Source organism: Chryseobacterium culicis, assembly GCF_002979755.1.
GTDB classification, from domain to species: domain Bacteria; phylum Bacteroidota; class Bacteroidia; order Flavobacteriales; family Weeksellaceae; genus Chryseobacterium; species Chryseobacterium culicis_A.
In genome coordinates this window covers 2,807,944-2,865,614 of record NZ_PCPP01000001.1, presented here as the reverse complement: position 1 = coordinate 2,865,614, position 57,671 = coordinate 2,807,944, and the positions used below count along the sequence as shown (strand labels likewise).

Sequence of the window (57,671 nt, the reverse complement as noted above, 5' to 3'; positions counted from 1 at the left end):
ACGTAATACTTCCTGTTGGTTCAATATCCATTAACGTTACCACAGGCAATGTTAAGCTGACAGTAGTACTCGCCGAGGTTTGGGAATAGATTGAACCGGATATCATAACCGATGCTATTAATACTATGGAACGGATCAGAATCATCTCTTCTTTTTTATTTCATTATATCCTACTTTCAAGGATTCCTGTTGGTATTTGATCTCTATCTGCTGCTTGACAACATTGATGCTTAATTTCTTTGTTTCTAAAGGTTTTAAAGTAAAAAGAAATTTATCTGTCGAAATTTTATAGCGCTTATCCAATCCATTGCGGTACACTTTAACGGTCCAGTCTCCCGGGCGGAGATAAGTGAAATCAAAATCTTCTCCGATATAACATATCTTCCTAAAAGTCTGATCATTATTGGTGGCTTCCACAATAATGCTTTCTCTTTTCTTCTTTCCTTTTAGCGTTTGTATCTGTCCTAAATCTATCTGATCTTTCTCTCCCGTATCCAGAAACTGAATATGTCCCTGAACATTGGCAGCTGTGGTTAATCCAAAATTGAATGTATTATCCTTATTCACCAGGGAAAGGGCTGCAGGAAAAGTTTGGGTTGGAATATCATTAATTTCCGTAGTTGAACGGTCTATTTCAAGGAAATAATTCCCCGGAATAACATTTTTAAATATATAATTCCCTTCTTTATCTGTAATGGACAGATAACTTCCCAGTATTAATCTAATGCCTTCCGTTTTTTTGATCCCTAAATTGCTGATATTTCCTGACAGCGAAATATATTCCGCAGTTTTCTGTACCGGAATATGGGGACGCCATGTATAACGCATGGAGAAAATGAAATCTTTATTCCCAATTTCTCCTCTTTGCAATGAATATCTTCCCGAAAGGTCAAGTTCATTTCCGGGAAATAACTGCTGATGAAAAAGAAGTTCAAACACATTTCTGTCTTTAAAGTATTCTTCAGGCATATAATTGTTCTGATAAAAGATGCTTAAGCTGGTCTTATCAGAAAACTGGCTGAAGATTCTTGCTCCGTAATAAAAATTTTTCTGATTTTGAAGCTGATACCTTGAGCTTATGGCATAACTTCCGAAGATGTTAAAGGTTGTTCTGAATTTTTGAAATGAAAGATTCGCAGAATAAAAACTTGAATTACCGTTAAATCCTGTCAGATAATTATCTGTTTTACCGAATTGCCCATCCAGATTTACCTGAAACATTCCTACCTGCTGATTAACACTCACCTTGAAGTAACGTTCATAATAATCAAATTGTTTAGGTTCTAAACGATCTTTATAGGTTTGATACCCATTCGTAAGCATGACGAAACCGGTAGGCAGATATTTGTACTGTACTCCATATTGCAAATATTTTCTGTAAGGCGCTGCCAGTAAAAGGGTATCTCTTTGGAAATTTTTGGCATCCTGCATATAATTGGCAAATACACTGATCTTTTTGGTGACATTATAGTAAATATTACCATTGATGGTATTGGTATTGGTAAAATATCCGGCAAAATCAGGACTGGCTCTCATGTACATTAAGCTGGCGTTCAAATTTTTAAAAACAGCATCTGCCTGTAATAAATAAGCTGTTCCATCTGTTTTTTGTGTAGTGCTGTAGGCCAGCTCTCCGGAAACGTTTATATTTTTTGAAACCTTGAATTTTCCTTTAGCATAAGGAAGATGAGCATCAGAGTCTAGCCTGACATCTGTATAACGGATTTCTCCCTGCCGCGGAGTTTTGTAAAGATATCCCACAGTAATTTCAGACTCTTTTCTGATTTTAAAGGCGGAATAGAAATTAAATTCATCTTTGATATCTCTGAAAAATCTTGGATGATTATAGAAGCCCCCAAAGCTTACTTTATTAAAATCATAACGGATCTCCGCTCCGCGACCATACCTTGCAAACTCCGTAAGATAAGATGAAGAATACGATTTATCACCAAGATGAATATACAATTGATCCCGTTTATAGTTCACAAAATATTCTTCATATTGGGTGAATGTGCTGAGATCTACAGGATTGTGAGTGACAGCTCTGAACTCAATCTGGTTTTTGTTGTCTTTATCAAGTGTTCCTTTACCGTAGATTTCCCCCTGAAAACCATCGTTATACACTCCCATATTCTGCATTCCGATGAAAGATAATGAGAGCGCAACAGGAAGTCTGTGATAAATATCTTTTTCAGAGGGGTTTGCTGATATCACCTGAGTACTTACATAGACATCCTGATTTTCTTTAGGGTTACCCTTTGAATGTACGAAAAGGTTTAGGTTCTGAAATTCATTTTGAGCGAGTTCAGGACTTGTTACTTTATGAATAGTGACAATCTTTGATTCATTGGGGGCCAACACTAATGATGACTCATGATCAACGATTGCATTTTTGCTTTCCAATACAATGTTTTCGGTTACATTCCCATTATTTTTGATAAGGAAAGAAGCCCGGATGGTCTCTCCGGCTCTTATGAATTCAGGAGTATTTAATGGGGTAACCAAAAGATTTCTGTTTCCTGAAACGATGATTTTTGAGTTTTTCGTAAAAGAGATTCCATTATTACGATCGGTAATATTCAATAGGACTGAATAAGTACCCTGTCCGGTTTCTGTTCCCACACGTAAAGGAACCAGGTATACTGAGGTCTCATGAGGAGGAATCTGAAATTCTCCTTTTACTAAAATAGGATTGATAGACGGACTTGATGTAGTAACTGAAATATCATATGTTTTGGTTTCAGCTGAATTATTTTCTAAAGTGAAGGGAATAGAAGTAGACATTCCCGGCATTAAACTATCTTTTTTACTGATCAATCGGTTGGATTGCTCTTGAGAAAAAATAAATACCGGGAATAATGTTATGATAATAAATAAAGTCCAAGTTCTAATCATTTTTTACTTCTAATTCCACATTGAGTGCAAAAGCATTCTCCTCTTCATCGGTCGCTATGATCGCTGCTTTGTATTGAGCAGGGGGTAATTTGCTGATATCAATGTAAAATGTTTTGGAGGTGCCTGGGAGCAGCCCCATTGTTAAACTTGAATAAGTACCCACCTTTTCGCCTGTTTTGCGGTTGTAAACTTCAATGGAGGCTGTGGGCTTACAGTAAAGATTACCGGTATTGGCTATTGCTACCTTTGCGGTTTTTTTTTCCTCCATTTTTTCCACCTTTACACTTTCAAACTTAAGGTCCGGTTTGGCCTTTTCTGTTTCAAAATCTGTAATAACCTGAATGGCATATCGTATAACAGAAGTGATATTCACTCCTGGTTTGTTGTCGCTGGGTTTTATCTCTTCTACCGGTTCTACAATAATCACACTCCAATAGCTTCCGGGATCCATGGCCTGATTGGGAACTGTTATTTCATAGAATATTTCAGTCTTTTCTTTACCTTTAAGCGTAACAAGGTTGGTATTGAGCTTTAGCCACTCGCCGTTACTGCGTGTATTGGTACGTAATGCTGTATAATTGATCGTTCCGTCCGCATGGTAGGTATAATCCTGTAAAAATAATTTTACACTTTGAGGAGTACTGCTGGTATTTTCAATCGCAACTTTTCCTTTATAAACCTTTCCGTTTTCTATTTTATAAGAATGCGTAAGCCCATTGAGAATCACAATACCGGCATGTAAAAAGCTGAACTGCAAAATCAGGGTGATCAGAAGAAGGATACGCTTTATCATGATATAAAGTTTGGAGTTAAATCATTAATAATACAAAGCCAGGAAGAAACTGAATAACAGCTTCTTCTTGTTTTTGACAGGTAGAAAAGAATTTTGGTTAAATTCTAATTATCTGATATTGTATAAGTAACGGTAGCTGCAACAGTGGCTGTTGCCTGTAAATCTGCGTACGCTGCTACACCTCCAGGACCACTTCCTGCAGCAAGTGCATAGGTAAGATTGTGACCGTTATTGGCCCCGTTCCCGGTATAAGCACTTCCGATATCTAAAACAATATTCTGGTCATTAGCAGTTAATATTACCAGACCTGCAGATGCTCCCAGTGTTCCCGCTCCGCCTGTAGGAGCTGCAGCAGTTACGCGAAGATCAACTCCAGGAATAATGGCATTCATTTTTACACTTACGTTACGTGTAGGGTCTGCAACAGATTTAATAGAAGAATAATTAAGCCATAAAGTAGTGTTGGCTGCAGATGGAAGAATAGGATTTCCTGCTTCCGTAGGTGCTGTAAACCCAAGGGTAATGTTCTTGGTTGCTGCTGGTTCAATATCTACCAAGGCAACTTCGGGAATAGAAATGGTAACCGTATGGTTATCTGTAGCGAGGTCTTGCGCGCTCAGATTCCCGGATAGAGCCAATGCAAATAAAGACGCTGCAATAGTCAAATTTAGTTTTTTCATGATGCAAGTAATTAGTTGAGTGAATATAACAAAATTCAGTATACTTTGAAAAAAATATATTATAAATTTTATATTAATGAATATTTCTGTTATGTAATGCATTATAGATGAAATATGCTTTAACAGAATAACTCAAAAAAAATCCTGCACGTTTAAGTACAGGATTTTATTAATATTAAAAGAAATTTTTATGCCCAATGCGGATCAGAAACAGAGACTTTTCCCGTCTCTATACGTCCGGAAAAGTGCCACAGATGATCGTTTGACGTTATTTTCAAATCATACCACCCTTTAAATTTATCAAGATCAATAATTATTTTTTCTTCTGATTTTTGTACAAAAATCGTTTTTTTATTTTTTGTGTACAAATCTTCCAGATTGATGGAGAAATTTTTCTTTTTGTTATTTCTTATAGTCAGTTCCACTTGGTTTTTTGCGGTCATATTCTCTAAAATTATCTCCATTTCCGGTGAAATACTTCCCTGGAATTTCCTGAAAAAGCCATTGGGACCGAAAATTTCATAATCATAAGCTCCGGAATGTACAGCATGAGATAATTCCTGCTTTGAATATAAGGCATATGAAAAATGATAATCCTTACTGTCGAATTGAGTCCTGTCATACACCAAAAGCGGAACACCATTCTCTTTTAAATTGGACATTTTTATCTGTTCGCCTTCTAAATTGACATGAAAATGATACGGCAGTGGATTGGATGGTTTCAACCCTCTTTCCTGAATTTCAAGCAAATTGTTTTTAAGTTCATTTTCAGCATACCATTTCAGATGAGGAACCGGTTTATTTTTAGCGGCATTGATGGTTTTAGCATACTCTTTCTGATTCAGATAATCCATCTGTGGTGCTTTTACGCTGGTAGAATTAAAAGCAGAGGTGAGATCACCACATACAGCTCTTCTCCAGTCACTGATATTGTCAACATGCACATCCTTTTTGAATTTTTTCATGATAAATTTCTCCAGAAACTGCAGTACAGAAGTGTGATCCGATACTTCGGAATTTACAAATCCTCCTTTTGTCCATGGGGAAGCGATGATCATTGGAACCCTGTAACCCAATCCAACGGTTCCTTCAATTTTTTCATAATTTTTTAAAGAAGGATTGCTCATGTATTCCTGAGATTGATCCACATATTCCACGCCTTCTTTTCCGTTCATATCCACAGGCTGGCTTGGGTTCATAGGTGGAGCGAAAGGCAGGACATGATCAAAATATCCGTCATTTTCATCATAATTGATGATGAATATGGTTTTTTTCCAGGTTTCAGGATCTTTGGTCAGAATATTCAGAACTTCAGAAATATACCATGCTCCGTACCATGGTGATCCCGGATGGTCTGAAAAATGTTCAGGAGCTACCAGCCAGGAAACCAGCGGAAGTTTTTTCTCTTCCACATCTTTACGGAACTGGAACAGTACATCACCCTCAGGAACAACCAGTCTTTCTCCATTTTCATCCTTTCCGATTTCCAGTTTCCAGTAATCAGGATCATTAGAGTTGGTGGTAAATGCTTTTTCGTGAAGGTTTTTTTCTTCTTTAGAAAGTTTGGAATAATTATCCGGATGATATTTTACCTGATCTTCCTGAACCTCAGCCATCATGGCTTCCAGTCTTTCTTTCTGATTAGGATTTTTTTCAATTTCCTGCTTCAGATAGGCTATAATATTGGGGATATTCTGATAATATCCTTTTGAAAACTTAACATTGAATTTTGAAAACCACTCAATCGGGTTATCTGTAAAATTACTTAACCAGGCTTCCTGCTCGCCGGACATTCCTTTTGGAAGACTGATTTCATTCTGATAAATTCTCCACGAAACATTGTGCTCTTCCAAAATTTCAGGGAAACTCTTCCATTTTGCCTGTCTTGCTTTATCATAATCAATATTTTCATTCACAACATTGGCTTTTACCTTTCCGTTTTGTTGTTCTCTCAACGTTCCGGACCAAAGAAATAATCTGTTGGGAGTTGTTCCGGTAAGTGAAGAGCAGAAATACTGATCGAATATGGTAAATGCATCTGCCAGCTGATAGTAAAAAGGAAGGTCTTCACGGTTATAATACCCTAATGTAAGCGGTATATTTTTATAATCTTTATTTCCTGATGCTTTAGCCTGAAGCCACTGATCGTATTTTCCTTTGTTCAGTGCTTTCTGCTGATCGGCCCATGAGTGAGGCAGTGAGCTCATCCATGTAGATTTTGTATTTCTTAAATCCAGTCGGGCAGGAGATGCATATTTTCCATCATCATTCTTTTGAAAAAATACGGAATGTCCATCCTGCTTTACAAATGCTCTTTTATCCAAAAAGCCTCTCACTCCTTTGAGTGCCCCAAAAGCATGATCAAATGAACGGTTTTCCTGCATCAGGATTACAACATGTTCTGCATCGTAAAATGTAGACTGTGCAGCCGGATCAATAGCTAAAGCTTTTAAAATGGAAGGATGGAGAACATTTGACGTTCCTAATCCTGCTAATAAAAGACTTGATTTTTCTAAAAATTCTCTTCTGTTCATGTTCAATCGTAATAAGAAAGAAACCGCAAGTTAATAGGATTTTCCTGCGATTTCTTTGTTTTATATAAAAATAATCAGTTTTTTATTGTAACCACCAAGGTTTGGAATTGATATTGTCATTTCCTCCGTACTGGGCTGCCAAAGCAGTTTTTAAATTAGTACTGTTATAGCTGTATTCAGATTGTGGATATCTGAATCTGAAAGGAGCTGCCACTCCTGCTTTTAAAGGATAGTTTGGATACCCCGTTCTCAGATAGTCATAATAAGAAGTCCATTGCGCCTGATGGAACATGGTCATGTATTTTTGAGTCATGATTTTTTCAAGCTGTGTCTGCAGAGGATCAGCATTATTGTAAACTACCAAAGGAGTCGCCAGATATTGGTTGATATCAAATCCTGAGAAATATTGTCCCGGATTTTTTACATACGTTTGATAAAAACTGAAACTTGCCTTAATTGCATTATCATAATGGGTTTTTGCAGATCCGGAAATCCAGCCTCTTGCGGTAGCTTCAGCCAGGATAAACTCAAGTTCTGAATAACTTAATACAGACGCAGGTTCGTTGGTAGGATCTTTATAAAAACGGTCATTTACTTTAGAGATATTTTTTGCCGTGATCAGTGCTGCATTGTCAGAATATGGGGAAGTAGGATTTCCGCCGTTATATCCTGTATAATCTGTGATGGCTTTTCCGGCTTCTTTTGCTCCTGTAGTCTGTGCTGCAAAAGTAAATAAACGGGGATCATGCCTGTCTTTGAACATATTGATAAAGTAATCTGCCATATATAAACTGGAACCATATCCGCTGTTGTTAAACATAGTATATCGGCTGTCTGCTGCATCGGCAAATTTAAGTTCACCATTATCTGCAATAGAAGTCATCAAAGACTGGCTCCCTGCAATAGAAGTAAATTCTGTAGCAATATTATAATTTCCTACTGTAGTTTTTTTCGAAAGTGTGATTAAAACTTTTAGACGGAATGAGTTGATCAGTTTTTTCCACTTTAAAGCATCACCGTTATATACAATGTCACCTTCAATTTTGTCGTTGGTATTAATAAGATCATTGGCTTCTTTTAATTCTGATAAAATTCCGGACATAATTGCTTCCTGAGTGTCATACTTAGGTTGTGTAATGCCTGATTCGCCCTTTGCCGCTTCAGAATAGGGAGCACTTCCCACTTTTAAACTGATATTGAAGAAGTGATAGGCTCTCAAAAATTTACCAATGGCAAGGTAATTTTTATTTCCTCTTTTCTCTGCTTCCTGCATCATTTTTCCTGTATTCAGAAGTCCTTTGGTATAGACTTCAAAAGAAGCATCATTCCATTTCATATACTGGTAAGAATTTTCACCATCAGTACCAATCATCATTCTTGAGGCATACATATTATCACCATTTACCTGGAATGTATATTTTTCAACGAAGGTCAGTAGATATTTAGGATCAATGCTGGCCTGATCATTAGGGTTTTCATTGATTTTATCAAGGTTGGATTCACATGATGCCAACGTCAGAAGTCCTGCAGCAAAGATACTCTTCATTACCCCTTTTGCTGTTTTACCTTTTATCCCTTTTATTATATTACTATTATTTTTCATTGTCTTGACGTACTTTTTAGTTAAAACTTAAGATTAAATCCGATTCCGAACCATCGGCTGGACGGATCCTGAATATCGTTGGTGATATCTTCTTTTCTTCCGCTTCTGATCTGGAAATCAGGATCGGAGTAAAGATTCTTTGATTTTTTCCACATCGCCAGGTTATAGGCAGAAATATTGGCGGTGAAACCTTTTACCATTCCTTTTGGATTCAGTAATGAAGAGAAATCATATTCCAGAACTACAGATCTAAGCTTGATGAAGGTTCTGTCAAAAACGTTGGCAAACTCCTCACTTTCGTCCTGCGTTACTCTTGCCTGGTATGGATAATTCTGTGCCCAGTCCTGGAAACTTATCGCTTTTGTGTGTGGAGTATAAAGGCCGGTAGCAGGATTGTAGTTGACTCCATCCGGTACAAAATAATAGGTTCCCGGATTAGCATACTCAAGATCTCTGTAGGCTACAGAATTGGGATGCTTTCCGCCCCACCACATTTTTTCTACGACCTGTGACCTCATCACACCTCCGATGCTTCCGTCAATTCCTATATTTAAAGTAAATTTCTTGTATTTGAATGTGTTGTTGAAGCCGAAAGTCCAGTCCGGATTGAAATGTCCCAGGTTGCTTGGTGTATTGGCTCTTGTGGGCATTCCTGAATTGGCATCAAGGATAACTTTTCCGTCCGGAGACTTTTGCCAGGTATAGTCATAATAACTGTCCATTCTTTCCCCTAACTTAATGTTATTATAGTTCGGCATATTGTCATAAATGGAAGTCAATTTTTGTTCGTAAGTACTCCAGTTGATCAATGTTTTCCAAGTAAAATCGGCAGTTTTTACAGGAACCAAACCAAGGGAAACTTCAAATCCTTTTGTGGTGTATTCGTTTCCGTTTACATATTGGGAGGTGAAACCTGATGACTCTGCCGCCGGGAACTGAAGAATATTATTATAGTCTAATGTTCTGAAATAAGTGGCGTCTAAGGTAATTCTGTTATTCAGGAAACCTGCACTTAAACCTAATTCATATGACTTTGTCTGCTCCGGTTTCAAAGAGTTTTCTACATTCAGAGTCGTTGGATAATAATACGTAGGATTTCCATTGAAAGTGATTCCCTGATTATTCAGATAATAATTTCTGATGGAATAAGGCTGGAAGTCATAGGCTACTTTTGCCCATGAAGCGGAAAGTTTCAACATGTTGATAGATTCCGGCAATTTTACCAGGTTTGAAATCACAGCACTGATGGAAGCAGAAGGGTAGAAGTAAGATCTGTTGGCTTTAGGAAGCGTGGAAGACCAGTCGTTACGTCCTGAAATATTGATGAAGAAAGCATTATACAACCCGATATCAATCGTTGAATAGGCACTGTAAATCAGTTTTTCCTTCAGATAAGTGTAATTTTTGAGTGCTCCGATTGAGTTTTCAAAGGTGTATACTTCAGGAATTTTCAATCCATCTGTAGACCTTTCATTGTTATTGTTTTTATAATAAAAAGCTGAACCTCCGGCATTGATTGTAAAATCAAAGTTTTCAGATATTTTTTTCTTGTAAGTTGCCAGTACATCATAGTTGAGGTTCCATGTTTTATTATCTTTCAAAATATAACCACCACTTCTTGGCGCACTGTAATTGAAATAGGAATAAGGACTCAATACCTCCGTTTTGCTGTGGTTTTCCACAAGAGATATTTTCCCTTTTACTGAAAGATCCTGTGTAGCTTTATATTCTAAACCTGTCTGTGCATTGATGATATTGGTTCTGTTCTGATTCTTATAATATTCCGCTCCGAACCATGGGTTATTGTACCATGCATAGTTCCAGTTGGCCTGTGCCCTTCCTTCTCTTCCGGGAATCCACATGTGGTTTTTCAGTGCATTTCCATCTACGTCACCTCCCATCCATATCAAAATGGTGTACATGTGTCCGCTTGGGTTGTAATCGTAGTTGGGAATATTAGGGGTAAAAGCCTGGTTGAAATTGAATTTCGTATCAAAAATTAATTTATCTCCAAGATGATTTTCAGAGGAGAAGTTAATTCCATATTTCTGAAGATAGGAATTTGGAACTCTGTCATCATAATTCATGAAATTTCCAGAGAATCTGTATACATCTTTGTTATTTCTATAGCTGATCGCAAAGTTGTTATTATTGATCACCGCAGGTTTTAAGAAAGTATTTAAATTGTCATGATATTTCCAGTCGATCGGAACTCTTTCATATCTTGATTTGTCGTCATACTGAGTTCCTGTCACAGCTCCGTACCATGGAACTACTTGTCCTGTTACTTTATCTCTGATTGGGCTGTTCCATTGGGCTATCTGTAAACCGGGAACAAATTTTGGTCCCCAGATCATATCTCCGTCATTAACTCCACCATCAGCTCCGTCCCAGAATTCATATTTTCCGTGAGAACCGTTACCATATTCAGTCTGGGTTTTTGGAAGATTCGTAAATCCTGACGTAATCATGGTATTCTGAGAAAATTCTACAGAGAAGCCTTTCTTCTTAGCGGTTTTCGTGGTAATTAACACTGCACCGTAACGTCCTCTCGAACCATACAGAGCAGAAGCGGTAGCTCCCTTCAGTACGTTAATATTTTCAATATTGTTAGGATCTAAATTCTGGAAAACTTCCTTTTCTACAATCACGCCGTCAATGACAAAAACCAGATTGGAGTTTCCTCTCAATGTAAACTGTGGTGCCTGCTGCATTCCCGTTGGATTGGAAACATTCAAACCAGCGACCTGTCCGGAGAAAAGATTTCCAATACTTGGAGTGGTGATTGTTTCAAACTGTTTTGTTCCTACTTCCTGAGTGGAATACCCTATTTTTTCTTTCTTCTTGGCAATACCTAATGCGGTAATGACAACGCCTTCAATCTGTTTTTCGTTTGGCTTTTTTAAGACAACAGAATACTGTTTTTTGGAAGAAACCTCAACGGTATAAACAGAAAAATCAGGAGCAAAAAACTCAAGAATGTCTTTAGGGTTTGCAGAAATGGTGAAATTACCATTTTGATCTGTAGTAGCAGTCTTTCCTGTATTTTTATCAGTGATGTTTACACCGGAAACACTAGAGCCATTTTCTGATTTTACATTTCCGGAAATATTGATTTCCTGAGCGGAAAAATAAAGGGGAAGTAAAAAAACGGCAAAAGTAGCTAGAGTCTTCTTCATTTTTTTTGAAGGCAAATTTAGGAGAGCACTGTTACCTATACTTTAATGATGTATTAAAATAAAAATACGATTTAATATTTTTTAACATGAAGAATTAATAGAAAAGTAAAATGGGAAATATCCTTTGTGTATGGATTTTTGCTTTATTATACTATATAAGGTAGGAAGCTGGGAGAGGGAAGCTGGAAGTCGCTATCGTGTTATAAATTTCTGAGCAGTCAATGTTAATCTTTACAATAAAAATAACAGGATAGTAAAACCGGGACATCAATAACTTCCAGCCTCAATCTTCCTTCTTCCTTTCTTTTTTTAGAACCTGCTCAGGATTCCCCAGTGAATTTTGATATCATTAAATTTAAAAGGATTTCCAAATTCGTTACCATTAGACAGCTGGAAACTCATCAAACCGATGGGAATGAAGAAATTGAAACCGAGCCCGACACTGTAGAGCTTAGGTTTTACCTTCAGGGATTTATTATTGAGCTGTCCATACTGTCCAAAGAAATCGAAGAATGCCTGATTGCCAATCAGATAGCGGTATTCCAGACTTCCGTAGTAGTAGAAGTCGGCAGCAAGAGAGTTTTCATTAAATCCCCGCATGGAATTCCAGCCTCCAAAACGGTATAATTCATTCGCAGAGAATTCTATTTTAGAATCCATCATCGCTCCTTCTCCTTTGATGTTCAGAAAGTGGTTTCCTGAAATATGATAGTTATGTTCTCCAAAGAAATAAAACTGGTTTTGATTGGCTTTAATATTATCCTTAGAGTAGGTGGTTGTTAAAAAATCATATCCGGCATTGATCCTTGTTTTATAAAGGAAAAGATCAATATCGGTGGGCTCTGTCATCTCATACCATATCCCGATTCCCTTTTTGTTGTAGTCTTTTCCCTGAACGTATAAGGTGTCAATAATTGTTGAGCTTTCCAGAGTTGCCCTTAAACCTATTTTGTTCCGGTTGTTGATGTGATAATAAAAGGCTGGGAGGAATTTTACATTGGCAAAAGTAGAATCCTGACGATAGATGTTTACTTTTGTATCCATTCCGACATTCGATTTGAACAGATACGGAATATCCACCCGAAGATCAAAAGTCTGTCCTTTATCCGGGTTTCTCTGCCAGTATAAATTAACGGTTTCAAAACCATTGAACATATTCCTGAAATTGACATTCATCGTTCCGTTTAAGGTAAACTTGGAAGTTTTGTCATTCCCAAATCCGATGACCCCATCAAAAGTATTGGTTTTCTTCTTTTCCAAAAAAAGGTAAATACTGGTAGAATCTTTCGTAAATAATGTTTGTGGCTGCCGTTCAAGCGTTAGAAAAGGATGACTCTGAAAGGTTTTATTAATGGCTAAAAGGTTTTTGTCATCATAATTTTTACCTTTAAATTCCTTTTCAAGATTTTTGATGAATCTTTTAGGAACTTTTTCATATCCTTTGACAACAAATCCGTTGATCGATCTTTTGTCATTCTTGTTGATATCAAGTTCTACAATAGGATAACCATTTTTCTGCCCTTTATATTTAGATTTGATTCTGCTGAAAGAATAGCCTTCATCAATATAGGCTTTGTTGATACTTTTCTTGGTAGAATCTAAGTTCTTAGTGAAAAAATCTTTCTGAATTTTCAGTTTCTGAACAAGAGAATCCGTAAGATTTACATAGGTCTCATTAAAATTCTTCCCTTTATCATAGAAAATTTCAGTGCTGTCACCCTTTATTTTTACGTCTTTCAGTTGGGTGAAGAAATAATTACTTTGGGCTAATGAATCCAGAAATTTGACTGCAGAAGTTGAATCTTTTACTTTTTTTCTGATTTTAGTTTCCGTATCAATCAGCCAATATTGTTTCTTCTGCGCTTGTGTAAAAATGCAGAACAGTACAAAAAATATTTTCAGAAACAGTTTCAATCCCAAATATATCTACACAATAGGTAACGATGAAATTAAGTGTAATTATTTTCTTGATTTAAGACAAAACTTAAAGCGAAGCTTATCTTAATCATTCTTTACAACTTAATTCCTCTTAATGGTTTAAAATTTTATATTATCAAATAACTTTCTATACAACTGAAACTAATCCAGTTTATTATACTTCTTCATTAAATTCTCATAAGTTCCCTGGGGAAGAATCCATTTCAACGGAACCCCGATTTTCTGCCCGAATTTACCAAAATAATAATGAGCTTTCCATTTATTTTTTGCTAAAAGCTTTTCAATGTATTCTGCTACTTCCAATGGATCAGTTCCGTCATTCACATGAGAATTCATCAACGCATATACTTTGTCAAAAACATTTTTATAAGGTTGGGAAACCTGTGCTATCACTCTGTTGTCTGCAATATTGGTTTTAATATCTCCCAAATGCAGAGAGCATACTTCAATATTCCATGGATAAACTTCATATCTCATTGCTTCAGTTACTTTATCCAATGCTGATTTTGATGCTGAGTAAAATCCGCGGAAAGGCAGTCCCATTTCACTTCCGATACTAGAAACATTGATGATTTTTCCAAATTTGTGCTCACGCATTTTGGGAAGAACAGCACTCATCATCTGGACAGGTCCGGCAAGATTAAGGCTGAAAAGCTTCAGAATGTCTTCCTTCGTAGAGTCTTCTACTGCTCCTACCATACCCATTCCGGCATTATTAATTAAAACATCAATTCTGGTTTCTGTTTTTAGAACCTCAGCGATGGCATTCTGAACAGCTGTGTTATCAGTAACATCTGTAGGGATGGATCTGAAGTACTCACTTTCCGTATGCTTTCTGCTTAATCCGTATACTTGATGTCCTTTTTTACCAAAATATTCGGCCAATGCAAACCCGATTCCTGATGAGGTTCCTGTAATAATGATGGTCATTGAATTCGTATGATTTTTAATGTTTTAATTTCTCTTCTGATACTCACCAGACTGTTTTTAATGGTATGGGCTCAAAAGTAAAATCTATTTTCAGCAAATGTAAAAAAAGAAAAATGAACTGAGTTATTTATTATTCCTGAAATAATTGTAATGATATCTTCTTCTATTGTCTCTGATTGATGATAAACTTAAAATAAAGTTAATCTCAATTCTATATGCAATATCAGCAGAATGATTACTTTTAATTGCTTATGTTTCTGTAATTCAGTTATTTAATTTTGTTTCGTGGTAGGTAGGATCTGAAAAAAGCTAAAATTTCTTAATAAAAACATAAGAAAACCTTAATGAGTGGTAGGAGCGTGCTGTTCTAATTTTGCACCTAATCAAAAAGGAGATCATGAATGTATTTAAAATCCCTGTGTCCGTAACTTATTTCACGGGAAGGGTATTACTTATTGGTGCAATATCAGCTTCACCGATGTTCCTCGCTCAGAAAAAAGACAGCTTAAAAGAAAAATCGATCGATGAGATTGTGGTTGTCGGATACGGAACTCAGAAAAAAAGTAAAGTTTCCGGTGCCGTTTCGGAGGCTTCACTGGATAAGCTAACTTCCAGATCATTATCGGGAGTAGGGGAAGTTCTTCAGGGGAAAGCTCCCGGAGTAACTGTAGTGAACGAAGGTGGAGATCCTAACGGAGCGCCTAAGGTAAATATTCGTGGACTGGGAGGAATCAATGGAGAAACTCCTCTTTATGTAGTAGATGGAGTAGTTTTCAACGGAACACCATCTATTAATCCAAATGATATTCAGGATATCTCTGTCCTTAAAGATGCTTCTGCAGCTATTTACGGAGCAAGATCTTCAGGAGGGGTTATCCTTATTACCACTAAGAGAGGGAAAAAAGGAAATCTTACGGTAGATTTTGATGTTAAATACGGAGTGAACGAAGCATGGAGACTGAAAGAATCTCTGAATGCAGCCGAATTCCAGGATGTGATGTACAAAGCCTATGAAAATGCAGGGAAACTGGGAAGCCTACCGATAGCTTTTAATCCTAATCAATATCCGGATGGAAGAATAACGAGAACAGACTGGATGAAAGAAATTTTCAGAACAGGAACGATTCAGGAATATAACGTTAATCTGAGTGGAGGAAGTGAAAAATCCAGATATTTTGTGGGAATGAACCACAGAAGCCTGGAAGGAATTTTATTGAATACACAGGCAAAACGATACAACTTCAGAGTGAATTCTGAACATAAAGTAAAAGACTGGCTGACCATCGGAGAAAATATGTATTATAATTACTCAGACGGAAATACAGCCGATACCAAAAGTGGGTATACAGGGGCTTTAGTAGCCGCCATGTATTATCCACCGAATGTTCCGGTATATACTCCAAGCGGTGCTTTTTCCGGATTACCCATTGATGTGGCGGGAGGATATGGAGATATGATCAACCCGGTTGCTTATCTTCAAAGAATCAGTATCAGGAATCCGACCCATGAGATTTTAATCAACCCTTATGCGGAGATTACTTTAGCAAAAAATTTAAAATTCCGTTCCAATTTTTCACAGACTTTTAAATTGGGTACTGTAAAAAACTTTACGTACAGAGTATTGGAAGTTGGGAAAATTTTTGATACCAATAATCTGGAATATCAATCCAATAATTCATCCACAGCACTTGCAGAACAGTTGCTGACTTATAAAATAACTGCAGGCCAACATAATTTTGATTTCCTTGGTGGTTTTACTTTCCAGAAAACAATTGATGATGGTTTTGTGGCAAAATCTTATGACTTCCGAAGTGAAGCTGAGGTTTTCCAGCATCTTCAGAATGCTGCAGATACCAATAAAGATGTTTCGAGTTACAGATTCAAGCAATCTTTGGTTTCTTATCTGGCGAGAGTAAACTATGATTATGCAGGAAAGTATATTGTAAGTGTATTGGGAAGACGTGATGGTTCTTCACTGGTCGCGAAGCAAAACAGATTTGCCAATTACTATGCAGTTTCCGGTGCCTGGGTGGTTTCGAAAGAAAACTTCATGCAGGATATTTCATGGCTTTCAAGTCTGAAATTGAGAGGGAGTTATGGTATTCTGGGTAACCTTGGAGGGATTTCTCCTCAGGCGGTAAATCCATTAATGACAAGAGATAATAATGTTATTTTCGGACAGGATCCTTCTCAGAATATTGCTTATTATGCTACCACACGTCCCAATCCGGATCTTAAGTGGGGTAAATCTGAGCAGACCAATTTTGGAGTAGATGCTTCATTCCTTCATAACAGCCTTTCCTTGCAGTTCGATTACTTCGTAAAGAATTCCAAAGATCAGATCTTCAATGTAAGCTTACCAAGTACAGCAACTTATAATAATCAATATGTAAATGCAGGATTATTCCAGGATAAAGGGTATGAACTGGGGATTAATTATAACAAGGTAGTTTCTGGTGATTTTACTTTCTCAGTCGGAGCTACTATGAGTCAACTAAAAAATACGGTGAAGCAATTAGCCAATGTAGATGAGATCTTTATCAATGATAATGGAGTAAGAGGCGTTTTGAAACCAACCCGTGTGAAAGTAGGTGATCCTCTCTATTCTTTCTATGGGTACAAGACGGGAGGAATTTTCCAGACTCAGGAAGAAATCAATAATTATAAAGATGCCAACGGTAATCTTATTCAGCCCAATGCAAAACCCGGAGATATTAAATTCCTGAAGAAAGAAGGAAATACCGGAGTGCTTAATAATAATGACTTTGTCAATCTGGGAAGTCCATATCCTAAGTTTTCTTATGGTTTCTCTTATAACATGACGTGGAAAAATTTTGATCTTAACTTATTCTTCCAGGGAGTGTATGGAAATAAAATATTTAATGGAATGAAATTTATTTCCTTGAATCCGGGTGGAACAGGGCAGAACTACAATATGGACAGAGATATTCTGAACGCATGGACTCCTCAGAATACCAATACTGATATTCCAAGACTGGTACACGGAGATCCGAGTGGTAACTATTCCAAAGTATCAGATTTCTATGTGGAAGACGGATCTTACTTAAGACTGAAGAACCTTACCATCGGTTATTCATTACCGAAAGAATTGTACAGCAGGCTGGATGTAAATAAAGTGAGAGTGTATGTGACTTCTAATAACCTGTTTACAATAACGAAATATACAGGGTTTGATCCTGAAGTAGGAATGAATTCTTATGGTGTAGATACCGGAAGATATCCTCAGGCACGCTCATTCATCTTTGGTGTGGAGATCGGATTATAATTTTTAACTAACAAAAAGTAAAGAAATGAAATTTTTCAATAAAATATTTTTAATCTCAGGAATATCCGTAATGCTTTTATCGTGTACAGGGGAGCTGGATGTTCAGCCGGAAGGAACTCCTACGGAAGCTAGTTTCTGGAAAACGGAAAACGACCTTATTACCGGAGCAAATGCGATGTATAAACCATTATTTGACGGTGAATTTTATGGAAGAGGTCTTTTCTGGTTTATCAATGCCAGCGATGATATGGTAACCGGAAGAGCGAAAAGTGAGGCTGATAATGCGAAAAACTTCAGCAGCAATTATATCGCAGCAGGTGACCTTGAAACCCAATGGAACAAAAGATTTAATGTGATTGGAGTGGCTAATCGTGTAATCCGTAACGTTGATAATATTCAAACTTCACAAGCTACCAAAAATAAATATCTTGGAGAAGCTTTATTCATGAGCAGCAGAATGTATTTTGAACTGGCTTATTCTTACGGAAATGAAAAAGCGGGAATTCCTATTATTGACCGCTCAAAAGATCCGGATCCCAACCCAATTCCAAGAGCGGCCAACGTGATGGAAAATTACACCTACATTGTGAATGACCTGAAAAGAGCCGCAGAATTATTACCTACTCAGGCTGAACTTCCTGCAAAAGACTACGGAAGACCTCATAAAGCTGCTGCATGGGCGCTTTTGGCAAAAGTATATCTTTTTATGAAAGACTGGAAGAATGCAGAATTCTGGGCTAATGAAGTAATGACCAAGGGAAACAGAGCCTTATTGGGTAATTTCGCTGATGTTTTCAAAGCGGAAAATAACTACAGTTCAGAATATATCTGGTCTATTCCTGGAACTCCCAAATTTACTGCTTGGGGAAGTATCCTTCCGGGGGTAATGCTTGAAAACAAAGGTTGGGGAGAATATAACGGATGGGGATATTTCCAACCGACTAAGGAACTTTTTGACGAATACGAAACCGGAGATCTTAGAAGAAGTGCTACTATTCTGAAAATAGGAGACAAATTTACCTTCAACGGAAAAGAAAGAACATATGCTTCTTCTAATTCCCTTACAGGATATCAGTTTAATAAATACATGGATGCCTTCAAATATCAGTTAAACAGTGGTCATGTAAGTGCCAACGGAGATTACCCATGTACAGACCTTTCCGTTCCGATCATGCGTTATGCTGAGGTGATTCTCATCAAAGCGGAAGCAATGCTGATGCAGGGTAAATCTGCGGATCAGGAAATCAATATGATCAGAGTACGTGCGGGCTTAACTCCGAAAAACGGATGTACCATGGCTGATCTGAAACATGAAAGACGTTGTGAACTGGCAGGTGAATGGGCAGACAGACACAGAGACCTTGTACGTTGGGGAGATGCGCAGGCAGCGTATGCTAAACCTCTGCACGGGATCAATGGACAGGTAGTTTGGGCAGCAAGAAACTTTAATCCAGCTGTACATAATGTTTGGGCAGTTCCGCAGGCTGAAATCGTAAACAGTCATGGAATCATTAAACAAAATGAAGGCTGGTAAAATTTTAATCTTTTATATATAAGCCACTATATCATTGCAGATGCTTCTGTGATGATATAGTTTTTTTTCACAGGTACAGATTTAGATCGCTCCATGGTCTATAAAAAATAATAAGGATATACGATGAAACTATCAAAAATATGGGCTGTATTAGCCCTGGCTGCTTTTTCTGAAAATCAGGCACAGAATTATTTACATTACAATGTAGGAAATGCACATTCACATAATGACTATATGCAGGAGATTCCTTTTTGGCAGGCTTACTATGCTCAATTTGGATCTATCGAAGCTGATGTTTTTCTGGTAAAGGATAAACTTTGGGTAGCCCATACCGAAAAAGAACTTTCTGCAGACCGAACACTGGAAAATCTTTATCTCGATCCTATTTCAAAACAGATTAAACTGAACAAAGGGAATATTTATCCTGATACCAATAAAAAGCTTCAGTTGCTGATTGATATTAAGCAGGATTATAAAACAACACTGGCGACTTTGGTGAGTACTTTAAAGAAATATCCTGAGATCACAGGAAATCCGGGAATTAAAATTGTCATTACCGGAGGAAGACCTCAGCCGGCAGATTTTAACAACTATCCCAATTATCTTTACTTTGATGGAGATCTTGATAAAAGCTATTCTTCAGATCAGCTGAAAAGAGTCGGAATGTTCAGTGCAGATCTTCCGGGACTGGTAAAATGGAATGGAAAAGGAATTCCAAGAGATGAAGAAACTCAGAAAATCAAAAGTGCAGTTGACAAAGCGCATGCTCAACAGAAACCTGTACGTTTTTACGGTGCTCCGGATTTTCCTAATGCATGGGTAAATTTTATGGATTTAGGGGTGGATTATATCAATACCGATCATATTCCGGATCTTAAAAAATTCATGAATACTATTCCAAAGAACTTTTATAAGAATACAAAGGAATACACTACTTATACTCCGACTTATCAATCAGATGGTGTTGAGCAAAAAGTAAAGAATGTGATCCTTCTTATTCCGGACGGAACTTCTTTGCCACAATATTACGCTGCCTTTACAGCCAACAAAGGAAAACTGAATGTTTTCAACATGAAATCCACAGGGCTGTCCAAAACTAATTCATCCAACGCTTATATTACGGATTCGGCACCGGGATCTACGGCATTTGCAACAGGAGTAAAAACCAAAAATACATTTGTAGGAGTTGATAATATGGGAAAAGCACTTGCACAAATCCCTGATATTATTGCTGAGAAAGGAATGGTTTCCGGATTGATTTCTACAGGAGATGTTACAGATGCTACTCCCGCAGATTTTTATGCCCACTCGGATAACAGAAACAGTTCAGAACCTATTTTGAAAGATTTTGCGGCTTCAAAAACAAAAATCCTGATCGGTGGTCCTACTAGTGGATTGTCTCAGGAAAATCTGCAGAAATTCAAAGAAGCAAAAATCGATTTGTATCAGGATCTGAAATCTGTAACTAAAATTAATAATCGTACCCTTATTATTGATCCTTTGGCTTCACAAAGAATAACCAACGGAAGAGGAAACTGGCTTGCCGATGCATTTGATCTTACTTTAAATGATTTAAAGAATAATAAAAAAGGATTCTTTATGATGGTGGAGGCTTCACAGACTGACGGAGGTGGTCATAGCAATAACATAGAACAGTTAGTTACAGAATTACTGGACTTCGATCATGTTGTGGGTAAGGCCATGAAATTTGCTGATGAAAATAAAGAAACCTTAGTCATCGTGCTGGGAGATCATGAAACAGGAGGATTAACCCTTTTGGACGGTAGTCTGAAAGAAGGCTGGGTATTTGGAAATTTCAGTACCAATGATCATACTTCTATTCCGTCAAGTGTTTTTGCTTACGGACCGAATTCAAAAGAGTTCACCGGGTTATTTGAAAATACAGAGATCTTTAACAAAATAATGGCGGCTTACGGAATTCAAAAATAGCTTTGATTTTTATACTTTTACTTTTTACAAAGAGAGACTGTTTCGTTTTCGAAGCAGTCTTTTTTTGCGTGTTTAACTTAGAAATCCCGCAGATTTCACAGATTAAGCAGATGTTTGTGGATAATCTGTGTTATCTGTGAAATCTGAGGGAAATAAAAGCAGAGAAAAATTCAAAAAGGCTGCCCCAAAAAGAGAGACAGCCTATAAATATATCTAACAAATAATAAATTAGAAATTGGTCTTAACAATCAATTCAGACAATTCAGCATTCACAAAATCTATTGGCATTACCCCAAATGATCCTTTAGTATTGGTTTGGAAGAATGTTTTAAGTCTTGGATTGATATTGTTGGATACCGTAGGAATACTTGGAATTCCGAAGATTCCCGGTTTATAACCGCTGGTGAAATTCACGAAAAGTTTACCATTCGTGTCATTTTTGGCTTCATTAAGAAGGCTTGAAATTCCATTCCACTTATCATCATTGTTGGTTACTTTATAATAATCCTGAACTTTTAGCTGCACCCCGGAATTGTTGATGTCAAAAGTGGTATTGTCTGCCCATGGAGAAGCATTAATCCCTTTAGTGGTTCCCGCAGAGAACCTTCTTAATAATTTGATCTTTCCTCTTACAGCACCTAACGTAGGAATGTTTGCTCCAAGATCCCATTTAGAAGGATTTTTCTGTACATAAGCATCAAAAGTCTGTTCAAAACTTCTGGTGGTATTGGAAGCATCATATTCTTCTTTTACAGACATAATGATTGTTTCAGAAGGATGGCTGTTAAGGAACGCATAGCATGCATTAAGCACATCATCAAAATTCAGATTTTGGTAAATTGCTCCGTGATGAATCGCGAAAGCATTGTCAATATGTCTGCAACGTATATCCAGAAAACGGACTCCTGCATTAAGTTGTTCTGCAATGCTGAGGTCTTGGGTTTTAGCCGTACCTGATACAACAGGGGCATCTACACGAGCTCCGGAATCATGGGTTCCGGGAATTGAGATTTTTGAAATTGAAATATTGTCCTGAAGACCAGACATCCAGCTATTCATTTCGATAGGAGCTAAAGAAGTCCTGCCGGCTTTTGTGAAAGAAGCTAAATTGTTTTCATTAGAATCTCTTTCCAGCATACTGTCGTTTGAGCAGGAAAAAAAGATGGATGCAGTAACAACGCCAAGAGTAATGGCTGTGAAACGCTTCATGTTTTGTTTGAACATAGTTTTTTTATTTTTTAAGGTAGCTTAAAAATAAGAATATATCAAAATAGGAGGAGTTAATTTAACTTTAAGAGATGATTAAGTTGGTATAAAGTCAGGGAGCTAGAAGCTGGAGGATGGAAGAGGAGAAGTTGTTAATAGTTAAAGAATACTCCGATTTTAAAGAGAAAGTATTTACAATAAAAGCTGCTATCATAGATTAACCGTTAAACAGTAACCTCCAGCACCCAGCTTCATGCTTCCATCCTAAAATACAAAATCCTCCTTTAATCCAGGTATTTTAAATTTATGTTCCCCGATTTTGAAATCATTCATCTTGATAAGAGTCTGAAGTTTATAAGTAAATTCTTTGTGATAATTTGGGGGTATTTTGGCGTAATCATCACAGGATGAGAAAGTTTTGTCAATAATTACTTTTCCTGTAGAAAAATTGATTTCATTGGTAAAATTGAAATCACAGGTGTCTTCAAAATGATCATGAGATCCTATCAGATAGAAATCTCCGTTTTGAAACCTGAAAGTATGTTTGTATTTCTGGGTATGCCTTGAATTGGTAAAAAAAGATTGGGCAATATGAAGGCTGCCATTTTTAATATTGACCTCAAGACTGTTGTCGGAAGGATAGAACCCTGTTCCACTGGAGAAAAGCAGAGTAGAATTTTCTTTCCATATTTTCAGGCTACCATTTTCATTTTTCAGAATATAGAAAACCCTTTTGTTGTCAGCTGTCCCTTCCAGGTTTTGTGTGTCTGATGCCTTTATGTTTGTATCAAATACCAATACCATTTCATCCTTTCCATCTTTGTCAAGATCACCTTTGGTTTCAGTAATCTTTGTATATCCTTTCGGAACTGAAAAATCTTTCAGATTCTGAGCGTATAAGCTTGTCGCAGATAAAACAACCAAAAAGGAAAAGAAATGTTTCATCATTATTATATTTAATTTGTTTAAACTGTTGTTTTTGAAACATTAAGATTGTATTAAGGTGTTGAAAGTATTAAGATAAGCTTCGCTTTTAAGCTTAAAAATCAGAATGATTCATCTTAACTATACTTTATTTCTTCAATCCTTCTTAATGGTTTTTAAGATATACAACTTTAAACAGCTTCATTGTAAAAATGTGGTAATCCGAAATTAAAATAATTTTCAAATTACCACACTTTATAGGATTAAATTAATGTGTTAGGATACTTTCAAGGTCTTCCCAAAACACTGGATAAGATTTTTCTACAACATCTTCATCCTCTATATTGAGTTCTTTAATCAGGCAGAACGGAGCAAAACTCATTGCCATTCTGTGATCCTGATAGGTTTTAATTGAAATATCGTTTTCCGGTTCTCCGAAACTGATAGATTTAATGGTTAGATCTGTGATTTCTGTTTCAGTACCCAGTTTTTTAAGTTCATTATATAAAGCAAGAAGTCTGTCTGTTTCTTTTACTCTTAATGTTCCCAATCCGGAAATGTCAAAAGGAATTTTTAAAGCGGCGGCTGTTACACAAAGAGTTTGTGCAATATCCGGACAGTTATTCATATCCAGGATAATTTTTTCCGGGAAAGCAAAATCAGGCTGAGGTTCCAGCGTGAGTTGATGCTTATCTTCAGAGAATGTAGTTTTGATTCCGAAGAACTTCTCGTAGATATCAGCAATGGCTGAATCTCCCTGTGTTGACTCTTTGTAAAAACTTTTCAGGTGAATCGTTTTTCTTCCCAGCGCACAGATCGAATAGAAATAAGAAGCCGAACTCCAGTCACTTTCCACCTCATAATGCACTGCAGCAGAATCATTAGGAGTGAAAGGCTCTACTTTAATTGTATTTCCTTCAAAGCTGCTTTGGATACCAAATTTTGTAAGAATGTCAAGAGTCATTTCAATATAAGACCTTGAAGTAACATCTCCTACGAGATTAATCATCAGTCCGTTTTCCAGTTTTCCGGCAATAAGAAGCAGGGAGGTGATAAACTGGCTTGAAATATTGGCAGGAACATGTACTGAAGTCTGGGTAATCTTTCTTCCTTTAATTTTTAAAGGGGGAAATCCTTCATTCTCCATGTATTCAATTTCCACTCCAAGATCTCTCAAAGCACTTACAAGATTCTTGATGGGCCTTTCTTTCATTCTGCCTGAGCCGGTAAGTATTGTTGTTTTACCTTCCTGAATAGAATAATAAGAAGTAAGGAAACGCATTGCTGTTCCCGCATGATGGATGTCTACCACTTCCGTATCCTCAGATAATGCTTTTTTTAACAATTGCGTATCCTGAGAATTGGATAGATTTCCAATTTTTATATTGCTAAACAGGCTTTCCAGAATCAATAAACGATTCGAAATACTTTTCGAACCGCTGATCTGTACTGTTTTATTTTCTGATAATTTTGATTTTTCTAGCTTCTTCATTATGATCTACATTATAGTAAAAATGATGAGTTTAAAATTCATTTATAATTCAGAACTCATCATTTATCATTATTTCAATTTTTCGTTATTCTGATGCCGGTCTTTATCCCGGTCAGTTTTGATTTTCATTTTTCTGTCGAAAGCGTCCTGCAGATTAACCCCGGTTTGATTGGCCAGACATAGTGTTACAAAAAGTACATCTGCCAGTTCTTCACCGAGATCTTTCGTCTTATCACTTTCCTTTTCGCTTTGTTCACCATATCTTCTGGCAATAATTCTGGCTACTTCGCCTACCTCTTCTGTAAGCATCGCCATATTGGTCAGCTCATTAAAATATCTTACCCCAATGGTTTTGATCCATTCATCTACCTGCTGTTGCAACTGCGTAATTTCCATTATTGATAAGCTCCTAAAGTGGGATTAGTGGTTCTGGATACACCTACAATATCAGTAGGTACGGTTGCAGCTACAGCTGTATTTCCTTTTCCAATAGCTGGAGAACCCGTTTTTACTCTTAGATTCATTTTAGCCATAAAATAATTGACAAACTGAGGCTCAGCATTCTTTACCGTTTGGATTACATTGGGATTGTTGTCAAACGTGAAACCGGATCCTGTGGCACTGGTATATTTGATTAATGAATTTTGAAGTAAGAATTCAAACTGTTGTCCCGGAGTTTTTTCAAAATGAACAGCATCATCCCTGTCAGAATATACGATACTGTTTTTTATATCAAGCAGCTGCAAAGCTCCCTGTTGGGTCTGTCCGGCATCATTTTTCCATTCATTGGCAGCAAAAATTCCTGTTCTGTCAAAAGAACTCATCGTTTTGGAATAATTGGCAATTGTAGCATGGGTATAGCTATGTTTTCCTCCAAGGAAGATTCCGACACAGGATAAACCACAATTGTTCATCACCAGATTGTTGGCATTCACGGTAGAACCCACTGCATAAATTCCATATTCAAAGAAAGTATGAATAAATGAATTGGTAATTGTAGCGTTGGTTTGCTTCATATCAAGCCCTCTTGTACCTCCGAAAAGCCTGGCATGGTTCATCTTAAGGATAGAGTTAGCTTCCATTTTAATAGAATTCCAGTTTTTAGGAATCGTATCATAATAAGGATCGTTTCTGTCACCACGAAGAATAACCTGATCGGCCTGAGTTCCGTTGATATTTAAAACCGCTCCGGAAGAAATCTTCATTCCGCTGTTTTTATGGAAGTATACTTTAGTTCCGGCATTTATATCAAGGGTTATATTAGGATTAACCGTAAGATTTCCGTAGATGATCTTTGCTTTATTATTATTCCACGTGGTAGAATTGGTAATCACATTCGGATTGCCGGGTGTCTGGATAAAAAATTCAGCATCCTGAACCACAGAGAATAATGTTACATGCTGTTGCCCGCCAGGACTTGTGAAAAGAACTTTGTCTTCTGCAATGGCTTCAGGTCCGGTAGCTTCAGGGGCAATTTCAACAAAAATATAAAGACTGTCCTTTTTTCTCAAAGGCACATTTTTAAAATCATATCCCGGTTTTCCATCCACATTGATTCTATATAATGATGCAGCTCCTTTTTCTAGATTTACTCTTGGGATCAGGATATCCTTATCTTCATTATTATATACTTTTACAACATAGGTTTCTGAACGTACCTGATGATATACTGTGTCACAGAATACCGTGTCTCTTGAAAAACGAAGTTCCTGTGTAGGGCTGTCAAACGTAATGTCATCCTTATTACATGATACAGCTACAAGTAACATCCAGAAGGAAAAAGCCAGTAATAATTTGAATTTCATTGAAATTAAAGTTTAAGTAAGTTTCAAATTTAACGAAAATACTTTGAATTTCGTATCAGTAAAAAAATATTGAATTCAGTATTTGGAATTTAGAAAAAATGTTGTATTTTTGCAACCTAAAATTTAGCAGAGAAATATCCATTACTATTTCGAAAGCAAACTTAATTTTTTTAAAAATAGTATTATGAAAAACGGAATCCACCCAGAAAATTATAGACTTGTTGTTTTCAAAGATATGAGTAACGACGAGGTGTTTCTTTGCAAGTCTACTGCAGAAACAAAAGACACTATCGAGTACGAAGGACAAGAGTATCCTCTAATCAAAATGGAAATCTCTTCAACTTCTCACCCTTTTTATACTGGTAAAGTAAAACTAGTTGACACTGCAGGTAGAGTTGATAAGTTCATGAACAAATACAAAAAATTCGCTAAGTAATTTTTGTACAATTAAAATATTAAAGTCTTCCAATTTTTGGGAGACTTTTTTTATTGTAAATTTGTTAACCTTGAATTTTAAACCTTAAACTTAAAACTGAATGATGCAATTGGTATTTTCAGACGCACAATATTGGGAAGACTTTCTTCCGCTTACTTTTACACGCCCGGTTGCAACAATGCGATGCGGAATTCTTACATTTTCTGAAAGATGGCAGAAAATCCTCGAAAATACTGAAGTAAGCTACTTCACAGAAATGTATCTTCAGGATAAATTTAAAAGCCCTGAGGAAAAAGAAAGTCTCTTTTTAGTTCCGAATTTCCTTCCAACAGAAACTGTAATTCAACAGATAAAGGATCTTAAGCAAGGGGAAGCTTTAGTGTATGAAGACGAATTAATCGCCGCAAAAATCAATATGAAAGGTTTTTCTCTGAATCAGATTGAAAAAATGACGGATATTAAGGAAGATCTTATTTTCTTTAAAAGACCAAAAGATTTATTTACCTATAATCATCATGCAATTGATTTCGATTTTGATCTGCTTACTAAAGGAAGAACTTCACAGGAATTATCTTCAACCAATGGTTTCCTGGGTGATAAAAAAGATCTGTTTATTGAAGAAGGTGCGGAAATAGAATTCTCAACCCTGAATACAAAAACCGGAAAAATTTATATCGGGAAAAATGCAGAAGTAATGGAAGGCTGCCACCTGCGCGGGCCTATTACGTTAGGAGAAGATTCTAAGTTCAATCTGGGTGCTAAAATTTATGGGGCTACCACTATCGGTCCTCATTGTAAAGTAGGAGGAGAAGTGAACAACATTATCATCTTTGGATATACGAGTAAAGGACATGAAGGTTTCATCGGAAATTCCGTCATAGGAGAGTGGTGCAACTTTGGTGCTGATACCAATTCTTCCAATCTGAAAAATAATTACAGCCACGTAAAACTCTGGAACTACCGAACAAAAGCATTTGAAGATACAGGCTTGCAGTTTGCAGGGCTGATTATGGGAGATCATTCCAAAACCGCAATCAATACCCAATTAAATACAGGAACAGTGATTGGGGTGGCTTCCAATATATTCAAACCGGGTTTTCCACCCAATCTTGTGGAAAATTTTTCATGGGGCGGATTGAAAGATGATGAAAGATTTAGGCTGGATAAAGTATATGAAGTGGCAGAGAGAGCCATGGCAAGAAGAAAAGTTCCTTTAACAGAGGAGGATAAAGCGATTCTGAAACATATTTTTGATACGTATTAATTCGATGATAATAAAAAACTTCAATCTTTTTTGAAGTTTTTTTATTTTTGATGTAATAGATATGTAATGGCAATTGTCTTACCTATAAGAAACAAAACTCATGACCCAAGAAACTTTCAAGAATACGGTGTTTATTCTCAAAGACGAGATGTATCGTTTTGCGAAGCGGTTTGTCATGAGCAGTGATGAAGCAGAAGATGTAGTACAGGATCTCATGATGAAGTTTTGGCAGAAGAGGGATGAGCTTGAGCAATTCGGGAATTTTAAATCCTATGCGCTGAAATCTGTCCGGAATGAATGCCTGAACCGCCTGAAGCATCATGATGTAAAGATCGGTTTTGCGGATATGCAGCTTCATCGATCGGAGCTCTACAGTATGGAAGTTGATAACCTTAAGGAACATATTGTAGGATTTATCAATCAGCTCCCCGAAAAACAAAAGTTGGTCATCCACTTGAAAGATGTAGAAGAATATGATGTTTCCGAAATTTCTGAAATGCTGGAAATGGAGGAAAATGCAGTAAGGGTAAACCTGATGCGTGCGAGACAAAAAGTAAAAGAACAAATCTCACAACTGATGAGCTATGAAAAAAGATCAATTACAAGATAAATACAACGAAGTCTTCCGGGATATTAAGGAAGAAAAAATGGACTGGAGTTTTGAAGACTTTCTTCAGACTGCAGAAGGTGCGGAACCTGAACAGAATACTGCGCCTGTTATTCCGTTGGAAGAAAAGAAAAAGCCCTCCTTTCCTAAATGGTTCTGGATGGCCGCCAGTGTAATGCTGATTTTCGGGACTGGATTTTTCCTGAATCAGTATAATACAGATGTTCAGGAGAGAGAAAAACTGGTAAAAGATGAAATTTTAAAACAGAAGTCCGGATTCATTGAAGAAAACAGTGATCATCAGGAACAGGTAGCTGTGAATCATACAGATTCTATTTCCGGAGTGAAAAAAGATTCTGTTTTTCAGGATAATCAGGTAGCAGAAAAAGATGTATTGGATGAGATTCTGCCAAAAAGAGGACGACTTAAAAAAGAAAGAAGACCCAAATATGTAGACAACTCTTCCTACCATAACAACAGAAATATAAATGATTCTGCTGCAACCTACAATGACTCCTATGTAATTGTGAACGGAAAAAGAATCAGCAGTGAAAAAGAAGCCATAGATGTTGCCAAATACTCCTTTATGAAATTAGGAAGTGAGTTTAAAAAAACAGTAGCATCTTCTCAAAAAAATGAAAATCTTGACAGCGAATACTAAAAATCAGAACAATCTCATGAAAAAAATATTTTTTATAATAGCCATTATGCTAACCAGCTTTGCAAACTATTCTGCACAGACTGAGAAATTAGACAAGCTTTTTCAGGATTTTGAAAAAAAGGGAAGAGTGACCTCTATCAATATTAAAAAACCGATGTTCAAGCTCCTGAATACCATTGATGTTGATGATGCGTATGTCGGAAAAATAAGACCTATTCTGAATGATGTGGATGGACTTAAAATTTTAATTATCCCTAAAATTACCTTTCCGGATCGTTTAAAAGATGAGAATCTTGCCAATATAAAAATGAATGAGGATAAAACGGCAAGAATAAACGATGCCTTAAAATCATTAAATTTCAACGAGCTGATGTCAATGAGCAGTGATGGAACTTCCATGAAATTCCTTGCTGAAGAAGAAAAAGATAACTATTTGGAAAATCTGGTTTTCAATGTTGATTCCAAAGAAGAAAATATCATTTTTATTCTTAACGGAAAAATGAAACTATCAGATGTTAATAAGATCATTAATTCCGGTGAGACAACAACTTCTTCCGTTACAACTTCTGTAAGAAACAGCCTTACTTCAGACAATACATCTTCTTATCTGAATGGAGATAACAGAAATGTAGGAGAGTTCTCAAAAATTGATGCCAGTGTAGGCGTAAACGTTACCTTCAAACAGGAAAATACAAGAAGCGTAAAAGTAATTGCTGATGCAGATAAACTTCAATACGTGATCACGAAAGTGGAAGGCGGAGTGCTGAAAATATATGTTGACAATAAAGGGGTAAGAAACCTGAGATTTAAAAATCTGAATGTCAATGTCTCTGCTCCTAATCTTCATAGCATAAAAACTTCATCCGGAAGTGTTTTCACAGCGGTGAATCCTGTTAATGAGAATAGCATGGAGATCGATGCGGAATCTGGTTCTATTATTAAAGGAGCTTTCAATGTAAGACAAGCTGCCGCAGTTACAGTGAGCTCTGGTGCTGTTTTGAATGCTGAACTTAACACAGAGAAACTCGCATTGGATACTTCAAGCGGAGCAAGTGTGAGCTTATCAGGAGAAGCTGTTTCCGCAGTAATTGATATAAGCAGTGGAGCGTCTTGTAAGGCTGATGATCTTAAAATCGCAACTGCAGTGGCAGAATCTACTTCAGGAGCAAGCCTTTCTTTGCTGGTTACTGATAAACTGAAAGTAAGTGTTTCGTCAGGAGCCTCTGTAAAACTAAAAGGAAATCCCGAAGTGGACGCTAAAGTAGATAAAATCTCGGGAGGAAGCTTCAGACAAATCAAATAAAAAAACTAAACTATGAAGGCTCTTAAACACATTTTTCTCATTGTTCTGACAATAGGATGGCTTCAGTCATGCATTGTTTCAGAAAAACCGAATATAGATTTTTTCCAGAATTCAAAATATGATTTCAAGGGAGCTCAGTTTGCAAGTATTAATGTACCCATGGTTCTGGCTAAATCTTATATTAAGAAGGCCTTGAGAGAAGAAGGAGAAAGTGAAGAAACCATTGATCTGGTAAAGAAGGCTTCTAAAATAAAAGTACTTACCGTCACAAACGGAAGTAATGAAATGCTAAACGATTATGCTCAGTTTTTGAATGATAATCATTATGAAGAATGGGCAACTATAAAACATGATGGAGAGCATATTAACATAAGGGTAAAACAGGATGGGGATGCTATCAAAAATATGCTGATTACGGTAGGTTCGAGTAAGAATGAAATGGTCTTTGTAGATGTGAAAGGAAATTTCACCGCGAATGATATTTCAAAAATGATTAATTCTGTTTCTGATAAATAATCATACTACCTCAAACATTCAACGCATGGAAAAATTAATAAGAGAAGTCCGCATCCTTAAAATTTATGCGTTGTACTTCCCATACTGTGTGGCTTGTTTTTTTTCTTGCCTTTAAAAACCAATTTTCCAAATTATACGTATATAAAAATAATCAGACTCATATTGAGAATCTGGACGAAAATGGAAACCCTTTAAAATAGACCTTTGTGTTCATTATTTAACATATAACCAAAGTAGTTTCATACTTATTCAATTATTTTGTACAGTAACCGTTCTGATAAAAGAACGGTTTTTCGATTTAAGTTATTGATTATTAATTTTTATTTAAACTATTAAAAAGGATTTTCATATCTCACTAAAATAACCTAATTTTGCAAAGAAAGTAAAGATGTCTATTCATAACAAAATTGTAGAGACAGCCATCACTTTCGATGACGTTCTTCTAGTCCCTTCTTATTCAGAAGTTTTACCTAACCAGGTTTCATTAAAATCAAGACTTACCGACAAAATCACGCTGAATGTTCCGATAGTTTCCGCTGCCATGGACACTGTTACTGAAGCTGATCTGGCAATTGCTTTGGCAAGAGTTGGAGGGTTGGGCTTTATCCACAAAAACATGACGATCGCTGAGCAGGCTGCTCAGGTAAACCGTGTAAAACGTTCAGAAAACGGAATGATCTCTGATCCGGTTACTTTATCTAAAGATCATACTTTAGGAGAAGCCAAAGATCTTATGTCAAGATATAAGATTTCAGGTCTTCCGGTAGTAGATGATAATAATGTTCTAATTGGAATTATTACCAACAGAGATGTAAAATATCAGGAAAATCTTGGTATGAAAGTAGAGGAGATTATGACCAAAGATAATCTGATCACTTCAGACAAAGATACCAACCTTGAAAAGGCAAAAGAAATCCTTCTTAAGAACAGAGTTGAAAAACTTCCTATCGTAGATAAAGATAATAAACTTGTAGGCTTAATTACCATTAAGGATATCGACAATCAGTTAGAGTATCCTAATGCTAATAAAGATGAAAATGGTCGTCTTATCGTTGGAGCAGGAGTAGGAGTAGGAGAAGATACATTGACAAGAATTGAGGCTTTGGTACAGGCAGGAGTTGATATCGTAGCCATTGATTCAGCACACGGTCATTCTAAAGGAGTTTTAGATAAAATTTCAGAAATCAGAAAAGCATATCCGGACCTTGATATTGTAGGAGGAAATATCGTAACTGCAGATGCTGCTAAAGATCTTATTGCAGCAGGAGCAAACGTATTAAAAGTAGGTGTAGGACCTGGATCTATCTGTACAACCAGAGTAGTTGCCGGAGTAGGAGTTCCTCAGCTATCTGCTATCTATAACGTGTACGAATATGCTAAATCTCAAAATGTAACCGTAATTGGTGACGGAGGGATCAAACTTTCCGGAGATATCGTTAAAGCAATCGCTAGTGGGGCAGGAGCCGTAATGTTAGGTTCTCTTTTAGCCGGTACAGATGAAGCTCCGGGAGAGGAAATTATCTTCCAGGGAAGAAAATTCAAATCTTACCAGGGAATGGGAAGCCTTTCCGCAATGAAGAGAGGTGGTAAAGAGAGATATTTCCAAAGTGAAGCTAAAAAATTCGTTCCGGAAGGAATTGAAGGAAGAGTTCCACACAAAGGAAAGCTGGAAGATGTTATTTTCCAGTTGACAGGAGGTTTGAGAGCTGGTATGGGATATTGTGGGGCAAAAGATATTGAAACACTTCAAAAAGATTCCAAACTGGTAATGATTACAGGAAGCGGATTGAAAGAATCTCACCCGCATGATGTAATTATCACACAAGAAGCTCCAAATTATTCTTTATAGAATTATATGGGATTAAAATAAAAAAAACCGCACATTTCGTGCGGTTTTTTTTATTCTATGATATTGCTTTAATGTTTTGATTGATAGAGTGATAATCTTATATTTTGTTTTGTTGTATTGTTTGTTTTTATGGTTATTTATTTGTAATAATATAAGTAAAACAAGTTCTATTTATAATGATGTTAATTTTATTTTCGTTTAAAATGTAACAATAATGAGCTTTTTTCTACTAACTGTAATAAAATTTTAAATTTTATGCTTGTTTTCAGTTATAGTTATTTCTGATTGAAACATAAGATTGAAATATTTACAACCTATTTAAATTATTGAAATGAAGAAAACTATCCTTTGTGGGGCATTGCTACTATCCCTTTCAGTATCGGCACAGCAAAAAAAAGATTGGTGTGACTTTGATAATGAACAGAGAGTACACCAAAAGCAGAATGCGGAAATTGATGAAATGGTTCGTAATATCCGTAACAAAATTATTAGCAGTAATCAAAATGCAGCTGCTAAAAATGGAAGTGCATACAAAATTGTAAATGGAGTTTACGAGATTCCTGTAGTAGTGCACGTAATAGCGCCTACAGGAGCTGCTATTGGTACAGCTTATAACAAGAGTGATGCGCAAATTCAGACGTGGTTGGATAATTGCAATCAAATGTATGCGGGTACTTATCAATGGGCTCAGGGAATTCCTGCAGATTTTGGTAATGCGGCTACAATGCCGATTAAATTGGTATTAGCTAAAAGAGACCCAAGTTGTAATGCTACTACAGGTATTGTTAGATATAACGGGGGAACTCTTGCAGGATATGATACTTATGGGGTGAAACGTAGTGGCGCAAATGGTGTTACTACGGACCAGGTTAAATCAATTGCACCGCACTGGCCCGAGGCATCTTACTTTAATATTTATATCATGAATAAAGTAGATGGTGGCGGAACATATGGTATCATGGGATGGGCAGGCTTGCCTCAAAATGCTGATGCTAACTACGAATCCTTTATGAAATCTTTTGTAGTTACTTTATCGGATGATATTACTTTAGCGCACGAATTTGGACATAGTATGGGATTACTTCATACATTTGGTAATGCTAACGCTCAGCCACCACAAGGGACTACTTCTACTACTTATTGCCCTGCAATGACTAATAATGATTGTACTAAAGATGATGATCAGGTATGTGATACAGAAAGATCAAGAAGCTTACTGAATGACCCTGCGCCTACTAACAATGATATGAATTATTGTACAGGGGCAAACTATCAGGGAGTACAGTATAACATGATGAACTATACCAATCCAATTGCATTTAAATTTACAAATGGACAGCATGACAGAGCAGCTCTATATTTCTTTTTAATGAGAGGATCTTTGAGTACTTCATTAGGAGCTACAGCCCCTTCTTCTGCTGCAGCAATTGGAACACCTATTGCAGCGACATGTAATCCTACAGGTATTTCTACACCAGATAATTATTTTGTAGGACCAACTCTTGTAAAACTGGGAAGTATTAATAATGCATCTACAGGATATTGGCAGAATAATGCCAGTTTTTATGAAGACTATACAGGATCAAGCTGCCTGAAAGCTACAGCTACAGAACTTTCAGCAACTGGTACTCATAATCTTCAGGTAAATGTATCAGGCTCGAATAATGATGTGAGAGTTTGGATTGATTATAATAATAATGGAACGTTTGAGGCTTCTGAACTGGTAAGTTCTGTTGATAATATTGCTGCAGATCCGGTTACAGAAATTGGTACTCACAGCACTACCATTACGGCTCCTGCTTCAGTAGTACTTAATACTCCACTAAGAATGAGAGTTCTTGTAGATGATGAGAATTCTAACATGACTCCTTGTGGACAATTAAAGTACGGACAAGTTGAAGATTATACTGTAAAATTTGTTACCAATTTAGCAACAAGTGAAGTGAAAGCTGATAATGGTGATTTAACAGTTTATCCTAACCCGGTAGCTACCGGAGAGAAAATCTTCATTAAAGCTAAAAATGGTAAGAACTTAAAAGTTTCTATTTCTGATATGTCAGGAAGGTTGGTATCAACTCCATCTGTAACTGAAGAAGGAAGTGGTGTTTTCAAAGTAGACCAGCAGTTAGAAAAAGGAATTTATATGATTCAGATTTCTAATGGAAAAGACAATAAGTCTTCCAAACTGATTATCAAATAAATTAATCAGAATTTAAATAAATGTAAAAGTCTCCATTCCGATGGAGACTTTTTTATTCAATTCTAATCTGTTTGAATACTTCTTTGAAAAATTAAAGCTTCCGAAAATTTAGAAAGCTTTAATAATCAATTTCTTACAATAAAATAACCCGTTATTTTTTTATGAATTTAAAGTGATGGGTCTGAAAATTTCTGGTCGTTATTTTTAATATATAACCCCCTGGAATAAGTTGTGATACATCAATCTTTGAATCAAACATTTCTGATTTTACAAGACGACCGTCAATATTATAAATTTGGATGGACAACCCATCATCAATGCCGGAAATTCTTATAAAATCAGCCACAGGATTAGGAAAGATCTGAATTTTATTTTTCGAAAGATCCGAAGTTCCTAGTGTTGTGTTCTGTACATCCCCTGTCATGGTAGAATTTACCGCAGTAAGGTTTCCTCCACATTGACCGTTAGTCATTGCGGTATTTTCAACCCAGGTTCCAACACTATTACCAGGAGGAATCGGTAAGGAATTATTACCTGTTGAGTTATAATAAATCAGATAAGGAGTCGTAAAAGTTCCGTTTCCTTCATCACCAAGAAATTCCCATCTTGTAAGAGTGTTGTTCCATTGAATTTTAAATTCACAGGTACCCAATCCGCTACAATCTTGTGCGCCATCAATAGGAGTAGTCACATAGATGTTCTTGCTAAAGGCGTCTACTCCTGTTTTGTTAAAGACGTAAGTATTAGGCGGGCTGTCAAACAGATTTGGACATCCGCTGAAAGTTATTGTCTGCGTAAAAGCTGAGCTTCCCATAGCAAGACATAATAAGTAAAGAATTTTCATAACCATTAGTTTTGTGATGGAAAGACTCCTGCTAAGGCAATGATGCATTTCAGGGTAATAAAAGGAGGTCTGTTTTCATGAGGTTGATTTCCTCCGGTGTTTCCTACCATTGTGTTTTTCATCGTAGTATTAGCCGCTGCATCGGAATATTCTTTGTCAAGGACTTTGGTGTCTGCCGGAAGGCTGTTGGTAGGTGAGTTTTGATTCCCTTCCGCTGTTACTGCATTTATTGTGTGATTATGGGCTGGCATTTGTGTTATCAGTAATGTTACACTTTCAGCTCCGCCGGTTTCTCCCATAGTATAGTTCGTTGCCCCTCCCGGAGCTTGTCCGTTATGAACAAGTACCCTTCCTCTCATATCGGGTAAAGCAAATGTGGTGGTTCCATTCCCTCCATAAGTAGTTCCTAACAATGAAAAAAGTGCTTGATTTTGCGCGATGGGCAGAATCTGCCCATTACATTCTGCCCAGTATTTTGGTGCAAAATTATAAGGTACAAAGGCTATTTGCCCTAAAAATGGTTCTGATGCCTGAGCTTTTAGAGCAGGAGCAGATACACTGCATATCAGCAGCATACATGCAAAAAGTAAGTTTTTCATGATAATAAGGATTTTATGTAATATAAAATTAGAAAATATTTCGCATAAAATTCTTTATTAAAAGAAAAACCTTTCACAATTATGCAAAAGGTTAGATTTTATTTATTGAAAAATATATTATTATAGATTTTTTCTCTAATGTTTAAAGTCGGATAGAATATTGAGTTATCATTTTATTTTTTCAAATTATCTTTAAAATCATCGATTCTGAAATCAGTAAGAGCATTTCCTTTTTCAATTTTTTCTTTAGAATACAATCTGAAATCATTTTCTGTTTTTTCTAAAAGATAGTCATAGGGTCCTATATGAGAGATCAATTTTACCAGAACCGGAGAAATCTCAAGACAGATAAACAATCCCATGATAAAAGCTGCTGCAAGGCCAATGATTGCAGAATTCTTACCCAGTTCATCCAATGCCTGAAGTCTTGCTGCAAAGCCATTGAACTTATCTTCAAAAGTTTCTGTAGATTTTCTTTCAGTTTCCAGGTTGGTATATACCTTGGATATTTCTTTATCTAAATATTCCAGTCTTGGAGAAGCCTGCTTTTGGAAGTTTTCAAGATCCTGTTTACGTTGCTCTTTCAGTTCCTGTTTACGTTTTGCATTCGGCCCGTAACCCTCTTTTCCACTGGTGAGCCCAGATTGTTTTCCCAGAATTTCTTTTTCAAGTTCTACAGAAGCAGAGTCATATGCTTTCTGATATTGAGCGATTTTTCCTGAGATCTGTTGTTTTTCTGTCTCAAAAGGTCCGCTTTGCTGAAGAATCCTTCCGGTCATTTCTCCCTGGAGCTGTTTTTTGTTCCTTTGGATAATGGTATTCAGCTGTTTGTTGACTTCCTTTTCAAAAATTTTAAGTTCTAAAGGCTTAGAAATAATAATTCCTAGAAAGGTAGCAAGGATAAGACGAGGAATAGCCATCAGAACCTGATTCCACCATGTTCCCGTTTTTTTGATGGAAGAAACAATATAACGGTCAAGATTGAAAATCATCAACCCCCACAGAATTCCAAATCCTACTGATGCCCAAATGTTGTCGAATACCGTATACATGGCGTAGCCTGCAGACAAAGTGGCGAACACTGCAGTGAAAAGTACAATCCCTCCAATCCCGGAAAATTTATTCCATTCACTCGGAGTCTTTCTTAAAATATGGATGTTTCCGCCTGAACATACCATCAGAAATTTTTGGAACCAGTTTATTTTATGAGTCCCTTGATTTATAGTTTGTTGGTTTGTTTTCATAACTGAAAATTTATACAAAGGTAGTACTAAAAATCATACCAATGTAAAAGATAGTATTATGTTTTACCAAGTAACAATGTGGATTTGTATAAAAGACTGTTTTTAAGAAGGTTAAAATTCATTTTGAAAATTTTCAAAGAAAAGATAGAAATTACTTCAATCTATCCGGATTCTGCTTCAAAAAACTCTCCCAGCCGGAATACGATTTGGTATCCGCGATGGTTCCGGAATTAAAATGATGGCATACTGCAACGGCAAGACCATCGGAAGCATCTAAATATTTTGTAGGGAATTCTTTTAATTTAAGAAGGTTTTGAAGCATACCTGCTACCTGTTCCTTGCTGGCATTTCCGTTTCCGGTGATGGCCATCTTAATTTTTTTTGGAGAATATTCAGTAATAGGAATATTTCTGTAAAGGCTGGCAGCCATTGCAACTCCCTGAGCTCGTCCAAGCTTCAGCATACTTTGCACATTTTTTCCATAGAAAGGAGCCTCAAGAGCCACCTCATCAGGATGAAACTCGTCGATAAGAGAAAGCGTTCTTTCAAAAATATATTTAAGCTTAGTTTCGTGATTGGGATATTTTTTTAAGATCAGTTCATGAATAGAAACCATCTCCATTTTTCCTTTCTTTACGGAGATAATACCAAATCCCATTATCGCTGTTCCCGGGTCAATTCCTAAAATTATTTTCTCTGAAATCATTGCTTCAAAGATAGGAACTTTCTATGTTTTTTTAATGGAAAAAGTATTGACAATGATTTTAGTTTATGTTTAAAATTTTAATATCTTTAAATAAAAATGATCATGAAAAATGTATTTAACGTATTTGTTGTTCCTGTTTTTCTCTTTTTTGGTGTTCAGGAGAGAAATAATTTAGTTCATAATAAGCGTTCGGAAACTTTGACAACGAAGAGCGAACGGATTATTTATTTGTTTTTCAAGGCCGATAAAGATCAGTCTGGAAATGCAAAAATCACGCTCCAGAGTACTAAAATTGCAGAGGGCAGATTGAAACATATGCCTTCTTTTGAAAGAGATGATATTCGTAAAGGAGATCTTATTATCACATTGACTGCATCTGGTGGAAAAGAAGTTGGAAAACAGCTTGTGAAAGACCCATTTAATCCTGAACTGGAAGTGTATGAAAAAGAAGGAATTTCCAGACATCAGGCTTCCCTTCAAAATACGGAATTCAGTACCCGTTTTTCTTATTCTGAAAATGTTCAGTCAGTAAAAATTGAAAAAGCAACAGATGATGGTGTTCAAGTATTATTAACGCAAAAACTATAATTATGAAAAAAACTTTATTATCCCTTTTAATAGGAAGCAGTTGTTTTGCGCAGACATTCGAGACCGTTCCTCTTTTACAGAACGGAGACAATAGTAAGAGGGTTGTGATAGCTGTTCTAGGAGACGGATTTACCTCTGCACAGCAAACTGCTTTTACGACATCAGCCCAGAATACAATCAATTATCTTTTCACAAAAAGTCCTTATACAGAATATAAGAATTACTTTAATGCTTATGCTGTAAAAGTAATTTCAACAGAGTCGGGAGTAAAGCATCCTGGGACTGCAACGGATGTTACTGAGCCTGTAATCCCTGTAACCAATCCTAATAATTATCTGGGTTCTACTTTCGATGTAGGCGTTCACAGATGTATATACAGTAATACTACCAATAAAGTAGGACAGGTGCTGGCAGCGAATATTCCTGATTATGATATCACCTATGTACTGGGTAATTCTACAGAATATGGAGGCTGCGGTGGAACCTATGCCTTTGCTTCATTAAATGGTTCTTCCAATGAAATCGTAGTACATGAGTTAGGCCATTCTTTTGGGAAATTAGCCGATGAATACTGGTTCTCAGGTTCACTTGAATCTCCAAACAAAACCCAAAATTCCAATCCTGCAACAATCAAGTGGAAAAACTGGGTAGGATTGAATGGAGTAGGAGTATATGCTCATGCTGAAAGCCCAACCTGGTTCAGACCACACCAGAGTTGTGAAATGAGATATCTTAATCAACAATTCTGTTCTGTATGTAAGGAGGCAATTATTGAGAGAATTCATAGTTTAGTTTCTCCTGTAGATTCATATACTCCTGCCAATAATACTTCAGTGGATGCTACATCTAATGTTACTTTCACAGTCAATGAAATTCTTCCTATTCCCAATACACTGGTTAATTCCTGGAGTCTGAACGGAACCGCTTTGGGGGCAACAGGAAATAGTGTTACGATTACTCCGGCACAACTCAATAATGGAAATAATACGTTGACATTTTCAGTAGTAGATAACAATCCACTCCTGAAAGTGGATAATCACAGTACGCTTCATGTTACCAATGTTTCCTGGACTCTGAGTAAATCCACGCTTAAACTTTCAGAAGTAAAAGCTGAAGAGCGTCGTTTCAGTATTTATCCTAATCCGACAAATGGAGAATTTTTCATTAAAGGGAAACAGGAGTTTTCAAAGAATATAAATGTAGAAGTATATGATGCTTCCGGAAAACTTATTCCATCCAGATTTGAACTGAATGATTCTGCTATAAAGGTTGATATTAAAAACTATCCGGCAGGTACTTACCTGTTGAATGTAAAAGAAAATAAAAATCTGATTATTTCTCAGAAAATCATTAAAGAATAAATTGAACAAAAACCGGCTCCAGCAGCCGGTTTTTTATTTTTCCAGTTTTTTCTCTGCTATAGGTACCCATTGTCCATCATGGCGAAGAAGTAATATTTTATCAACTAAGAATTTAGTTTTGTATTCCTTGGTTTCATATTTTTCCCAGGCTTTAAGATAATTTTCCCAGGTCAGATCCCTGAATCCCACCGTCATATGCGGGTGAAAAGAATATTGAATAAAATTAAAGCATTCCTTTACTTTATGATAAAGCGCTGTTAACTGATCATTTTCTTTAGGTTGAATATAGAGTACAGGATTTTTAGGATTAGGAAAGCTTCCAAAGCCGTCCAGTTCTACTTCAAAAGGAGTGATTTCTGTATTGATCTTCTGAAAAGCACTATGAATATCGTCCTCCAGTTCAATTTCTCTTGAAAAGGGAGGAAATAGGGTAATGTGGGCTTCATTTTTCAAAGCCTTGGAGTTGGCATAATTCGTTGCCATATCCTCTTTAAAGATTTTTATTTCTTCAATAATCTCCTGAGGAGGGTAAACAGCGATGAAGTACATTTTTTTCATATAGCAATTTAAAAAGTTTTTATATTAAATTTATATACATAAGAAAATTATGCATAAGTTTGCAATGTATATAAGCCCTACTATGAAAAAGAATAGTCTTTATAAAGGTACTCTTCAGAATATTATTTTGAAGCTTCTTTCAAAGGAAGTTAAAATGTATGGGTATCAAATCACCCAAAGAGCGAAAGAACTTACTCAGGGTGAACTTGAAATGACGGAAGGCGCACTTTATCCATTGCTGCACAAATTAGAAAATGATGGAATGATCACTTCCGAAATTCAGAAGATTAATGGAAGAGACCGGAAATATTACCTGCTGACTGAAAAAGGTACAAAACAACAGACAGAACAGGAAACTGAGATGAAAAGCTATTTACTCAACCTACAGACAATATTCAATGTATGATCACCGAAGTACAGGAAAATAAAATTACAGATTATCTGGTAGCTCAGGAGCTTTCTTTAGATATTTTGGTAGAGATCAGAGATCATATGATGAGTCAGATTTCAGATATTCAGTTCAATGAAAATATCAGTTTTGAAGAAGCTTTTCTAAAAGTGAAAGAATCCTGGAACGGAGAGTTTACAATGGTTAATTACCTGCTGTTTTATCCCACTAAAATTCCTTTCATTGCTAAAAGAATTATCCAGGAGAAATATAGTGGCCTTTTCAAAAAATCTTTGATGGTAGGGGCTCTGGCTTTTGCTGTTAATCTATTGCTGATTTTTATGGCAGCAAATCAAGAGGTATATAAAATACTTTTCAGACTTCTTAATGGATCATTTGTCTTGACAACACTATTGATATGGATTTTTAATTATAAAATCTGGAAATATATAAAGGCTGATTTTAAATACAGAGGGAAATGCCTTTACACAATGTATCAGCAGAATCTGGGATTAATGGTTATTGGTGCCAGTTCCATGACACAAGTGACATTGAAAAGCGGGGATTATGCCTATCAGTTTTTCAGACAACAAAACTATACGGATGTTGTTGGGGTTCTGATGACTTTAATTCTTCCTTTTGTATTACAGGTAGCCCTTTCTTTTGCCGTCTTCAATTTTCTTGAACATAAAAAGAATTTAATAAAAATGCAGGAATTCCTGAAGCCGGCATAGATGAATTATCATGAAAATTAATGTTTTACTCTAAGCTGTGTAAGCGTGTTTTCAAGGTGATCTGTGATCTTTTTTACTTCAATATGAGGCCTGAAGATTACTCCTTTTCCTCTTTCTTCGTCTGCAATATTAGACAGAATAATCACAGAAGTTTTGGTGTCCGGATAATAGATATTTAATGAAGGGGAACCTTTTACATAACCGCTGTGGAAATAAGAATTGGGCTGGCCGATATTAAGCATAATTCCGTATGCGTAACCCATTTTTCCAAAGATAGCATGACGTCTTTCCGCACTTTTAGCCATAAAGAGTTTCAGGGTTTCCGGTTTTAAAATTTTTCCACCATACAATGCATTGTTCCATGAATGAAGATCCTGAATGGTAGACAATATTCCACCGGCAGGTGTTCCGATTTCTTGTCCACCTAATCTTTTCGGCATATTGGGAACTTCAGAGAACTTAGCAGGTGTTCCAAGATAAGCACTGGCAAAATGAGTTCCTTTAAAAATATCTCCGGTAGATGAATGTCTCATTCCCGCTTTTTTAAAGAGTTCCTGAACATTTTCATGATATGATTTTCCGGAAACTTTTTCTACAATCTTTCCAAGGGTATTGAATCCGTCATTAGAGTAGAAAAAATCTGAACCACTCTTAAACATCAGCTTCCCACCCATTAGATTCAGTCCTGAAGTATGATTTAACAACTGGTGAATCGTAATGTTTTCATATTCTCTGATCTGAAATTCTTTCAGGTATTTTGATGCTTTATCAGTCACATTAAGTTTTCCCTGTTCCATCTGAAGTAAGACTAAAACAGCGGTGAATTGCTTACTTACAGATCCTATTGCAAAAATGGTATTGCTGTCAATCTTAGTTTTTCTTTTAAAATCTGAATATCCGTTTTCTCTTCTGTAAAGAGGAAGGGAATCTTTAAAAACGGCAATACTTCCATTGAAATGATACTTCTTGAAAGCGGAATCAATCTGTTGTTCTAAAAGGGTCTTCTGAAAAGCAGCAATGGTAGAATCAACAATTGCTTTTTTATCAACAGGGGCAGCTTTTGGAACCTCAGTTGTTGTACAGGAAAATAAAAAGCAGAATAGGATTAGGAATACTAAATTTTTGATCACAGGTGTTGTATTTTTTTAATGATGATTGATATTCTTAAAGATACTAAAATATCCAAAAGAGTAGTATGGGAAGCAAATTGCGTGCTAAGATGAGGTATTGGAGCAATTTAATGTGGATTTAATCAACCTTTGTGAAATAGTGCAGTCATATGAATGAAATGCCCTTGAATAAAATACTATATTGAAAATAAGCCTGTGAAAGAATATTCACAGGCTTATTTTACTACCAGATCACTGAACCAGAAAACATATTCCTCATCTTCTTCTTCAGGAGTTGTTTTAGGTTTAGGGTAAGTCTTTTTGACTGTTTCCCCGATTTCAAAATGAACCGGATTTTTGAAAATTTGACCATCAAAAGTAAAGGTATGAAACTCTCCGTTTTCTCCGCATGGATCTACATTTTGAGGAAGATCATCAATGAATTTCTGATCAATAATTCGTCCTGCGAAACTTTTGTCGAGGTAAGACCCGTTAACGCAGGTAACAATAGTTTTAAAACCAAGCTCTAAAAATTCATGGATGAGGTGGGATGTATTTTGTTTCCATAGGGGAAATACGGCTTTCATGCCAATAGCGTTTAATTGTTCTTCTCTGTATTTTCGCAGATCTTCCAGGAAGATATCACCAAAAATTGAATGAGTGATTCCCTGAGCCTTAATTTCAGCCATTGTTTTACTCATAATTTGCTGGTATTCTTCCATGGATGGCTCTTTGGGAAGTTCCATTGTAAGTAATGGGATTCCCAGACTTTCTGCCTGCTTTTCTAAAAGGGAAACGTGAACTCCATGCATGGAAATCCTCTGAAACTCCTGATTGATACTGGTCAACAGAGTTGTGACTTCATATTGATCCTCTTGTAATATTTTATAAAGAGCGAGGGCAGAATCTTTTCCGCTGCTCCAGTTGAATAAAGCTTGTGGTTTCATTGTAAAATAAAAATCTCCCAAAAATAAGGAGATTCAGGTGATTAATTTTTGTATTTGACGAATTGATCTGAAATAAAGTTCAAAGTTGTATGGTTCAGAACTTTACTGTTTTGTATTTTTGATCTGTTCGTAAAATTTGCTCTTGGCAAGAACTTCTTTTTTTAAGTATTCGCTGGCCACTGTATCAATAAGTTTAGCACTATGCGGTTCTTCAAAACCGGAATAACTGATTTCCCTTATGTATTTGGAGTACGAGTCAAATGATTCATCATCTTTTTTTCCATATTGTGGAAGATAGATATGTTTCTGAACTAATAGCTCAGTCCAGTTCATATATTCATCAAATTGATAAGTGTTTTTTGTAAAAACATTATCTTCCTCTTTGCGTATTTCTTTATCATAGATAATATTCCCAGAATCATCATATGAAAGTAGATTGTGGGTCTTTTTTTCTTCTTTCATAGAACCTTTTAGACCTTTGCTGTAAATTGTTATCTTTTCTGCCTGATTTTTTGAAGAAAAGGTTGTTTTCTCTGTGTATAAAGATTTCCCTGGCTCAGAATCTAAAGAAGTATAAATAAGATCTCCATTATCATTATATTCAAAAATTTCTCTTTCATAATTATCTCCTACGAAATTATGGGTTTCTTTTTTTGTTACTTTTTCTGGAAACTTTGGGTGGTCATAACGATAGATTCTTTCGTATTTTAATTCTGCTCTATTGGGAATACGCAAGGATCTTTCTTCTTTAATCATCCTTTGTTGTTTGTCAAAAGTGAGTTTCCTTTTTTCAATATGTAATCCTGTATGTTTCTCAATGGTATAGGTTTGAACAATTGTATTGCCGTTTTCAATATAATAATGATATTCCGTATAACTTCTAAAATCCAGATTTCCATCTTCCTTGTTATAATCATGCAGACTGATGAGATTTCCAACAGTATCATAGGTATATTCTCTTATATTGTCATATTCCTCATGGTGATCAATGATATGAGAAATAAGCGCTTTTTCATTGTAAATGATTATTGAATGGTCTCCATCGGAATGCTGCTGTATACTGTTTAGTTTCCCTGATTTGTTAAAATGTATTTCTGCCAGTAGCTTTTTTGCATCCTGAGGATTCTTTTCCATCAGATATTCTTCATAGATCTTTGCAGAACCAACAGGATGGGTAATGCTGAATCCTGTTTCAGGATACGAAAGTGCGTAAAAGGTAGTAAGCAAAAAATTTTGATCCAAGCTGTTTTCCACCTTTTCAGGAGGAAAATAATTGATATTGTTTTTGTTCTGGCTAAAGGATATTGTAAAAGTGAAAATTAAAGTAAGGAGTATTGTCTTGGTCATTTAGCTTTATTTAAAGTTAAAAATACAAAACCTCAAAGAAATCCTTTGAGGTTTTGTATAAAAATATTTGCTGTATAAACTTACATATTTCTTCTGTATTTACCACCCACTTCAAATAAAGCATTGGTGATCTGTCCCAGAGAACAGTATTTTACGGCATCCATCATCACTTCAAATAAGTTTTGCTGGTTAATAGCTGCATGCTGAAGTTCTCTTAAAGCTTCCTCAGACTTATTTTCATTGGCCTGTTGGAAGTTATGAAGAGATTCAATCTGTGCCTGTTTTTCCTCTTCCGTAGAACGGATAACTTCTCCTGGTAAAACGGTTGGTGAACCATCTTTTCCTAAGAAAGTATTCACTCCAATAATCGGATATTCACCTGTATGTTTCAGCCATTCGTAATGCATAGATTCTTCCTGGATTTTTGAACGCTGGTACATGGTTTCCATCGCTCCAAGAACACCACCTCTTTCCGTGATTCTGTCGAATTCAGTATAAACAGCTTCTTCTACAAGATCCGTTAATTCTTCAATGATGAATGATCCCTGAAGCGGATTCTCGTTTTTAGCCAATCCTAATTCTTTATTGATGATCAGCTGGATAGCCATTGCTCTTCTTACAGATTGCTCAGTAGGCGTTGTAATTGCTTCGTCATACGCATTGGTGTGAAGTGAATTACAGTTGTCATAGATTGCGTAAAGCGCCTGAAGAGTTGTTCTGATATCATTGAAATCAATTTCCTGAGCGTGGAGAGAACGTCCTGAAGTCTGGATGTGGTATTTCAGCATCTGGCTTCTTTCGTCAGCTCCGTATTTCAATTTCATGGCTTTTGCCCAGATTCTTCTTGCCACACGCCCGATTACTGAATATTCAGGGTCGATACCATTGGAGAAGAAGAAAGATAAGTTCGGTGCAAAGTCATTGATGTCCATTCCACGGCTTAAGTAATATTCCACATAAGTGAAACCATTTGCCAGTGTGAATGCCAATTGGGAAACCGGATTAGCTCCTGCTTCAGCAATATGATATCCTGAAATGGAAACAGAGTAGAAGTTTCTTACTTTTTCTCTGATGAAATATTCCTGAACATCACCCATCAGTCTCAATGCAAATTCTGTAGAGAAAATACATGTATTCTGAGCCTGGTCTTCTTTTAAGATGTCAGCCTGAACAGTACCACGAACAGTAGCAATCGTTTTAGCTTTGATTTCCGCATATACCTCTGCAGGAATTACTTCATCACCTGTTAATCCTAAAAGCTGTAGCCCTAAACCATTGTTGGATGGAGGAAGTTCCCCATTATATTTTGGTCTTTCTAAACCTTTGTTGTCAAATTTCTCCTTCAGTTTAGCTTCTACTTTAGCCTCTAAACCATTTTCTTTGATATATTTTTCAACATTCTGGTCGATGGCAGCATTCATAAAGAAAGCCAACAGCATCGGTGCAGGACCGTTGATAGTCATTGAAACTGAAGTTAAAGCATTCACAAGATCAAATCCTGAATATAGCTTTTTAGCATCATCCAGCGTAGCAATAGAAACTCCTGCATTTCCAATTTTACCATAAATATCTGGTGGTAAAGCAGGATCCTGACCGTATAATGTTACGGAGTCAAATGCTGTAGATAAACGTTTTGCAGGCATTTCTGCAGAAACATAGTGAAATCTTCTGTTGGTTCTTTCAGGGCCTCCTTCTCCTGCAAACATCCTTGTAGGATCTTCACCGGTTCTTTTAAACGGATAAATACCCGCTGTATAAGGGAAACTTCCCGGAAGATTTTCCTGTCCTTTCCATTGGATCAGATCTCCCCAGTCATTGTACTTTGGTAATGCAATTTTTGGAATTCTTAAGTGAGATAAAGATTCTGTGGAAGTTTCAACTTTAATTTCTTTTCCTCTTACATAATAAGAATAAAACTCTGCATGGAAAGCTTTTTTCGTGTCATCCCATGTTTTCAGGAAATCAATATTATCCTGTTGAAGTTCTTTTTCAGCCTTTTGATATTCAGCTTCTAAAACTTCATTGGAAATGATATTTTTTACGCCTTCAATATGATACATTTTTCTGGCCAGTTCAGCCTGCTTTTCAATATTGATATCGTATTGCTTATTATTTTCAACAATTTCAGAAAGGTAACGAACTCTTTTCGGAGGGATAATGGTTACTTCTTCTGTAATTTCCTGTTCTACAAAAGTCTTTAGGTTTAATTCGGAGAATTTATCATTTACTTTTGAAACAAGTCTGTTGTATAATTCAGTGGTTCCATGATCATTAAACTGAGATGCTTTCGTTGCATACACAGGCATATCATCTAATGGGCTTTCCCATAATAAATGGTTTCTCTGGAACTGTTTTCTTACCGCCTGAAGAGCATCCAATGCACCACGTTTGTCAGATTTATTTAATGCCACAAGATCTGCGTAATCTAGCATGTCAATTTTTTCCAACTGTGTAGAAGCTCCATATTCAGGAGTCATTACGTACATAGAAACGTCTGCAAAATCTGAAACTTCTGAACCAGACTGTCCAATTCCTGAAGTTTCAAGGATAATTACGTCCGGATGAGCCAGTTTCAGTACATTCAATGCAGAATGAATAAACGGCGAAACAGAAACGTTGTTTTCTCTGGTTGCCATAGAACGCATATAAACTCTAGGATCATTAATCGCGTTCATACGGATTCTGTCTCCCAATAAAGCACCTCCGGTTTTCTTTTTCGAAGGGTCAATGGAAATAATGGCGATTTTTTTATCCGTATTTGAACGTAAGAAACGTCTTACCAATTCGTCTGTTAAAGAAGATTTACCAGCTCCTCCTGTACCTGTAATACCAATAATTGGAATTGTTAAATCTTTAGATTTTTCGTCAATAGCTTTTACAAGCTCAGGTTTTTCTTCTGAAAAGTTTTCAACGGCTGAGATGATTTGTGCAATGCTGGACGGGTTTTCAAAACTGATATCGTCAAGATCTTTAGCCGTAACATCTTTTCCTGTTGCAAAATCCGATCTGTGTACCAAATCATCAATCATTCCCTGAAGCCCCAGTTCGCGGCCGTCATCCGGAGAATAAATTCTATCGATTCCGTAAGACATAAGGTCTTTGATTTCTTCCGGAAGGATTACCCCGCCACCGCCACCAAAAATTTTGATCTGCGGTGAGTTTTTTTCTCTCAAAAGGTCATAGATATATTTGAAATATTCGTTGTGACCTCCCTGATATGAAGTTAATGCAATAGCATTCGCATCTTCCTGGATCGCTGTATTTACAACTTCCTCTGCCGATTTATCGTGTCCTAAATGGATCACTTCGCATCCTGTTCCCTGAATAACACGACGCATAATATTGATCGCAGCATCATGCCCATCAAATAATGAGGCAGCAGTTACGATTCTTACCTTGTTGGTTGGAGTATATTTTTGGGTTTCCATAAAAATTCTAGAAAGTTTCTAAGTTCTCAAATATAGTAATAAAATGAAAACCCTGAATGGTGTATTAGTGTTTTGATTTACAGTGTTTTATGATAATTATTCTTTTGGACTGATAGACTTTGTTGGAGGTCAGGTCTGTATTTTACAGATTATTACGCTATTCTGTAAAAATGTAAATGTCAGCAGATCAAAATCTGCTGACATTTTTTTATTGTTTTACACTGAAGTTTGGTTTTTATTTCAGTAAAGCGTTCTGTTTTATTTTTTTTCTGAAAAAAGTGTTTTTCTCTTGCTGTCCAGTCCCCAGTTTAATCCTAGAAATGAAATGAGGTTGTTCTTATCCCCGTAATTTTTCCCAAATGCAGCATTGATGTACACACTGTCAGACACTTTATAGTTGATGATTCCATTGGAACGGAAGGTGTTGTCCAAATCACTGCTTCTGTAAATGAATTCATAGCCAATAGAGAATTTATTGTATACGAGTTCTATTTTTCCACCCAAATCATAATTGTTGGTTTGGCTGAATCCGTTAGCAACATCATAAACTGTTTTATCCTGCATATATCTGGCAACCGCATAGAAATTCAATCTTTTTTCAATTTTTGAAGCGTCTGTGGCAGAGGTTTCTTTAATGGTTACTTTTGATTTATCATTATTTTGACCTTCATCTTTCTTAGGATCTCTTGTTCTTTCAAGGTTGATTCCGGAACTCATGGTCATCCAGAATCCCAATTTCCCAAATTGATTATTTTTGAACTGGTTATCTAAAAAGAAAGTACTGTAGGCTGAGGCCACATCTAATTGAAAAGCAGGTTTTTCGTCAAGGTATTTTTTATATTTTTCAGTTTCGGTTTTGTAATAATCTGTGGCAAACTCATCTAATGCTTTTGCAAGTTTTTCTTGTATTTCATTTGGTTTGGCATTGGATGTGATTATGCTATTGTATTTTTCTGACTTTTCAAATTCCCTTTGGATATCGGTTAATTCCTTTGAAATATTCGTGTTTGAGGCTGTGATAGCGTCTATATTTTTTTTATTCCTTACTTTAAATAGGGTGGTTCGTAAAGAAAAAGATACCGAAGGATTTTCCGTGTCGAGGTCTTCAATTTTATAATTTCTCAGAAAGGCAAACGAGACAGAAACGTTTTTTGCTTCACTGAAAATGTTATTCTTATACTCATAGGTATTATCTGATTTTTTAATGCTTTTAATGCCGGCATACTTCAATGCATCCATCTCCGTGAGAGGAAATAAATGAGTAGGGGTAAGTTCTACTGCATAGGCATTGGGAAGACCTTCATTTTCACTGAATGAATTGACAATACTGGTCATGAAAGCCTTTTTTGATTTTGGGGTTTCCAAATCAGAACTTGCTAAACCAAGAAGCATCACACTGGGTGCATTGGAAAGCTCCAGTTTGTTTAACTCTGCACTAATTTCTTTGTTTTGAGAAAATAGTAGGGTAGATCCAGCGGTCAGAGCTGCTAATAATATCTTTTTCATAGCTCAATTTTTATGTATTTATAAACCCCATAGATAAATCTGTCAGCCAAATCTTCAGTCGTTTTACCTTCGAAAGGATTAAAATGAAAGTTCTTGCCGGGAATTTGAGGGAATTCAAATTTTATTCTGCAGGTATTGATTAGAATCTGCAGATGGTTCACCTGCATATTGATATTAAAAGAGGTCGCGAAAAGTAAATTATCAGAGGTTAAAGCTGCTTTTGGAATGGTAAAAGAAAATTTACCGTCACTTGAATTGTTGTCATCGATCCTCATTCCATTGATGATAAAATGGGGATCTCCAAATTGTGTATTGGCACTGATTATGACATTTACTTCAATATTACTTTCTTGAAAGTCAGTAATTTTTACTGTTTTTTGGGAAATCTTTTTCATGTCTATTAATTTTGGTTTGTGTATTTTTTTCTTCAAAATCAGGTCTCTCATGTTGGATGTCTGTAAAACGGTATGAGGGAATTCCAGCTTTTGATTTTATTTCAAATTTATCATTTGCGGTGTTTGTTGTCAATTACCTTTTTAGGTGATATTGCATTGTTTCAGTGATACTGTCTGGATTTTTCCGAAACCCAATCTTTATCCACTCATGAAAAGCAACCTTTAATTCAATAATTAAATCTTTGTAAGGATTCTGCACCCAATTAAATTCTCTATTTTTGCAGAATATTTTTACAGACATGCAAAAAGCTCTGATGTATTTCGCTTTAGGAACTGTAGTAAGCTTCCTGATTAATTATTTCTTTTTAAGTTCACAAAATATCGGACTGGATATTTACTATGCCTTTGCCTTTGGTTCTGCCTGGGGAATTGCTTATTATCTGGATACTCCCAATTTTACACTGCCTAAAAAAATGGGTCTTTCATTTGTAGCCATGGCCATTCTGGTTCTTATTGGGGCTTTGATTTTTAAACTTGAACTGGCAATTCCATCAATCTTAAAATTTTCAACAGTTTTTGTTGCCTATTACTTATTTGCAAGCTTCAGAGGAAACAAATCCCTTAGAAATTAGTGAAGCATAATAAAACTGAGATACATCAGTATCATAAACATCAGAATCAATCCGATATAATTTATAATAAATAATAAAGAGCCTTTCAGAATACTTATTCTTTTTTTTGTTTCATACACCCTGTGATGGGCGACAAAAAAATAGATTGTCATATAGAGACCTAGTCCCATACAGGCTAGAATATATAATAAGGTAAGTAAATTGTTGCCCGGCAGAAAGCTTGTAATCCTTTCACCTACTATAAATATAAGTATTGCTAATAAAAGGAATGAAAAATAGTGAAGGGTAAAAATTCCATGGTCAAAGTACCACCATTTCTTCTTATTATGGAACAGCCATAAAAAGAATGCAAATATGGGCAGATAAACGAAGAGTGCTTTGGGAATGGTATGAATGAAGTTCTCTTTATATTTTTCCCAGATCTGATGCTTGCTATATCCTTCTTCCTTTAATGAAAACGCTTTTTTTGCCAGAGGTCTCATTAATGAATAGATCCCTGTTTTATCCTTTGCGAGTATAGAATCATACTGTTTTATGGTATCAGCATTCATAATGGATGCATCTTTAGCATCAAATGTATTGTCAAAAATTTCAGTCTTTTCTTGAGTGGCTTTAATTTTTGTCGTATCCAACGCCTTTAAAGTATCCAATGCTTTTTGGGTGGTTGTTGCTGCTTCGTGTGACAGAACACCTTCTTTTTGTAAATCTTTTACAATGTCTTTTGAAATTTCTTTCGGATTTTTTGCTTTTGTTTCCTTTTTAATGTGGCTGGGCTTTTCGGCTTCTTCTTTGGCGTGAGGCAAAATATTGGGGAGGAAAAATGTAAGGAAACTTATAAATATATACAGTTTTACAGGAGCCACATACAATTGTCTTTTACCAGCCAGATATTCTTTGGTAAGTAATCCGGGGCGGGTAAATAAATACTGTATAGTTCTCCAGAACTGTCCGTCATAATGGGTGAAATCCTCAATGAAATGAGTAAAGAGAAAATGAAAAGGTTGTCGGCTTTCAATATTTTCCTGTCCACAGTGTGGGCAGAACCTTTCTTCAACCTGTTGCCCGCAGTTCAGGCAGGTCTTATCTTCTCTTAGTTTTCCGTGGCTCATGGATTATGGAATATGATTAACGCAAATATAATTATTTCAATGAAATTATAATTATATTAACATTTTTTACGGAAATCTTTAAAGTAAATTTAATAAAAGAAAGAGTCGAGGGAATAAACTCTTTGCTGTTTCATTGGTGTTTTTAGAATCTTCGAAGTGTTTTTTTCATCGGCTCATGAGTTCGCAAGATTTATGCCAAAATTGTAATTAGTGTTAAAATCTATTGATACAGGGCCGTACAACCAAGATTATATAGATTAAATAAAATATGTTTTTGGGTTACGAAAATAATTTGTACCTTTGCACACCCTTTTAGGGGTAAATTATGTTTAATCTTTAACTAAAACGTGTGAATACATTAAGTTACAAAACTGTTTCAGCGAACAAAGCTACTGCTAATAAAGAATGGGTTGTGGTAGACGCTGAAGGACAGCCGTTAGGTAGATTAGCTTCTACGGTTGCAAAGATTTTGAGAGGTAAGCACAAAACGAACTACACACCTCACGTAGATTGTGGTGATAACGTAATCGTTTTGAATGCTGGGAAAATAACACTTTCCGGAAACAAGTGGGCTGATAAGACTTATATCTGGCATACAGGATATCCTGGTGGACAGAAGTCTATGACTGCGGCTGAACTTCAAAAGAAAGATTCTTTAAAGGTATTAGAGAAATCTGTAAAAGGTATGTTACCTAAAAACAGATTAGGATCTGCTATCCTTAAGAACCTTTATTTATATGAAGGAACTGAGCACAAACATGAAGCTCAACAGCCAAAAACAATTAATGTTAACGAATTTAAATAATTAATTATGTCTATAGTTCACAAAATCGGAAGAAGAAAAACTTCTGTAGCGAGAGTTTATGTAAAACCAGGTTCTGGTGTTATTACAGTAAACGGTAAAGATGCTAAAGAATATTTCTCTACAGACGTGATGGTTTACAAATTAAACCAACCGTTTATCCTTTCTGAGACTGTTGGTCAGTATGACGTTACCGTGAACGTATTCGGTGGTGGTAATACAGGTCAGGCAGAAGCTATCAGATTAGGTATTTCAAGAGCTTTATGCGAAATCAACGCTGAGTTCAGGTTAGCATTGAAGCCAGCTGGTTTACTTACAAGAGACGCAAGAATGGTGGAAAGAAAGAAGCCAGGTCAGAAAAAAGCAAGAAAGAGATTCCAATTCTCAAAACGTTAAGATTTCTCGTTGGCAGATGGCTATTGGCTATTGGCTACAGAAATGTATTAAATTTTTTTTAAACTTAATCTCGGCGAAAAGCCAATTGCCAAAAGCAAAAAGCAGACCGCCAATTGCCCGTTACGTTTAGCATCCAAACGCTTCTCCCATCTAAAGAAGTTGTTGATTGTTTAAAAGACGGAAAGTAAACTAACAAAAACAGAAAACATGGCAAAAGCAAATGTAAAAGACCTTTTAGAGGCTGGCGTACACTTCGGTCACATGACTAGAAAGTGGAATCCAAATATGGCTCCATACATTTTTATGGAGAAGAACGGTATTCACATTGTAGACTTACATAAAACAGCAGTTAAATTAGATGAAGCTTGCAATGCTTTAGAGAAATTAACTTCTGCAGGTAAAAAAGTTCTTTTCGTAGCTACTAAGAAGCAAGCGAAAGAAGTTGTTGCAAAACACGCTTCTGAACTTAATATGCCTTATATTACAGAAAGATGGCCAGGAGGTATGTTAACAAACTTCGTTACTATCAGAAAGGCTGTAAAGAAGATGAATGCTATCGATAAAATGAAAAAAGACGGTACATTCGAAACTTTATCTAAAAAAGAAAGATTACAAGTTGACAGACAAAGAGCTAACCTAGAGAAGAACTTAGGTTCTATCGCTGACATGGTGAGACTTCCATCTGCTGTATTTGTAGTTGATATCTTAAGAGAACACATCGCAGTAACTGAAGCTAAGAAACTAGGTATTCCAGTTTTCGGTATCGTTGATACAAACTCTGACCCTAGAAAAGTTGATTTCGTTATCCCAGGAAACGATGATGCTTCTAAGTCTATTGATATGATCCTTAGCGTAGTTTCTGAATCTATCAAAGAAGGTCAGTCTCAAAGAAAAGCTGATAAAGAAAAATCTAAAGAAGAAGGAGAAAAAGTATCTGCTGATACAGATGCTGATTTCGATGCAGAATAATTAAAGATTTTCTTTAATATAGGAAAAACGCTGGATTTCGATCCAGCGTTTTTTTATTGTTTATACAGTCGTCTGCAAGTCATTGTGGTTCGTTTTATTAAAATAAAAATCCACAGAAATCTGCAGGTTATATTTTAGTTTGAAAGCTTTATAGAATAGGAAGTTGTGACAAACTTTGTAGACTGATAAGTAGAATTACAAAGCATACCCGATAATCTGTAATTTTGATTTTTCGGTACCATTGTGTATCCTATTTTTCCGGTACCAATGGGTATTTTCTTGAAAAAATTATTCCCGCTCACTGTAAGCACCATATTGCATGGAGATTTGTTTTCTACGGAAACAGAGGTTTTCGGATTTTTAGGATCATCACTGTTAAGAAGATCATTGAGTACATCAGCTGTTTCAGGCTTATACGTCTTTATAAGCTCATTGTATTCTCTTTCTGTATTCGTTCTGTTCCCTGTATTGTTAGCAGGATAAGGGTAGGAGGTTCTTCCCGGATAGCCTCCGTAGTTTACATTACAGCTGGCAATAATCAAAGAAGTTCCGATAAAAACGAATAGTTTTTTCATCCTATTTTATTTTTTGATTTTTGTTTTTTCAGTGACTTTTCCTTTATCGGTTCCTTTTGGGCTGATTTCAGTTCAGCGCCGCCCGGTTTTGGATTGTCTATCGTTACAAATATACTTTTTTTAATGTCTTTCCGAGACGAATATTTCACATCACAGATATTACTGCTAAAGGTATAGGAATCCTTGTTGAGGACAATGAAATTTTCCGCATGAGCAGGAACAGCAAGGTTGTAAAATTCTTTTCCTTCAATCCGTAATACAATATTACAGTCAGAATTATTTTTGAACAAGAGAATTGCTTCCTTGCGGCTGATATCCTCATTAAACATAGCATTCAGTACATTCACTGTTTTTTGTTTATGTTCAGCAGATGTTTCAGTGATAAGTTTCCTAAATTCTTCAGCATCATCCGAATTAGGATTTCTCATAGCCCCTTTTGGAATATCTGTAATGACAGGCCTGGTTTCCATAGGTTTGGCAGTACGGGCTCCTTTTGTCCATTCGGCATTTTTTAAAGCAATGAGCTTAGGTTTCAGCACACTCTTTTTAGGATCGTCAGGGTGTGCGTTCTTCAGGTATTCTTCAATTTCTTTAATGTTTGTGCTTTTTAAGATGTCTTTACTGCTTTTTTGAGCTTGTGTAAAGTTGGGGATAAGAAATGTGAAGAATAAAATCGTTAAAAAATTTTTTTTCATCAAGTTTTTTTAATTCATCAGCTTATCCGGAATTTAATGTAAGTAATAGTTTTTCCTTTCGCTGAGAATAGCTCTTCATAATACGTTTTAATATCTCTCAAATGTTCCGTATTAGGATCGTATTCTGGAGCCCCATAGATATCATGGTGAGCAGAAATGATTTCATACCCTGCACCCTGTAAATATCCAAGGGTATACCCATGCAGGAACTCTGAATCTGTTTTCAGGTGAATGATGCCTCCTGGCTTCAGGAATTTTTTATAACGGTCTAAAAAGTCCGGATGTGTTAATCTGTGTTTTGTTCTTTTATATTTTATTTGGGGATCCGGGAATGTAATCCATATTTCGTCTACTTCATTTTCAGCAAAGAAATAATCAACAAGTTCGATCTGAGTTCTTAAAAAAGCTACATTATTCATGTTGTTTTCTACGGCTTCTTTCGCTCCAAACCAGAATCTTGCCCCTTTAATATCTACTCCGATAAAGTTTTTTTCAGGAAATGTTTTTGCGAGTCCTACAGAATATTCTCCCTTTCCACACCCTAATTCCAATACAACCGGATGGTCATTTTTAAAGAAATTATCTCTCCATTTTCCTTTAAGTTCAAAGCCTTTTAAAGCGTCTTCTCTTGTAGGTTGGATTACATTTGGTAATATTTTGTTTTCTGCAAATCTTGCTAATTTATTCTTGCCCATTGAATTATAAAATGAGTGCAAAAATACTAAAAATTTATGGAGAATCTCTGTCTTTTGGAGGTAAAAGACAGAGTGATAATTCGTTTCTGATTGAGCTTAGTGACTTCCTAAGGCCACCATAATGGGTCTTTCTATTGTTTTTTGTGATGCATACTGTGCCCCGCAAACTAAACTCGAGAAAAGATACTGACCTTTTTCCACCACAATAGAGCCTTCTCCCTGAGCCGGAACTGCAAGTCTGTATTTGGTGATTCCCACACCTTCCATTCTGACAATGATATTACAGTCTGATTTATTTTGAATCATGACAATGCATTCTTTAGCATTAGGATCATTATCAAATAGAGAATTTAAGATTTTTACGGTCCTGTTTTTATGTTCTACAGGAGAAACTGCCATCAGCATGTTGAATTCTTCTGCTTCAGCGTTGGGAACTGCGGTATTAGCAGCAGCGTTTAC

Annotated in this window: 49 protein-coding genes (2 of these 49 only partly in view); 19 read left to right on the top strand and 30 right to left on the bottom strand. The window is 36.2% G+C overall.

Features of this window, described 5'->3' with window-relative positions; genetic code table 11:
* The 9 genes from CQ022_RS13000 to CQ022_RS12960 form a co-directional block, all read right to left on the bottom strand.
* Nucleotides 1–106: the start of a hypothetical protein gene (locus CQ022_RS13000; protein ID WP_228421563.1), read on the bottom strand. The gene continues 392 nt to the left of window position 1, outside the view; only the first 106 of its 498 coding nucleotides appear in the window; the start codon lies at nucleotides 104–106; the stop codon falls past the left edge of the window.
* Nucleotides 107–141: 35 nt separating this feature from the next.
* On the bottom strand, nucleotides 142–2,895 hold the full coding sequence (locus CQ022_RS12995; RefSeq protein WP_105681769.1) for a hypothetical protein: 2,754 nt from the start codon (nucleotides 2,893–2,895) through the stop codon (nucleotides 142–144).
* Nucleotides 2,888–3,688: a WxL protein host-binding domain-containing protein gene (locus tag CQ022_RS12990; protein ID WP_105681768.1), complete on the bottom strand. Its 801-nt coding sequence runs from the start codon at nucleotides 3,686–3,688 to the stop codon at nucleotides 2,888–2,890. Before CQ022_RS12990 ends, CQ022_RS12995 begins: the two co-directional genes overlap by 8 nt.
* A 104-nt stretch (nucleotides 3,689–3,792) precedes the next feature.
* Nucleotides 3,793–4,368 carry a hypothetical protein gene (locus CQ022_RS12985; RefSeq protein WP_105681767.1) on the bottom strand — a complete coding sequence of 192 codons (576 nt, stop codon included), beginning with the start codon at nucleotides 4,366–4,368 and terminating at the stop codon, nucleotides 3,793–3,795.
* Between the two features lie 188 nt (nucleotides 4,369–4,556).
* A complete protein-coding gene (locus CQ022_RS12980) occupies nucleotides 4,557–6,902 on the bottom strand; it encodes a phosphocholine-specific phospholipase C (RefSeq protein ID WP_105681766.1) in 2,346 nt (781 codons plus the stop codon).
* 82 nt (nucleotides 6,903–6,984) lie between these two features.
* A complete protein-coding gene (locus tag CQ022_RS12975) occupies nucleotides 6,985–8,505 on the bottom strand; it encodes a SusD/RagB family nutrient-binding outer membrane lipoprotein (protein WP_228421561.1) in 1,521 nt (506 codons plus the stop codon).
* Between the two features lie 20 nt (nucleotides 8,506–8,525).
* Entirely contained in the window at nucleotides 8,526–11,684 is a 3,159-nt protein-coding gene (locus CQ022_RS12970) for a SusC/RagA family TonB-linked outer membrane protein (RefSeq protein ID WP_105681765.1), read from the bottom strand.
* Between the two features lie 309 nt (nucleotides 11,685–11,993).
* Nucleotides 11,994–13,598: an autotransporter assembly complex protein TamA gene (locus tag CQ022_RS12965; protein ID WP_228421559.1), complete on the bottom strand. Its 1,605-nt coding sequence runs from the start codon at nucleotides 13,596–13,598 to the stop codon at nucleotides 11,994–11,996.
* Nucleotides 13,599–13,763: 165 nt separating this feature from the next.
* Entirely contained in the window at nucleotides 13,764–14,552 is a 789-nt protein-coding gene (locus tag CQ022_RS12960) for an SDR family oxidoreductase (RefSeq protein WP_105681763.1), read from the bottom strand.
* Nucleotides 14,553–14,949: 397 nt separating this feature from the next.
* On the opposite strand from CQ022_RS12960, the gene CQ022_RS12955 reads away from it, so the two are divergent.
* The 3 genes from CQ022_RS12955 to CQ022_RS12945 all read left to right on the top strand — a co-directional run bounded on the left by CQ022_RS12955 (nucleotide 14,950) and on the right by CQ022_RS12945 (nucleotide 21,322).
* Nucleotides 14,950–17,838 (top strand): SusC/RagA family TonB-linked outer membrane protein, encoded by a 2,889-nt coding sequence (locus CQ022_RS12955; protein ID WP_105681762.1) that lies wholly within the window; start codon nucleotides 14,950–14,952, stop codon nucleotides 17,836–17,838.
* 25 nt (nucleotides 17,839–17,863) lie between these two features.
* Nucleotides 17,864–19,372, top strand: a complete 1,509-nt coding sequence (locus CQ022_RS12950) for a RagB/SusD family nutrient uptake outer membrane protein (protein ID WP_105681761.1) — start codon at nucleotides 17,864–17,866, stop codon at nucleotides 19,370–19,372.
* A gap of 123 nt (nucleotides 19,373–19,495) precedes the next feature.
* Nucleotides 19,496–21,322: an alkaline phosphatase gene (locus CQ022_RS12945; RefSeq protein WP_105681760.1), complete on the top strand. Its 1,827-nt coding sequence runs from the start codon at nucleotides 19,496–19,498 to the stop codon at nucleotides 21,320–21,322.
* Nucleotides 21,323–21,550: 228 nt separating this feature from the next.
* Here CQ022_RS12945 and CQ022_RS12940 read toward each other — a convergent pair whose 3' ends face one another.
* From CQ022_RS12940 to CQ022_RS12920, 5 genes are all read right to left on the bottom strand, one after another.
* Nucleotides 21,551–22,546 (bottom strand): phosphatidylinositol-specific phospholipase C, encoded by a 996-nt coding sequence (locus tag CQ022_RS12940; RefSeq protein ID WP_105681759.1) that lies wholly within the window; start codon nucleotides 22,544–22,546, stop codon nucleotides 21,551–21,553.
* Nucleotides 22,547–22,792: 246 nt separating this feature from the next.
* Nucleotides 22,793–23,473, bottom strand: a complete 681-nt coding sequence (locus CQ022_RS12935; protein ID WP_228421557.1) for a hypothetical protein — start codon at nucleotides 23,471–23,473, stop codon at nucleotides 22,793–22,795.
* A gap of 247 nt (nucleotides 23,474–23,720) precedes the next feature.
* Nucleotides 23,721–24,944 (bottom strand): 3-phosphoshikimate 1-carboxyvinyltransferase, encoded by a 1,224-nt coding sequence (locus CQ022_RS12930; RefSeq protein WP_105681757.1) that lies wholly within the window; start codon nucleotides 24,942–24,944, stop codon nucleotides 23,721–23,723.
* Between the two features lie 69 nt (nucleotides 24,945–25,013).
* Nucleotides 25,014–25,340: a nucleotide pyrophosphohydrolase gene (locus CQ022_RS12925; RefSeq protein WP_047385875.1), complete on the bottom strand. Its 327-nt coding sequence runs from the start codon at nucleotides 25,338–25,340 to the stop codon at nucleotides 25,014–25,016.
* Nucleotides 25,340–26,749, bottom strand: coding sequence for a hypothetical protein (locus tag CQ022_RS12920; protein ID WP_105681756.1), 1,410 nt, complete (start codon nucleotides 26,747–26,749; stop codon nucleotides 25,340–25,342). Before CQ022_RS12920 ends, CQ022_RS12925 begins: the two co-directional genes overlap by 1 nt.
* Nucleotides 26,750–26,933: 184 nt before the next feature.
* Between CQ022_RS12920 and CQ022_RS12915 the strand changes: the two genes are divergently transcribed.
* The 8 genes from CQ022_RS12915 (at nucleotide 26,934) to CQ022_RS12880 (ending at nucleotide 35,585) form a co-directional block, all read left to right on the top strand.
* Complete coding sequence (locus CQ022_RS12915; RefSeq protein ID WP_002976190.1) at nucleotides 26,934–27,185, top strand: type B 50S ribosomal protein L31; 252 nt, start codon at nucleotides 26,934–26,936, stop codon at nucleotides 27,183–27,185.
* 103 nt (nucleotides 27,186–27,288) lie between these two features.
* Complete coding sequence (locus CQ022_RS12910) at nucleotides 27,289–28,449, top strand: GlmU family protein (protein WP_185126803.1); 1,161 nt, start codon at nucleotides 27,289–27,291, stop codon at nucleotides 28,447–28,449.
* 100 nt (nucleotides 28,450–28,549) lie between these two features.
* On the top strand, nucleotides 28,550–29,059 hold the full coding sequence (locus CQ022_RS12905; RefSeq protein WP_105681754.1) for an RNA polymerase sigma factor: 510 nt from the start codon (nucleotides 28,550–28,552) through the stop codon (nucleotides 29,057–29,059).
* Nucleotides 29,034–29,717: a hypothetical protein gene (locus CQ022_RS12900; RefSeq protein WP_105681753.1), complete on the top strand. Its 684-nt coding sequence runs from the start codon at nucleotides 29,034–29,036 to the stop codon at nucleotides 29,715–29,717. Before CQ022_RS12905 ends, CQ022_RS12900 begins: the two co-directional genes overlap by 26 nt.
* 16 nt (nucleotides 29,718–29,733) lie before the next feature.
* Nucleotides 29,734–31,020, top strand: coding sequence for a DUF4252 domain-containing protein (locus CQ022_RS12895; protein ID WP_228421555.1), 1,287 nt, complete (start codon nucleotides 29,734–29,736; stop codon nucleotides 31,018–31,020).
* A 12-nt stretch (nucleotides 31,021–31,032) separates the two neighbouring features.
* The gene (locus CQ022_RS12890; RefSeq protein WP_105681752.1) at nucleotides 31,033–31,536 is read left to right on the top strand and encodes a DUF4252 domain-containing protein; all 504 of its coding nucleotides are present in this window, start codon (nucleotides 31,033–31,035) and stop codon (nucleotides 31,534–31,536) included.
* 388 nt (nucleotides 31,537–31,924) lie between these two features.
* Nucleotides 31,925–33,385, top strand: a complete 1,461-nt coding sequence (guaB, locus tag CQ022_RS12885) for an IMP dehydrogenase (RefSeq protein WP_105681751.1) — start codon at nucleotides 31,925–31,927, stop codon at nucleotides 33,383–33,385.
* Nucleotides 33,386–33,716: 331 nt separating this feature from the next.
* A complete protein-coding gene (locus CQ022_RS12880) occupies nucleotides 33,717–35,585 on the top strand; it encodes a GEVED domain-containing protein (protein WP_105681750.1) in 1,869 nt (622 codons plus the stop codon).
* Between the two features lie 151 nt (nucleotides 35,586–35,736).
* Here CQ022_RS12880 and CQ022_RS12875 read toward each other — a convergent pair whose 3' ends face one another.
* The 4 genes from CQ022_RS12875 to ruvC all read right to left on the bottom strand — a co-directional run bounded on the left by CQ022_RS12875 (nucleotide 35,737) and on the right by ruvC (nucleotide 38,978).
* The gene (locus CQ022_RS12875; protein ID WP_105681824.1) at nucleotides 35,737–36,429 is read right to left on the bottom strand and encodes a T9SS type A sorting domain-containing protein; all 693 of its coding nucleotides are present in this window, start codon (nucleotides 36,427–36,429) and stop codon (nucleotides 35,737–35,739) included.
* A 5-nt stretch (nucleotides 36,430–36,434) separates the two neighbouring features.
* Nucleotides 36,435–37,028, bottom strand: coding sequence for a phage tail protein (locus tag CQ022_RS12870; RefSeq protein WP_105681749.1), 594 nt, complete (start codon nucleotides 37,026–37,028; stop codon nucleotides 36,435–36,437).
* 173 nt (nucleotides 37,029–37,201) lie between these two features.
* The gene (locus tag CQ022_RS12865) at nucleotides 37,202–38,272 is read right to left on the bottom strand and encodes a DUF4407 domain-containing protein (protein ID WP_105681748.1); all 1,071 of its coding nucleotides are present in this window, start codon (nucleotides 38,270–38,272) and stop codon (nucleotides 37,202–37,204) included.
* Between the two features lie 151 nt (nucleotides 38,273–38,423).
* On the bottom strand, nucleotides 38,424–38,978 hold the full coding sequence (gene ruvC / locus CQ022_RS12860) for a crossover junction endodeoxyribonuclease RuvC (protein ID WP_105681747.1): 555 nt from the start codon (nucleotides 38,976–38,978) through the stop codon (nucleotides 38,424–38,426).
* A gap of 102 nt (nucleotides 38,979–39,080) precedes the next feature.
* Here ruvC and CQ022_RS12855 point away from each other — a divergent pair, with 102 nt between their 5' ends.
* Nucleotides 39,081–39,566 (top strand): hypothetical protein, encoded by a 486-nt coding sequence (locus CQ022_RS12855; RefSeq protein WP_123864434.1) that lies wholly within the window; start codon nucleotides 39,081–39,083, stop codon nucleotides 39,564–39,566.
* Between the two features lie 2 nt (nucleotides 39,567–39,568).
* The gene (locus CQ022_RS12850) at nucleotides 39,569–40,927 is read left to right on the top strand and encodes a M64 family metallopeptidase (RefSeq protein WP_105681745.1); all 1,359 of its coding nucleotides are present in this window, start codon (nucleotides 39,569–39,571) and stop codon (nucleotides 40,925–40,927) included.
* 33 nt (nucleotides 40,928–40,960) lie between these two features.
* Here CQ022_RS12850 and CQ022_RS12845 read toward each other — a convergent pair whose 3' ends face one another.
* A complete protein-coding gene (locus CQ022_RS12845) occupies nucleotides 40,961–41,485 on the bottom strand; it encodes a 2'-5' RNA ligase family protein (RefSeq protein ID WP_105681744.1) in 525 nt (174 codons plus the stop codon).
* Nucleotides 41,486–41,567: 82 nt separating this feature from the next.
* Between CQ022_RS12845 and CQ022_RS12840 the strand changes: the two genes are divergently transcribed.
* Both CQ022_RS12840 and CQ022_RS12835 read left to right on the top strand, forming a co-directional pair.
* A complete protein-coding gene (locus CQ022_RS12840; RefSeq protein WP_105681743.1) occupies nucleotides 41,568–41,891 on the top strand; it encodes a PadR family transcriptional regulator in 324 nt (107 codons plus the stop codon).
* Complete coding sequence (locus CQ022_RS12835) at nucleotides 41,888–42,607, top strand: hypothetical protein (protein WP_105681742.1); 720 nt, start codon at nucleotides 41,888–41,890, stop codon at nucleotides 42,605–42,607. The genes CQ022_RS12840 and CQ022_RS12835 overlap by 4 nt, the downstream gene beginning before the upstream one ends.
* A gap of 17 nt (nucleotides 42,608–42,624) precedes the next feature.
* On the opposite strand, the gene CQ022_RS12830 is transcribed toward CQ022_RS12835, so the two are convergent.
* The 6 genes from CQ022_RS12830 to CQ022_RS12805 form a co-directional block, all read right to left on the bottom strand.
* A complete protein-coding gene (locus tag CQ022_RS12830; protein ID WP_105681741.1) occupies nucleotides 42,625–43,737 on the bottom strand; it encodes a serine hydrolase domain-containing protein in 1,113 nt (370 codons plus the stop codon).
* A 215-nt stretch (nucleotides 43,738–43,952) separates the two neighbouring features.
* Entirely contained in the window at nucleotides 43,953–44,663 is a 711-nt protein-coding gene (locus CQ022_RS12825) for a diphthine--ammonia ligase (RefSeq protein ID WP_105681740.1), read from the bottom strand.
* A 102-nt stretch (nucleotides 44,664–44,765) separates the two neighbouring features.
* Entirely contained in the window at nucleotides 44,766–46,010 is a 1,245-nt protein-coding gene (locus tag CQ022_RS12820) for a hypothetical protein (protein ID WP_105681739.1), read from the bottom strand.
* An 80-nt stretch (nucleotides 46,011–46,090) separates the two neighbouring features.
* Nucleotides 46,091–49,438 (bottom strand): methylmalonyl-CoA mutase family protein, encoded by a 3,348-nt coding sequence (locus CQ022_RS12815; RefSeq protein WP_105681738.1) that lies wholly within the window; start codon nucleotides 49,436–49,438, stop codon nucleotides 46,091–46,093.
* A gap of 258 nt (nucleotides 49,439–49,696) precedes the next feature.
* Complete coding sequence (locus tag CQ022_RS12810; RefSeq protein ID WP_105681737.1) at nucleotides 49,697–50,944, bottom strand: hypothetical protein; 1,248 nt, start codon at nucleotides 50,942–50,944, stop codon at nucleotides 49,697–49,699.
* Nucleotides 50,941–51,339 (bottom strand): hypothetical protein, encoded by a 399-nt coding sequence (locus tag CQ022_RS12805; RefSeq protein WP_123864433.1) that lies wholly within the window; start codon nucleotides 51,337–51,339, stop codon nucleotides 50,941–50,943. Before CQ022_RS12805 ends, CQ022_RS12810 begins: the two co-directional genes overlap by 4 nt.
* Before the next feature lie 299 nt (nucleotides 51,340–51,638).
* Between CQ022_RS12805 and CQ022_RS12800 the strand changes: the two genes are divergently transcribed.
* Nucleotides 51,639–51,971: a hypothetical protein gene (locus CQ022_RS12800; RefSeq protein ID WP_105681735.1), complete on the top strand. Its 333-nt coding sequence runs from the start codon at nucleotides 51,639–51,641 to the stop codon at nucleotides 51,969–51,971.
* Here CQ022_RS12800 and CQ022_RS12795 read toward each other — a convergent pair.
* Complete coding sequence (locus tag CQ022_RS12795) at nucleotides 51,968–53,080, bottom strand: DUF3667 domain-containing protein (protein WP_105681734.1); 1,113 nt, start codon at nucleotides 53,078–53,080, stop codon at nucleotides 51,968–51,970. The two genes, CQ022_RS12800 and CQ022_RS12795, sit on opposite strands and share 4 nt — an antisense overlap.
* 349 nt (nucleotides 53,081–53,429) lie before the next feature.
* On the opposite strand from CQ022_RS12795, the gene rplM reads away from it, so the two are divergent.
* From rplM to rpsB, 3 genes are all read left to right on the top strand, one after another.
* Nucleotides 53,430–53,885 carry a 50S ribosomal protein L13 gene (gene rplM / locus CQ022_RS12790; RefSeq protein ID WP_105681733.1) on the top strand — a complete coding sequence of 152 codons (456 nt, stop codon included), beginning with the start codon at nucleotides 53,430–53,432 and terminating at the stop codon, nucleotides 53,883–53,885.
* 6 nt (nucleotides 53,886–53,891) lie between these two features.
* Nucleotides 53,892–54,278, top strand: coding sequence for a 30S ribosomal protein S9 (rpsI, locus tag CQ022_RS12785; protein ID WP_002976218.1), 387 nt, complete (start codon nucleotides 53,892–53,894; stop codon nucleotides 54,276–54,278).
* A gap of 207 nt (nucleotides 54,279–54,485) precedes the next feature.
* Entirely contained in the window at nucleotides 54,486–55,247 is a 762-nt protein-coding gene (gene rpsB / locus CQ022_RS12780; protein ID WP_002976219.1) for a 30S ribosomal protein S2, read from the top strand.
* Nucleotides 55,248–55,381: 134 nt separating this feature from the next.
* On the opposite strand, the gene CQ022_RS12775 is transcribed toward rpsB, so the two are convergent.
* From CQ022_RS12775 to CQ022_RS12760, 4 genes are all read right to left on the bottom strand, one after another.
* Entirely contained in the window at nucleotides 55,382–55,822 is a 441-nt protein-coding gene (locus tag CQ022_RS12775; RefSeq protein ID WP_105681732.1) for a DUF6759 domain-containing protein, read from the bottom strand.
* The gene (locus tag CQ022_RS12770) at nucleotides 55,819–56,517 is read right to left on the bottom strand and encodes a DUF6759 domain-containing protein (protein ID WP_228421553.1); all 699 of its coding nucleotides are present in this window, start codon (nucleotides 56,515–56,517) and stop codon (nucleotides 55,819–55,821) included. Before CQ022_RS12770 ends, CQ022_RS12775 begins: the two co-directional genes overlap by 4 nt.
* Nucleotides 56,518–56,534: 17 nt before the next feature.
* Nucleotides 56,535–57,212 (bottom strand): tRNA (guanosine(46)-N7)-methyltransferase TrmB, encoded by a 678-nt coding sequence (gene trmB, locus CQ022_RS12765; RefSeq protein WP_105681731.1) that lies wholly within the window; start codon nucleotides 57,210–57,212, stop codon nucleotides 56,535–56,537.
* 96 nt (nucleotides 57,213–57,308) lie between these two features.
* A protein-coding gene (locus CQ022_RS12760; RefSeq protein ID WP_105681730.1) for a DUF6759 domain-containing protein crosses the window boundary here: on the bottom strand, nucleotides 57,309–57,671 show its end. 402 nt of this gene lie beyond the right edge of the window; 363 of the gene's 765 nt are visible here — the last part of the coding sequence; its start codon lies beyond the right edge, outside the window; it ends in the stop codon at nucleotides 57,309–57,311.

Excerpts from the sequence above, each read along its gene's own strand:
- CQ022_RS12950 (WP_105681761.1), top strand. The coding sequence starts at position 17,864 with ATGAAATTTTTCAATAAAATATTTTTAATCTCAGGAATATCCGTAATG.
- CQ022_RS12980 (WP_105681766.1), bottom strand. The coding sequence starts at position 6,902 with ATGAACAGAAGAGAATTTTTAGAAAAATCAAGTCTTTTATTAGCAGGA.
- CQ022_RS12870 (WP_105681749.1), bottom strand. The coding sequence starts at position 37,028 with ATGAAAAACTTACTTTTTGCATGTATGCTGCTGATATGCAGTGTATCT.
- ruvC (WP_105681747.1), bottom strand. The coding sequence starts at position 38,978 with ATGATTTCAGAGAAAATAATTTTAGGAATTGACCCGGGAACAGCGATA.
- CQ022_RS12975 (WP_228421561.1), bottom strand. The coding sequence starts at position 8,505 with ATGAAAAATAATAGTAATATAATAAAAGGGATAAAAGGTAAAACAGCA.
- CQ022_RS12905 (WP_105681754.1), top strand. The coding sequence starts at position 28,550 with ATGACCCAAGAAACTTTCAAGAATACGGTGTTTATTCTCAAAGACGAG.
- CQ022_RS12960 (WP_105681763.1), bottom strand. The coding sequence starts at position 14,552 with ATGACCATCATTATTACAGGAACCTCATCAGGAATCGGGTTTGCATTG.
- CQ022_RS12865 (WP_105681748.1), bottom strand. The coding sequence starts at position 38,272 with ATGAAAACAAACCAACAAACTATAAATCAAGGGACTCATAAAATAAAC.
- CQ022_RS12815 (WP_105681738.1), bottom strand. The coding sequence starts at position 49,438 with ATGGAAACCCAAAAATATACTCCAACCAACAAGGTAAGAATCGTAACT.
- CQ022_RS12985 (WP_105681767.1), bottom strand. The coding sequence starts at position 4,368 with ATGAAAAAACTAAATTTGACTATTGCAGCGTCTTTATTTGCATTGGCT.
- CQ022_RS12910 (WP_185126803.1), top strand. The coding sequence starts at position 27,289 with ATGCAATTGGTATTTTCAGACGCACAATATTGGGAAGACTTTCTTCCG.
- CQ022_RS12945 (WP_105681760.1), top strand. The coding sequence starts at position 19,496 with ATGAAACTATCAAAAATATGGGCTGTATTAGCCCTGGCTGCTTTTTCT.
- CQ022_RS12875 (WP_105681824.1), bottom strand. The coding sequence starts at position 36,429 with ATGAAAATTCTTTACTTATTATGTCTTGCTATGGGAAGCTCAGCTTTT.
- CQ022_RS12920 (WP_105681756.1), bottom strand. The coding sequence starts at position 26,749 with ATGAAATTCAAATTATTACTGGCTTTTTCCTTCTGGATGTTACTTGTA.
- CQ022_RS12925 (WP_047385875.1), bottom strand. The coding sequence starts at position 25,340 with ATGGAAATTACGCAGTTGCAACAGCAGGTAGATGAATGGATCAAAACC.
- CQ022_RS12915 (WP_002976190.1), top strand. The coding sequence starts at position 26,934 with ATGAAAAACGGAATCCACCCAGAAAATTATAGACTTGTTGTTTTCAAA.
- CQ022_RS12825 (WP_105681740.1), bottom strand. The coding sequence starts at position 44,663 with ATGAAACCACAAGCTTTATTCAACTGGAGCAGCGGAAAAGATTCTGCC.
- rpsB (WP_002976219.1), top strand. The coding sequence starts at position 54,486 with ATGGCAAAAGCAAATGTAAAAGACCTTTTAGAGGCTGGCGTACACTTC.
- trmB (WP_105681731.1), bottom strand. The coding sequence starts at position 57,212 with ATGGGCAAGAATAAATTAGCAAGATTTGCAGAAAACAAAATATTACCA.
- CQ022_RS12900 (WP_105681753.1), top strand. The coding sequence starts at position 29,034 with ATGAAAAAAGATCAATTACAAGATAAATACAACGAAGTCTTCCGGGAT.
- CQ022_RS12850 (WP_105681745.1), top strand. The coding sequence starts at position 39,569 with ATGAAAAAAACTTTATTATCCCTTTTAATAGGAAGCAGTTGTTTTGCG.
- CQ022_RS12770 (WP_228421553.1), bottom strand. The coding sequence starts at position 56,517 with ATGAAAAAAAATTTTTTAACGATTTTATTCTTCACATTTCTTATCCCC.
- CQ022_RS12970 (WP_105681765.1), bottom strand. The coding sequence starts at position 11,684 with ATGAAGAAGACTCTAGCTACTTTTGCCGTTTTTTTACTTCCCCTTTAT.
- CQ022_RS12890 (WP_105681752.1), top strand. The coding sequence starts at position 31,033 with ATGAAGGCTCTTAAACACATTTTTCTCATTGTTCTGACAATAGGATGG.
- CQ022_RS12840 (WP_105681743.1), top strand. The coding sequence starts at position 41,568 with ATGAAAAAGAATAGTCTTTATAAAGGTACTCTTCAGAATATTATTTTG.
- CQ022_RS12930 (WP_105681757.1), bottom strand. The coding sequence starts at position 24,944 with ATGAAGAAGCTAGAAAAATCAAAATTATCAGAAAATAAAACAGTACAG.
- CQ022_RS12820 (WP_105681739.1), bottom strand. The coding sequence starts at position 46,010 with ATGACCAAGACAATACTCCTTACTTTAATTTTCACTTTTACAATATCC.
- CQ022_RS12880 (WP_105681750.1), top strand. The coding sequence starts at position 33,717 with ATGAAGAAAACTATCCTTTGTGGGGCATTGCTACTATCCCTTTCAGTA.
- rpsI (WP_002976218.1), top strand. The coding sequence starts at position 53,892 with ATGTCTATAGTTCACAAAATCGGAAGAAGAAAAACTTCTGTAGCGAGA.
- CQ022_RS12805 (WP_123864433.1), bottom strand. The coding sequence starts at position 51,339 with ATGAAAAAGATTTCCCAAAAAACAGTAAAAATTACTGACTTTCAAGAA.
- CQ022_RS12775 (WP_105681732.1), bottom strand. The coding sequence starts at position 55,822 with ATGAAAAAACTATTCGTTTTTATCGGAACTTCTTTGATTATTGCCAGC.
- guaB (WP_105681751.1), top strand. The coding sequence starts at position 31,925 with ATGTCTATTCATAACAAAATTGTAGAGACAGCCATCACTTTCGATGAC.
- CQ022_RS12995 (WP_105681769.1), bottom strand. The coding sequence starts at position 2,895 with ATGATTAGAACTTGGACTTTATTTATTATCATAACATTATTCCCGGTA.
- CQ022_RS12795 (WP_105681734.1), bottom strand. The coding sequence starts at position 53,080 with ATGAGCCACGGAAAACTAAGAGAAGATAAGACCTGCCTGAACTGCGGG.
- CQ022_RS12990 (WP_105681768.1), bottom strand. The coding sequence starts at position 3,688 with ATGATAAAGCGTATCCTTCTTCTGATCACCCTGATTTTGCAGTTCAGC.
- CQ022_RS12810 (WP_105681737.1), bottom strand. The coding sequence starts at position 50,944 with ATGAAAAAGATATTATTAGCAGCTCTGACCGCTGGATCTACCCTACTA.
- CQ022_RS12935 (WP_228421557.1), bottom strand. The coding sequence starts at position 23,473 with ATGAAACATTTCTTTTCCTTTTTGGTTGTTTTATCTGCGACAAGCTTA.
- CQ022_RS12895 (WP_228421555.1), top strand. The coding sequence starts at position 29,734 with ATGAAAAAAATATTTTTTATAATAGCCATTATGCTAACCAGCTTTGCA.
- CQ022_RS12955 (WP_105681762.1), top strand. The coding sequence starts at position 14,950 with ATGAATGTATTTAAAATCCCTGTGTCCGTAACTTATTTCACGGGAAGG.
- CQ022_RS12800 (WP_105681735.1), top strand. The coding sequence starts at position 51,639 with ATGCAAAAAGCTCTGATGTATTTCGCTTTAGGAACTGTAGTAAGCTTC.
- CQ022_RS12835 (WP_105681742.1), top strand. The coding sequence starts at position 41,888 with ATGATCACCGAAGTACAGGAAAATAAAATTACAGATTATCTGGTAGCT.
- CQ022_RS12845 (WP_105681744.1), bottom strand. The coding sequence starts at position 41,485 with ATGAAAAAAATGTACTTCATCGCTGTTTACCCTCCTCAGGAGATTATT.
- CQ022_RS12855 (WP_123864434.1), top strand. The coding sequence starts at position 39,081 with ATGAAAAATGTATTTAACGTATTTGTTGTTCCTGTTTTTCTCTTTTTT.
- CQ022_RS12940 (WP_105681759.1), bottom strand. The coding sequence starts at position 22,546 with ATGTTCAAACAAAACATGAAGCGTTTCACAGCCATTACTCTTGGCGTT.